The sequence below is a fragment of the Paraburkholderia sp. D15 genome, from assembly GCF_029910215.1.
In the GTDB taxonomy this organism is placed as follows: domain Bacteria; phylum Pseudomonadota; class Gammaproteobacteria; order Burkholderiales; family Burkholderiaceae; genus Paraburkholderia.
The window spans coordinates 1,892,571-1,949,730 of the sequence record NZ_CP110395.1; the positions used below are offsets into that span (position 1 = coordinate 1,892,571).

Annotated in this window: 50 protein-coding genes (2 of these 50 only partly in view); 25 read left to right on the plus strand and 25 right to left on the minus strand. The window is 65.4% G+C overall.

Translation table 11 applies throughout. The features are described 5' to 3' along the window. Together LFL96_RS08145 and LFL96_RS08150 are read left to right on the plus strand one after the other, a co-directional pair. Window positions 1–289, plus strand: the end of a protein-coding gene (locus LFL96_RS08145; RefSeq protein ID WP_280999990.1) for an ABC transporter permease. 641 nt of this gene lie to the left of the window's left edge; 289 of the gene's 930 nt are visible here — the last part of the coding sequence; its start codon lies beyond the left edge, outside the window; its stop codon occupies window positions 287–289. A 70-nt stretch (window positions 290–359) separates the two neighbouring features. Continuing rightward, the gene (locus LFL96_RS08150) at window positions 360–1,454 is read left to right on the plus strand and encodes a BMP family ABC transporter substrate-binding protein (protein ID WP_280999992.1); all 1,095 of its coding nucleotides are present in this window, start codon (window positions 360–362) and stop codon (window positions 1,452–1,454) included. 127 nt (window positions 1,455–1,581) lie between these two features. Here the strand turns inward: LFL96_RS08150 and LFL96_RS08155 are convergent, their stop codons facing one another. Then, a complete protein-coding gene (locus LFL96_RS08155) occupies window positions 1,582–1,788 on the minus strand; it encodes a dodecin (protein WP_280999994.1) in 207 nt (68 codons plus the stop codon). 215 nt (window positions 1,789–2,003) lie between these two features. On the opposite strand from LFL96_RS08155, the gene LFL96_RS08160 reads away from it, so the two are divergent. The 4 genes from LFL96_RS08160 (at window position 2,004) to LFL96_RS08175 (ending at window position 6,718) form a co-directional block, all read left to right on the plus strand. After that, a complete protein-coding gene (locus tag LFL96_RS08160; protein WP_280999996.1) occupies window positions 2,004–2,903 on the plus strand; it encodes an NAD(P)-dependent oxidoreductase in 900 nt (299 codons plus the stop codon). Window positions 2,904–2,986: 83 nt separating this feature from the next. Next, window positions 2,987–4,579 (plus strand): ABC-F family ATPase, encoded by a 1,593-nt coding sequence (locus LFL96_RS08165; protein WP_280999997.1) that lies wholly within the window; start codon window positions 2,987–2,989, stop codon window positions 4,577–4,579. 223 nt (window positions 4,580–4,802) lie between these two features. Then, a complete protein-coding gene (locus LFL96_RS08170; RefSeq protein WP_280999999.1) occupies window positions 4,803–5,993 on the plus strand; it encodes a nitronate monooxygenase family protein in 1,191 nt (396 codons plus the stop codon). A 68-nt stretch (window positions 5,994–6,061) separates the two neighbouring features. Beyond that, a complete protein-coding gene (locus tag LFL96_RS08175) occupies window positions 6,062–6,718 on the plus strand; it encodes an OmpW family outer membrane protein (RefSeq protein WP_281000001.1) in 657 nt (218 codons plus the stop codon). Window positions 6,719–6,831: 113 nt separating this feature from the next. Here the strand turns inward: LFL96_RS08175 and LFL96_RS08180 are convergent, their stop codons facing one another. From LFL96_RS08180 to LFL96_RS08190, 3 genes are all read right to left on the minus strand, one after another. Next, entirely contained in the window at window positions 6,832–7,035 is a 204-nt protein-coding gene (locus LFL96_RS08180) for a DUF1289 domain-containing protein (protein WP_281000003.1), read from the minus strand. A 166-nt stretch (window positions 7,036–7,201) separates the two neighbouring features. After that, on the minus strand, window positions 7,202–8,524 hold the full coding sequence (locus tag LFL96_RS08185) for a phospholipase A (RefSeq protein WP_281000005.1): 1,323 nt from the start codon (window positions 8,522–8,524) through the stop codon (window positions 7,202–7,204). 525 nt (window positions 8,525–9,049) lie between these two features. Continuing rightward, window positions 9,050–10,354: an Nramp family divalent metal transporter gene (locus tag LFL96_RS08190; RefSeq protein WP_281000007.1), complete on the minus strand. Its 1,305-nt coding sequence runs from the start codon at window positions 10,352–10,354 to the stop codon at window positions 9,050–9,052. Window positions 10,355–10,861: 507 nt separating this feature from the next. Between LFL96_RS08190 and LFL96_RS08195 the strand changes: the two genes are divergently transcribed. The 4 genes from LFL96_RS08195 to LFL96_RS08210 all read left to right on the plus strand — a co-directional run bounded on the left by LFL96_RS08195 (window position 10,862) and on the right by LFL96_RS08210 (window position 14,966). Beyond that, window positions 10,862–11,962, plus strand: coding sequence for a polyamine ABC transporter substrate-binding protein (locus LFL96_RS08195; RefSeq protein WP_281000009.1), 1,101 nt, complete (start codon window positions 10,862–10,864; stop codon window positions 11,960–11,962). A gap of 93 nt (window positions 11,963–12,055) precedes the next feature. Further along, window positions 12,056–13,222, plus strand: a complete 1,167-nt coding sequence (gene potA / locus LFL96_RS08200; protein ID WP_281000011.1) for a polyamine ABC transporter ATP-binding protein — start codon at window positions 12,056–12,058, stop codon at window positions 13,220–13,222. Then, window positions 13,219–14,148 (plus strand): ABC transporter permease subunit, encoded by a 930-nt coding sequence (locus tag LFL96_RS08205; RefSeq protein WP_281000013.1) that lies wholly within the window; start codon window positions 13,219–13,221, stop codon window positions 14,146–14,148. The genes potA and LFL96_RS08205 overlap by 4 nt, the downstream gene beginning before the upstream one ends. Continuing rightward, window positions 14,148–14,966 (plus strand): ABC transporter permease subunit, encoded by an 819-nt coding sequence (locus LFL96_RS08210; protein ID WP_281000015.1) that lies wholly within the window; start codon window positions 14,148–14,150, stop codon window positions 14,964–14,966. Before LFL96_RS08205 ends, LFL96_RS08210 begins: the two co-directional genes overlap by 1 nt. A 273-nt stretch (window positions 14,967–15,239) precedes the next feature. Here the strand turns inward: LFL96_RS08210 and LFL96_RS08215 are convergent, their stop codons facing one another. From LFL96_RS08215 to LFL96_RS08235, 5 genes are all read right to left on the minus strand, one after another. Continuing rightward, on the minus strand, window positions 15,240–16,184 hold the full coding sequence (locus LFL96_RS08215) for an IS110 family transposase (protein WP_280999422.1): 945 nt from the start codon (window positions 16,182–16,184) through the stop codon (window positions 15,240–15,242). A 591-nt stretch (window positions 16,185–16,775) separates the two neighbouring features. Beyond that, window positions 16,776–17,915: an IS481 family transposase gene (locus LFL96_RS08220; RefSeq protein ID WP_280996340.1), complete on the minus strand. Its 1,140-nt coding sequence runs from the start codon at window positions 17,913–17,915 to the stop codon at window positions 16,776–16,778. A gap of 187 nt (window positions 17,916–18,102) precedes the next feature. Then, window positions 18,103–19,506 (minus strand): methyl-accepting chemotaxis protein, encoded by a 1,404-nt coding sequence (locus tag LFL96_RS08225; protein ID WP_281000017.1) that lies wholly within the window; start codon window positions 19,504–19,506, stop codon window positions 18,103–18,105. A gap of 336 nt (window positions 19,507–19,842) precedes the next feature. Continuing rightward, a complete protein-coding gene (locus tag LFL96_RS08230; RefSeq protein ID WP_281000019.1) occupies window positions 19,843–20,862 on the minus strand; it encodes an alpha/beta fold hydrolase in 1,020 nt (339 codons plus the stop codon). 126 nt (window positions 20,863–20,988) lie between these two features. Beyond that, the gene (locus tag LFL96_RS08235; RefSeq protein ID WP_281000021.1) at window positions 20,989–22,479 is read right to left on the minus strand and encodes an NAD(P)/FAD-dependent oxidoreductase; all 1,491 of its coding nucleotides are present in this window, start codon (window positions 22,477–22,479) and stop codon (window positions 20,989–20,991) included. Between the two features lie 145 nt (window positions 22,480–22,624). On the opposite strand from LFL96_RS08235, the gene LFL96_RS08240 reads away from it, so the two are divergent. Next, window positions 22,625–23,353: a TetR family transcriptional regulator gene (locus tag LFL96_RS08240; RefSeq protein ID WP_281000023.1), complete on the plus strand. Its 729-nt coding sequence runs from the start codon at window positions 22,625–22,627 to the stop codon at window positions 23,351–23,353. A gap of 139 nt (window positions 23,354–23,492) precedes the next feature. Here the strand turns inward: LFL96_RS08240 and LFL96_RS08245 are convergent, their stop codons facing one another. The 3 genes from LFL96_RS08245 to LFL96_RS08255 form a co-directional block, all read right to left on the minus strand. Beyond that, a complete protein-coding gene (locus LFL96_RS08245) occupies window positions 23,493–24,698 on the minus strand; it encodes a tetratricopeptide repeat protein (RefSeq protein ID WP_281000026.1) in 1,206 nt (401 codons plus the stop codon). A gap of 123 nt (window positions 24,699–24,821) precedes the next feature. After that, window positions 24,822–25,502, minus strand: a complete 681-nt coding sequence (locus tag LFL96_RS08250; RefSeq protein ID WP_281000028.1) for a PspA/IM30 family protein — start codon at window positions 25,500–25,502, stop codon at window positions 24,822–24,824. A gap of 476 nt (window positions 25,503–25,978) precedes the next feature. Next, window positions 25,979–26,725 (minus strand): hypothetical protein, encoded by a 747-nt coding sequence (locus LFL96_RS08255; protein WP_281000030.1) that lies wholly within the window; start codon window positions 26,723–26,725, stop codon window positions 25,979–25,981. Between the two features lie 474 nt (window positions 26,726–27,199). Here LFL96_RS08255 and LFL96_RS08260 point away from each other — a divergent pair, with 474 nt between their 5' ends. Both LFL96_RS08260 and LFL96_RS08265 read left to right on the plus strand, forming a co-directional pair. Then, a complete protein-coding gene (locus LFL96_RS08260; protein WP_281000032.1) occupies window positions 27,200–29,710 on the plus strand; it encodes a penicillin-binding protein 1A in 2,511 nt (836 codons plus the stop codon). A 228-nt stretch (window positions 29,711–29,938) separates the two neighbouring features. After that, window positions 29,939–30,817, plus strand: coding sequence for a lipid A biosynthesis lauroyl acyltransferase (locus tag LFL96_RS08265; protein WP_281000034.1), 879 nt, complete (start codon window positions 29,939–29,941; stop codon window positions 30,815–30,817). A gap of 179 nt (window positions 30,818–30,996) precedes the next feature. On the opposite strand, the gene LFL96_RS08270 is transcribed toward LFL96_RS08265, so the two are convergent. The 3 genes from LFL96_RS08270 to LFL96_RS08280 are packed head-to-tail and all read right to left on the minus strand — an operon-like array spanning window position 30,997 to window position 36,856. Then, on the minus strand, window positions 30,997–32,511 hold the full coding sequence (locus LFL96_RS08270) for an efflux transporter outer membrane subunit (protein WP_281000626.1): 1,515 nt from the start codon (window positions 32,509–32,511) through the stop codon (window positions 30,997–30,999). 38 nt (window positions 32,512–32,549) lie between these two features. Next, window positions 32,550–35,678, minus strand: coding sequence for an efflux RND transporter permease subunit (locus LFL96_RS08275; protein ID WP_281000036.1), 3,129 nt, complete (start codon window positions 35,676–35,678; stop codon window positions 32,550–32,552). Further along, window positions 35,675–36,856, minus strand: coding sequence for an efflux RND transporter periplasmic adaptor subunit (locus tag LFL96_RS08280; RefSeq protein WP_281000038.1), 1,182 nt, complete (start codon window positions 36,854–36,856; stop codon window positions 35,675–35,677). Before LFL96_RS08280 ends, LFL96_RS08275 begins: the two co-directional genes overlap by 4 nt. A gap of 222 nt (window positions 36,857–37,078) precedes the next feature. On the opposite strand from LFL96_RS08280, the gene LFL96_RS08285 reads away from it, so the two are divergent. Next, window positions 37,079–37,696 (plus strand): TetR/AcrR family transcriptional regulator, encoded by a 618-nt coding sequence (locus tag LFL96_RS08285; RefSeq protein ID WP_281000040.1) that lies wholly within the window; start codon window positions 37,079–37,081, stop codon window positions 37,694–37,696. Between the two features lie 149 nt (window positions 37,697–37,845). Here the strand turns inward: LFL96_RS08285 and LFL96_RS08290 are convergent, their stop codons facing one another. After that, on the minus strand, window positions 37,846–38,058 hold the full coding sequence (locus LFL96_RS08290; RefSeq protein WP_281000041.1) for a hypothetical protein: 213 nt from the start codon (window positions 38,056–38,058) through the stop codon (window positions 37,846–37,848). A gap of 280 nt (window positions 38,059–38,338) precedes the next feature. Between LFL96_RS08290 and LFL96_RS08295 the strand changes: the two genes are divergently transcribed. After that, window positions 38,339–39,451: a LysR family transcriptional regulator gene (locus tag LFL96_RS08295; RefSeq protein WP_281000043.1), complete on the plus strand. Its 1,113-nt coding sequence runs from the start codon at window positions 38,339–38,341 to the stop codon at window positions 39,449–39,451. 122 nt (window positions 39,452–39,573) lie between these two features. Here LFL96_RS08295 and LFL96_RS08300 read toward each other — a convergent pair whose 3' ends face one another. The 7 genes from LFL96_RS08300 to LFL96_RS08330 form a co-directional block, all read right to left on the minus strand. After that, on the minus strand, window positions 39,574–39,963 hold the full coding sequence (locus tag LFL96_RS08300; protein WP_281000044.1) for a cupin domain-containing protein: 390 nt from the start codon (window positions 39,961–39,963) through the stop codon (window positions 39,574–39,576). 140 nt (window positions 39,964–40,103) lie between these two features. After that, window positions 40,104–40,946, minus strand: a complete 843-nt coding sequence (locus tag LFL96_RS08305; protein WP_281000628.1) for an AraC family transcriptional regulator — start codon at window positions 40,944–40,946, stop codon at window positions 40,104–40,106. A gap of 116 nt (window positions 40,947–41,062) precedes the next feature. After that, window positions 41,063–41,293, minus strand: a complete 231-nt coding sequence (locus tag LFL96_RS08310) for a DUF2795 domain-containing protein (protein WP_281000046.1) — start codon at window positions 41,291–41,293, stop codon at window positions 41,063–41,065. Between the two features lie 51 nt (window positions 41,294–41,344). Further along, window positions 41,345–41,599, minus strand: a complete 255-nt coding sequence (locus LFL96_RS08315; RefSeq protein WP_281000047.1) for a hypothetical protein — start codon at window positions 41,597–41,599, stop codon at window positions 41,345–41,347. 244 nt (window positions 41,600–41,843) lie between these two features. After that, window positions 41,844–43,577: a ClcB-like voltage-gated chloride channel protein gene (locus tag LFL96_RS08320; protein WP_281000048.1), complete on the minus strand. Its 1,734-nt coding sequence runs from the start codon at window positions 43,575–43,577 to the stop codon at window positions 41,844–41,846. A gap of 109 nt (window positions 43,578–43,686) precedes the next feature. Next, window positions 43,687–44,424 carry a glutathione S-transferase gene (locus LFL96_RS08325; protein ID WP_281000049.1) on the minus strand — a complete coding sequence of 246 codons (738 nt, stop codon included), beginning with the start codon at window positions 44,422–44,424 and terminating at the stop codon, window positions 43,687–43,689. A 195-nt stretch (window positions 44,425–44,619) separates the two neighbouring features. Next, window positions 44,620–45,708 (minus strand): YeiH family protein, encoded by a 1,089-nt coding sequence (locus LFL96_RS08330; protein WP_281000050.1) that lies wholly within the window; start codon window positions 45,706–45,708, stop codon window positions 44,620–44,622. A gap of 126 nt (window positions 45,709–45,834) precedes the next feature. Here LFL96_RS08330 and LFL96_RS08335 point away from each other — a divergent pair, with 126 nt between their 5' ends. The 8 genes from LFL96_RS08335 (at window position 45,835) to LFL96_RS08370 (ending at window position 54,406) form a co-directional block, all read left to right on the plus strand. Further along, window positions 45,835–46,824: a LysR family transcriptional regulator gene (locus tag LFL96_RS08335; protein WP_281000053.1), complete on the plus strand. Its 990-nt coding sequence runs from the start codon at window positions 45,835–45,837 to the stop codon at window positions 46,822–46,824. 263 nt (window positions 46,825–47,087) lie between these two features. After that, window positions 47,088–47,870, plus strand: a complete 783-nt coding sequence (locus LFL96_RS08340) for a TIM barrel protein (protein WP_281000055.1) — start codon at window positions 47,088–47,090, stop codon at window positions 47,868–47,870. A 361-nt stretch (window positions 47,871–48,231) separates the two neighbouring features. Further along, complete coding sequence (locus LFL96_RS08345; protein ID WP_281000057.1) at window positions 48,232–49,335, plus strand: sugar kinase; 1,104 nt, start codon at window positions 48,232–48,234, stop codon at window positions 49,333–49,335. A gap of 57 nt (window positions 49,336–49,392) precedes the next feature. Beyond that, a complete protein-coding gene (locus LFL96_RS08350) occupies window positions 49,393–50,685 on the plus strand; it encodes an MFS transporter (protein WP_281000059.1) in 1,293 nt (430 codons plus the stop codon). A 4-nt stretch (window positions 50,686–50,689) separates the two neighbouring features. After that, window positions 50,690–51,673, plus strand: coding sequence for a D-glycerate dehydrogenase (locus tag LFL96_RS08355; protein ID WP_281000061.1), 984 nt, complete (start codon window positions 50,690–50,692; stop codon window positions 51,671–51,673). A gap of 187 nt (window positions 51,674–51,860) precedes the next feature. Further along, window positions 51,861–52,961 (plus strand): LacI family DNA-binding transcriptional regulator, encoded by a 1,101-nt coding sequence (locus tag LFL96_RS08360; RefSeq protein WP_281000063.1) that lies wholly within the window; start codon window positions 51,861–51,863, stop codon window positions 52,959–52,961. Between the two features lie 60 nt (window positions 52,962–53,021). Then, window positions 53,022–53,906, plus strand: a complete 885-nt coding sequence (locus LFL96_RS08365; RefSeq protein ID WP_281000065.1) for a YhfC family intramembrane metalloprotease — start codon at window positions 53,022–53,024, stop codon at window positions 53,904–53,906. 134 nt (window positions 53,907–54,040) lie between these two features. Next, window positions 54,041–54,406 carry a DUF3022 domain-containing protein gene (locus tag LFL96_RS08370; protein ID WP_281000067.1) on the plus strand — a complete coding sequence of 122 codons (366 nt, stop codon included), beginning with the start codon at window positions 54,041–54,043 and terminating at the stop codon, window positions 54,404–54,406. 52 nt (window positions 54,407–54,458) lie between these two features. On the opposite strand, the gene LFL96_RS08375 is transcribed toward LFL96_RS08370, so the two are convergent. Next, window positions 54,459–54,893: a PGDYG domain-containing protein gene (locus LFL96_RS08375; protein ID WP_281000069.1), complete on the minus strand. Its 435-nt coding sequence runs from the start codon at window positions 54,891–54,893 to the stop codon at window positions 54,459–54,461. A 247-nt stretch (window positions 54,894–55,140) separates the two neighbouring features. Continuing rightward, the gene (locus LFL96_RS08380; protein ID WP_281000071.1) at window positions 55,141–55,650 is read right to left on the minus strand and encodes a Spy/CpxP family protein refolding chaperone; all 510 of its coding nucleotides are present in this window, start codon (window positions 55,648–55,650) and stop codon (window positions 55,141–55,143) included. A gap of 198 nt (window positions 55,651–55,848) precedes the next feature. Between LFL96_RS08380 and LFL96_RS08385 the strand changes: the two genes are divergently transcribed. Continuing rightward, on the plus strand, window positions 55,849–56,733 hold the full coding sequence (locus LFL96_RS08385) for a LysR family transcriptional regulator (protein WP_281000073.1): 885 nt from the start codon (window positions 55,849–55,851) through the stop codon (window positions 56,731–56,733). Window positions 56,734–56,892: 159 nt separating this feature from the next. Beyond that, window positions 56,893–57,160: the 5' portion of an Lrp/AsnC family transcriptional regulator gene (locus tag LFL96_RS08390; protein ID WP_281000075.1), read on the plus strand. The gene runs 191 nt beyond the window's last position; 268 of the gene's 459 nt are visible here — the first part of the coding sequence; it begins with the start codon at window positions 56,893–56,895; the stop codon falls past the right edge of the window.

Here is a 57,160-nt window from a genome sequence, read left to right on the forward strand (position 1 = left end):
CCTGTGGCAGGAACAGCTCACGTCGGGACGCGGCTGGATCGCGCTGGCGCTGGTGGTGTTCGCGACCTGGCGCCCGGGCCGTCTGCTGATCGGCGCGCTGCTGTTCGGCGCGGTGACCGGTTTGCAGTTCTACGCGCAGGCGATCGGCGTGCCGGTGCCGACGCAGTTTCTCGCGATGCTGCCGTACGTCGCGACCGTCGTCGTGCTGGTGCTGATCTCGCGCAATCCGAACACGATCCGGCTGAACGCGCCGGCGTCGCTGGGCAAACCGTTTTTCTCGGCAGGCTGACCGACCACCCGACCTACCGTTGAGCTTGACTACACGTTCCCATCATTCGATAAACACGACAGGAGAAACCATGAAGAGAAGAAATCTGCTGACCGCTTTCGCGTGGGGCGCGGCGTCGCTCGCACTGGCCGCGCCGCTCGCGCAAAGCGCGCAGGCGGCCGATGCGCCGGGCGTCGCGTTCGTCTACCTCGGCAATCCGGGCGATGCCGGCTGGACCTACGCGCACGACCAGGGGTCGAAGGAAGTGGAAGCGAAGTTCGGCAACAAGATCAAGATCACCCGCATCGAGAACGTGCCGGAATCGGCCGACTCCGAGCGCGTGTTCCGCGATCTGGCGAACAAGGGCAACAAGATCATCATCGGCTCGAGCTTCGGCTATCAGGATTTCGAACTGAAGGTCGCGAAAGACTTCCCGGACACCGTGTTCCTGCACGCGACCGGCTACAAGAAGGCGCCGAACTTCGGCACCTACGACGTGCGCATGTATCAGGGCGCGTATCTCGCGGGCGTCGCCGCGGGCTACGTGACGAAGACCAACACGCTCGGCTTCGTCGCGTCGGTGCCGATTCCGGAAGTGATCCGCAACATCAACGCGTACACGCTCGGCGCGCGGTCGGTGAATCCGAAGGTGCATACGAAGGTCATCTGGATCAACAGCTGGTTCGATCCGGGCAAGGAAAAGCAGGCGGCCGAAACGCTGATCGGCCAGGGCGCCGACGTGCTGCTGCAGAACACCGATTCGAGCGCGACGCTCGCGACCGCGTCGGAGAAACACGTGCACGCGTTCGGCTGGGATTCGGACATGAAGAAGTTCGGTCCTGACGCCCATCTCGGTTCGGTGGTCGCGCACTGGGGCGTGTATTACAACGCGGCGATCCAGCAGGTGCTCGACGGCAAGTGGAAGAGCGACCCGGTGTGGTGGGGCATTCCGCAGAAGGCCGTCAATCTGGAGGATCTGAACACCGGCGCGATTTCCGCCGATGCGCAGAAGCAGGTCGCGGCCAAACGCGATCAGCTCGCCGGCGGCAAGTGGGACGTGTTCACCGGGCCGATCAAGGACCAGTCGGGCACGGTGAAGGTGCCGGACGGCAAGACGCTGACCGATCCGGAACTGCAACGCCTGAACTGGTACGTGGAAGGCGTGGACGGGTCGCTGCCGAAGTAAGCGGGCGGTTCTGGCTGGGGTTGTTCGAGGAAGCTGCGTCCGGGCCGGACGCAGCTTTTTTTATGCGCGTCGATCGTGCGCCGATCGACCGTCAAGCGTACGTCGATCGTGCGTCAAACATCGTGCGTCAGTCGATCCGCAAGCCGACCTTGATCGTCACCTGCCAGTACGCGACCTTGTCGTTTTCGATCTGCCCGCGCGTTTCCGTCACTTCGAACCAGTGCAGATGGCGCAGCGTTTTCGCTGCCTTGGCGATGGCGGTGCTGATCGCATCGTCGATGGATTTTGTGGACGAGCCGGTCAGTTCGATCTGCTTGTAGACGTGTTCGGACATGGACTGCCTCCGTTTTCGTTCGGTTGGTGTTCAAAAAGTATAGGCAACGGGTTCCGCGCGGCAGGCGGCTTTTGCTGCCCGCGCCGGTCGCCGCGAACGCGCGTGCTCGCTGCGCGAACGAGTCATGCCGCACATCGCATGCCCGATATCCGTCGATGACGCGCGGCCGCTATCATGTCCGCGCAACTTAATCCGACAGCCGACGAGGTTCGAACGTGGAAATTGGTTTTTGCGGTCCCGGTCTGATGGGCGCGCCGATGATCCGGCATTTGCTGCGCGCGGGACATACCGTGCATGTATGGAATCGCACGCGGGCCAAGGCGGAAGCCTTGATCGCCGACGGCGCGAACGTGGTCGACACGCCGCGCGAGCTGGCCGCGCGCTGCGAAGCGGTACTGCTGTGCGTCGCGGACGCGGCGGCGGTGGAGGAGACGGTGTTCGGCGCGCAAGGCCTGCTGAGCGGCGCGGCAGAGGGTTCGGGCGATGCGCCGGGCCGGGTGCGCTGGATCGTCGATCACTCCAGCATTCCGCCGGCGGCCACGCGCGAGTTTGCGCGGCGGGCAGCGCGCATCGGCTGGATCGACGCGCCGGTATCGGGCGGCGTGGCGGGCGCGAGCGCCGGCACGCTGGCGATCATGGCGGGCGGCACGCCGGCCGATGTCGAAGCGCTCAGGCCGCTGCTCGACGCTTATTCGTCCCGCGTGACTCATATGGGCGATGTCGGCGCCGGGCAGACCACCAAACTCTGCAACCAGACCATCGTCACCGCGACGGTCGCGGCGATCGCCGAGGCGGTGAGCCTCGCGCAGCGCAGCGGCATCGACGCCGCCAGGCTGACCGAAGGGCTCGCGGGCGGCTGGGCCGATTCGGTGCTGCTGCAGATTTTCGTGCCGCGCATGACGCAGGGCGGTCTCGCGCCGATCGGCGCCTTGCGCACCTTTCAGAAAGATGTCGACACCGTGGCCGCCACCGCCTATGAGACCGGCACGCCGATGCCGGTGTCGTCGACGGTGCAGCAGCTGCTGCGGCTCGGCGCGGCGATGGGGCTCGCCGAGGCCGACCTGTCGGGCTTCATCGACGTGCTGCAGACGCCGCGCGGCGTCCGGAGCCAGTAGCGCGGCGCGCGTGCGGGTCGAATTCGCGATAACCTGCTAAAATATTGGGTTTTTCGCCGATATATCATTCAAAGGGACGCGCCGTGCTGTCTACCGCCAATATCACCATGCAATTCGGGCCGAAGCCCCTCTTCGAGAACATCTCGGTCAAGTTCGGGGGCGGGAACCGCTATGGCCTGATCGGCGCGAACGGGTGCGGCAAGTCCACCTTCATGAAGATTCTGGGTTCCGATCTGGAACCGAGTTCGGGCAACGTGATGCTCGAGCCGAACATCCGCCTCGGCAAGCTGCGCCAGGATCAGTTCGCGTACGAAGACGTGCGCGTGCTGGACGTCGTGATGATGGGCCACGCCGAAATGTGGGCCGCCATGACCGAGCGCGACGCGATCTACGCGAACCCCGACGCGACCGACGACGACTACATGCACGCCGCCGAACTCGAAGCCAAGTTCGCCGAGTACGACGGCTACACCGCCGAAGCGCGTGCGGGCGAATTGCTGCTCGGCATCGGCATCGCGATCGAAGACCACAACGGCCCGATGAGCAACGTGGCGCCGGGCTGGAAACTGCGCGTGCTGCTCGCGCAGGCGCTGTTCTCGAAGCCGGACGTGCTGCTGCTGGACGAACCGACCAACAACCTGGACATCAACTCGATCCGTTGGCTGGAAGACGTGCTCAACCAGTACAACTCGACGATGATCATCATCTCGCACGATCGCCACTTTCTGAACCAGGTGTGCACGCACATGGCCGACATGGACTTCGGCACGCTGAAGGTCTATCCGGGCAATTACGACGACTACATGCTGGCCAGCACGCAGGCGCGCGAGCGTCAGCAGAACGCCAACGCGAAGGCGAAGGAACGCGTCGCCGATCTGCAGGACTTCGTGCGCCGCTTCTCGGCGAACAAGTCGAAGGCGCGTCAGGCGACCAGCCGTCTGAAGATGATCGACAAGATCAAGATCGAGGAATTCAAGCCGTCGTCGCGGCAGAACCCGTTCATCCGCTTCGAGTACGAGAAGAAGCTGCACAACATCGCGGTGGTCGCGGAGAAGATTTCGAAGAAGTACGAGCGCTCGATCTTCAACGACTTCAGCATCAGCGTGCAGCCGGGCGAGCGTATCGCGATCATCGGCGAGAACGGCGCGGGCAAGACCACGCTGCTGCGCTCGCTGCTCGGCGCGCTGACGCTCGATCACGGCACGGTGAAGTGGGCGGAGAACGCGAACGTCGGCTACATGCCGCAGGATACCTACGAAGAGTTTCCGAACGACGTCACGCTGATGGACTGGATCGACGGTTATCGTCAGGAAGGCGACGACGAGCAGATGGTGCGCGGCACGCTGGGCCGTCTGCTGTTCAATGCGGACGACATCCGCAAGTCGGTCAAGGTGCTGTCGGGCGGCGAGAAGGGCCGCATGATCTGGGGCAAGCTGATGCTGGGCCGCCACAACGTGCTGCTGATGGACGAGCCGACCAACCACATGGATATGGAGTCGATCGAATCGCTGCAGATCGCGCTCGACAAGTTCGAAGGCACACTGATTTTCGTGTCGCATGACCGCGAGTTTGTCAGCGGGCTGGCGAACCGGATTATCGAAGTGAAGACGAACGGTTCGTTGAACGACTTTGGTGGGAATTATGAGGACTTCCTGACGAGTCAGGGAGTGCAGTAAGCGGGTATGCGATTTCCGCCTCGGTGAAGGCAGGCGGGATCGTTTGAATTTTGGGGCTGCTTTTTGCAGCCTCTTTTTCTCATCTCGCGAACGCCGCGTTTGACCCCCATCAAATTGCCACGGCGACCATCTAAATCACCCACGCGCCGCTTGACCTGCAACAACCCCCATCAAGCCCGGCCGCCCATGATCCCGAGTTCGACAATCCTCTCTCGAACTCGCCATGTTCACCTCACATTCCTTCCCACCGCTAGTCATCCGTGGCCGCCCGTTACTGCCGATCGTCCAGGGCGGCATGGGCGTCGGCATTTCCGCGCATCGGCTGGCCGGTAGCGTCGCGCGTGAAGGGGCGATGGGCACCATCGCGAGCACCGACTTGCGGCATCATCATCGCGACCTGCTCGAGCAGTGCGGCGAGTCACCCGGCCGGACCACCCTGGAACGCGCGAATCTCACCGCGCTGGCCCGCGAAATCCACGCCGCCAAAGCGCTCGCCGAAGGCCGCGGAATGATCGCCGTCAACGTGATGCGCGCCGTCAACGCACAGGCCGATTACGTGCGCACCGCCTGCGAAAATGGCGCGGACGCGATCGTGATGGGCGCGGGCCTGCCGCTCGATCTACCCGACATGACGCAAGGCCATGACATCGCGCTGATTCCGATTCTGTCGGACAGCCGCGGCGTCGCGTTGATCCTGAAGAAGTGGATGAAGAAGGGGCGTCTGCCCGACGCGGTGGTGATCGAACATCCCGCGCACGCGGGCGGCCATCTCGGCGTCAACGATGTCGCCGGCATGCACGACGCGCGCTTCGACTTCCGCCGCATTCTCGACGAACTCGACGCGATGTTCGCGTCGCTCGGTCTGCAACGCAAGGACGTGCCGCTGATTCTCGCGGGCGGCATCAACAGCCACGACAAGGTGCGCGAGCTGCTGCAAGCCGGCGCGAGCGGCGTGCAGCTCGGTACGCCGTTCGCCGTCACCGAGGAAGGCGACGCGCATCCGAACTTCAAGCGCGTACTCGCCGAGGCGACGCCCGACGACATCGTCGAATTCGTCAGCGTGACGGGCTTGCCCGCGCGCGCGGTGAAAACGCCATGGCTGATGCGCTATCTGCGTCACGAAAACAAGATCCGCGACAAACTCGGCGCGCTCAAGCACGCGTGCCCGACCGCGCTCGAATGCCTGAGCGCGTGCGGCTGGCGCGACGGCATCGAGAAGTTCGGCCATTTCTGCATCGACACGCGCCTTGCCGCGGCCCTGCGCGGCGATGTCGCGAACGGTCTGTTCTTCCGCGGCCGCGAGGCGTTGCCCTTCGGCACCGCGATTCGCAGCGTGCACGACCTCATCGAGCTGTTGCTGACCGGCGCGACGCGACCCGCTGTCGCAGGGCGCTGGGCGTTTTCCCTCGGTTGATGCGTATCAACGCATCGGCCAGGGAGAACTTCGACAATCCCCGCATGCAAACAACATCGGGGAAGCAGATGAAGCTCTCACTCAGAAACGGTATCCGCACCGTCGCGTTCGCGGCGGGTCTGCTCGGCGCGGGCATGATGGCGACGCAGGCGCACGCGGCCGGCGACGACGCCTTGAACGGCATCCACGCCGGCGACGTGCTGGTGCGTTTGCGCGCGATCAGCATCATGCCGAACGTGGGCACCAGCCAGACGCTGTCGACGCTCAACGTCGGCGTGAACAACGCGATCGTGCCGGAACTGGATCTGACGTACATGATCCGCGACTACCTGGGCGTCGAGTTGATTCTCGGCACGTCGCGGCATCAACTGACGTCGAGTCTCGGCAATCTCGGCGGCGTGAACGTGCTGCCGCCGACGCTGCTGCTGCAATACCACTTCAATCACGCTGGGAAAATCCGGCCGTACGTCGGCGCGGGTCTGAACTACACGCTGTTCTACAACAACGGTCTGAACGCGGGCGGTGCGCCGATTTCGGTGAGCAATCACAGTTTCGGCCCGGCCTTGCAGGCGGGCGTGGACGTGCAGGTGACGAAGTCGCTATTCGTGAACGCGGACATCAAGAAGATCTGGATGCATACCGATGCATCGCTCGGCGGCCAGTCGCTGGGACGGTTGAATATCGACCCGGTGGTAGTGGGTCTGGGCGTGGGGATGCGGTTCTGACCGTCGTGTGAATGTTGCTGGACGGGCGGGAAGGGTGGCACGAGCGCCACGGGCGGGACGTGCCCGATACGGCGTCCGGCGAATCGGGTCCGGCGCGCGAGCCGGACCGAAGCCTAGATCTTGTCGTACTTGAAACGCATCGCCGTGCCCTCTTGCTCGATGCGCACCCACACCGCGCGCTTTTCCTCGTCGCTCAGAAAGACCCAGTTCGAGACTTCGGCGGCGGTGCGGCCGCAGCCTTTGCAGACTTCGTCGAAAAGCGTGGAGCAGACGCCGATGCACGGGCTGTCGGGAAGAGCGTGGAGATTCGAAGCCATCGGAAACCTTGAGCGGAAAAGCGGAGTCCCGCTATGTTAACCGATGCGCGCCCCGTAGCTCGGCGAGGCGCGTGGACCTGGCCGGGGTCCACGTGCGTCTGGCAGCATCCGGCGGCGTTTGTGTCGCGCGCGCCGGCATCGCAACTCAACGCTCACCGCTCACCGCTCACCGCGCGATGCTGTACCCGATCCGCGCCATCCAGTGCTGCCGGTTGTTGTAGTCCAGCAGATCCTCGCCGTAGCCGTTGAAGTACCCGATCAACAGATACCCGCCCCACGCGCTGCCGAGCAGTTTGGCCAGCGGATACGTGAACTGCGTATCGACGCTGCCGTACCAGTGCTTGGTGCCCTTGCGCAGCGTCGTCGCGAGTTGCCAGCCGTCCGGGCTGCCGTATTTGACCAGCAGGTCGACATAGCCGCGGTAATCGGCGATATCCGGATTGTTGCTCGTGCCGAGGTAGTAGTAGATGCGCGGCGACACCGTCAGATGGTTGGCCGTCAGATCGCCGAACTCCCATGTCGGCCGGATGAACGGCAGGTTGATGCTGCGCGAGTCGTTGCCGGCCTTGCCGTTCGATTCGTGCGCGAAACCGGCGGCGAAACCCATCCGCGTGAACCATGAACTCCGCCAGCCGGTGTCCGGCACGTAGTAGAACAGTTGCGGCGAGTAGGTGGTGTCGCGGAACGGGCGCGAATCGGCGGAGAGGTCCCAGATCGACGTCTGCGTGTACGCGAAATACAGGTTGTCGGTGAAGGCCTTCGAGCGCAGATCGTCCGGGATTCGCAGACGGTACTTGAAGCTCAGCTGCAGCCGCGCGTTGGTGTCGCCGTTGTGCCCGGCGGCGAAGTACATCGGCTCGTAGTAGGACACGTGGGCGAGCACGCCGCGTCCGGTGGTGGAGAGCGAATCGCCGGGCGGCGACATCGCGTCGCCGTCCGGGCCGTCGACGCGCGCGGCTGTCGCCGCGGCCTGCGCGGGTGTGCTCGCGTGAGCCTCCGAGCGCTCGGCCTGGGCGATGGCGTCCTGCTGCGGGCCGCGATTGATCGCGACGAGCGCGGGCGATGCATCGAAACCGACCGGATCGATGCGCACCTCGCCGCGTGCCGTTTGCGGCCAGGGCGCGGCGAAATGCACCTTGCGGAACTGGCCGGGTCGCAGATGCAGCGTGTCGGGTACGCCCGGCTCGCGTTGCAGATCGAGCGGCTGCGGCGATTGTTCGGCCGCGCTCAGCGTCACGCGTAACGTGGGGGGCACGGTGACGGTGAGCGGGCTGGCATCGTCGGCGGAATAGAGCAGGGTGATCTGCAGCGGTTCGTTGGCCGCGGCGACGCGCGCCGGCTGCAACATCGCAACGCTCGCGCAGGCCTCGCCGCTCCAGCCGCCCAGGGCGATGAATGCGCACAGCAGGGCGGCGTGCGTGAAGCGCGCGGCACGCGCGGGAATCGAAGCGAGCGGCGGGCGCGCTGCGACTGCCTGGCGGGGCAGCAATCGGTGGATGGCGAGGTGACGCTGAGCGGGCGAAGGAGGGGGAACGAGAGAAGCGAGAGAAGCGAGAGAAGTGCGAGTAGTGCGGGAAGCAACACGGTCGAACGAAACGGGCAGGCGCATGGGCGGGTGTCCAGGTAAGGCGGCAACGTCGACGGGCGAGATAGGCACGGCGTCGGACGGACTGACGGCGAGCGCACCGGCATCGACCGCGCGGGAAAGCGCAGGAGGCCGCGAGCAATGCCGGAGGCGCGCGAAATGATGACGACGGAGACGGCACAAAAACGGCTGCCGCAACCATCCGGCAGCCGCGTCGAAACAAAAGGCACAGCAGAGGCACGACCACGACATGACCACGGCACGACGAGCGCGACCCCATCGCGATCGCTGCACGACAATCCCACGGCTCGCTGCGCGACCCAGGTCGATAAGCACGCTCGCTGGATCCGCAAGCTTGAGAATACTTACAAAATCACTGCATCGCCAGGTAGAGACGACACGCTCGATCCGGCATAGCCAGGCCTCGCCTCACCCGCCGACCGCTAACTGCCACAGCAGCGCGGCATTCAGCACGACGATGAACACGGCGGAGAACCACGCCAGTGCAAGCGGCATGCCGCGAACCCGCCAGCCGCGCATAAGCGTGGCGTCGGACGTATAGCGGATCAGCGGCACGACCGCGAGCGGCAGTTGCAGGCTCAGCACGACCTGGCTCGCCACCAGCAGCTGGTTCGAGCCGTGCGGACCGAACAGGCCGACCGCGACGAGCGCCGGTCCGATCGCCAGCGCGCGGGTCAGCAGCGCGCGTTGCCAGCGTGGCAGGCTGATCTGCAGGAAGCCTTCCATGACCGTTTGCCCCGCCAGCGTGCCGGTGACCGTCGCGCTCAATCCGCACGCGAGCAGCGCCGCCGCGAACAGGATGCCGGCCCAGTGCGTGCCGACGAGCGGCGCGATCAGGCGATGCGCATCGGCGAGATCGGTGACGTCGCGATGGCCGCTGCTGTAGAACACGGCCGCCGCGACGATCAGCAAGGCCGCGTTGATCACGAATGCGAACGCGAGCGAGCCGAAGGTATCGAGATTGACGACGCGCAGCGCGGCGCGGATCTGCGCGTCGCCGCCGTCCGGCGCGTGCTGCTTGACGAGCGCCGAGTGCAGATAGAGGTTGTGCGGCATCACCGTCGCGCCGACGATGCCCGCCGCCAGCCACACCATGCCGGCGTTGCGCAGCAATTCGACGCTCGGCGCGGTGCCGGCCAGCGCGGCATGCCAGTCGGGCCGCGCGAGCGCCACCTGGATCACGAAGCACAGCCCGACGAAGCCGATCAGCGCGGCGATCACCACTTCCAGTTTGCGGCCGCCGTTATGCTGAAGCGCGAGCAGCGCGAAGGTGCAGACCGCCGACATCAGCACGCCCACCGTCAACGACACGCCGAGCAGCAACTGCAGCGCGACCGCGCTGCCGACCACCTCGGCGACGTCGCAGGCGATGATCGCGACCTCGCTGGTCAGCCACAGCAGCAGGGTGCCGCGTGGGCTCGAGCGTTCGCGGCAGATCTGCGCGAGATCGCGCCCGGTGACCACGCCCAGGCGCGACGACAGCCATTGCATCAGCATGCCCATCAGGCTCGCCAGCAGCACGATGCCGAGCAGGCGGTAGCCGTAGCCCGCGCCGGCCCCGAGCGCGGTCGCCCAGTTGCCCGGATCGATATAACCGACGGCGATCAGCGCGCCCGCACCGACGAACGCGAACCAGCGCGCCGGACGCACGGGCCCGCCGCCGGGCAGACGCCGGCGCCGGTGCTCACGCATGGCGGAGGGATGGGTGTTCATGAATGCCCGGGTTCGAGACTGCCTGATCGTGCAAGCCACGTGCCCGCCGCGCCGGCTGCGTGGCGCGGCGGATCGTTGCGTGTCGCGCGCATCGTCATCGTACTGATCGCGCGATGGCGTCGAGAGCTATTGTGCACCGTCGTGCGCGTGACCGTTTACGCGTGCCGCGAGCTTAGCCGGGCGGCATAAAAATCGACTGCATGGTCTATAAAACCGGAATGCGGATCGGGTCGCCGCGCACCGAGGCCGCATGAGTTTGACAACCAGCTGACAGCGCGGCGCGAGTCGGCTTTTTTTCGGGTAGACACGCGCGAATAACCCGCTAAAATTGCGGCCAATTTTCCAGCGGTACGGCTTGCGCTGTACCGTTTGCGCGACAGCCCGGCATTTTTTTTGGTGCGCGCAATAATTAATGGTAGTTTTCGGGTTTTTCAGGGGAGCCGTGCGCGCGTTGCCGCGGCGTGGGTGAGGACGGCCGGCCTGAGCCGGTCAGGATCGGAGAACGGAATGAAAAGACGGGTAGTGGGGCAGGTGGCGGCGCTGGTCTTGTGCGCGACGCCGTGGTTGACGGCCGCTGCGAAAGATACGCAGCTGAACGTGTATAACTGGTCCGATTACATCGCCAAGGACACCATTCCGAACTTCACGAAGCAGACCGGCGTCCAGGTCAAATACGACAACTACGACAGCGACGACACGCTGCAAGCCAAACTGCTCACCGGCAACTCGGGTTACGACATCGTCGTGCCGACCAGCAACTATGCGGGCAAGCAGATCGCGGCCGGCATCTTCGCGCCGCTCGACAAGTCGAAGCTGCCGAACCTCAAATACCTCGACCCGTCGCTGATGGCGCTGGTGGCCGGCGCCGATCCGGGCAACAAGTACACGGTGCCTTGGGCATACGGCACGACCGGCCTCGCGTACAACGTCACCAAGGCCCAGCAGATTCTCGGCAAGAACGTGCCGCTCGATAGCTGGGACGTGCTCTTCAAGCCGGAAAACATTTCGAAGCTGAAGGCCTGCGGCGTGTCCGTGCTCGACGCGCCGGACCAGATGTTCGCCGCCGCGCTGCATTACATCGGCAAGGATCCGATGAGCACGAACCCGGCCGACTATCGCGCCGCGCTCGAGATGATGAAGAAGATCCGCCCGTACATCACGCAGTTCAATTCGTCGGGCTATATCAACGATCTGGTCGGCGGCGACGTGTGCTTCGCGTACGGCTGGTCGGGCGACGTCGTGATCGCCAAGCATCGCGCGGCCGAGGCGAAGAAGCCGTACAAGGTCGAGTACTACATTCCGAAGGGCGGCGCGCCGGTCTGGTTCGACGTGATGGCGATTCCGAAGGACGCGAAGAACAAGGAAGCCGCGCTCGAGTGGATCAACTACATCGAAACGCCGCAGGTGCATGCCGCGATCACCAACGCCGTCTACTACCCGAGCGCCAACCTCGAAGCGCGCAAGTACGTGGACAAGGACGTGGCGAACGATCCGGCCGTCTATCCGCCGCCTGAAGTCATCAAGACCCTGTTCCTGCTGAAGCCGCTGCCGCCGGAAATCCAGCGTCTGCAGACGCGGCTGTGGACCGAGTTCAAGTCCGGCCGCTGATCCGCGGCTCGCGTGAACGGTTAGCGCATCATCAAGAAGCCCTCGGCGTCCACCGGGGGCTTTGTTCGTCAAACGCCGGAGTAAAGCATTGTGATGAGTAGTGAGCAGTCGGGCGCACTGGCGGGAACCGCCGCGCCGTCTTTCAGTTCGAGCGCCGCGACGGATGCCGCCGCGGACCAGTTCGTCCAGATCGTCGATGTCGTCAAGAAGTTCGGCGAGACCGTGGCGGTCAAGGGCGTCAATCTGTCGGTGAAGAAGGGCGAGCTGTTCGCGCTGCTCGGCAGTTCCGGTTGCGGCAAGTCGACGCTGCTGCGCATGCTGGCCGGGCTGGAGAGCATCACCTCGGGCAAGATCCTGATCGACGGCGAGGACCTCGCGCAATTGCCGCCGTATCGCCGGCCGGTCAACATGATGTTCCAGTCGTACGCGCTGTTTCCGCACATGACCGTGGAGGCGAACGTCGCGTTCGGTCTGAAGCAGGAAGGCGTGCCGAAAGCCGAGCTGAAAGACCGCGTGCAGACCGCGCTCGAACTCGTGCAGATGGGCCGCTTCGCGAAGCGCAAGCCGCATCAGCTGTCGGGCGGTCAGCAACAGCGCGTGGCGCTCGCCCGTTCGCTGGTCAAGCGGCCCAAGCTGCTGCTGCTCGACGAGCCGATGTCCGCGCTCGACAAGCAGATCCGTCAGCGCACGCAGATCGAGCTGGTCAACATTCTCGACAAGGTCGGCGTGACCTGCATGATGGTCACGCACGATCAGGAAGAGGCGATGACGATGGCGAGCCGCCTCGCGGTGATGAGCGAGGGCGAGATCGTGCAGCTCGGCACGCCGCATGAAGTGTACGAATTCCCGAACAGCCGTTTTTCGGCGGAGTTCATCGGCTCGACCAATCTGTTCGACGGCAACGTGGTCGAGGACGAACCCGATCACGTGTTCATCGACACGCCGGACCTGCCGTGCCGTCTTTACGTGAGCCACGGCATTACCGGTCCGCTCGGCATGCCGGTGACGATCTCGGTGCGGCCCGAGCGCATCGCGCTGACGCGCAAGCCGCCCGAGGGCGCGTACAACTGGGGCAAGGGCGTCGTCACGAATATCGCGTACATGGGCGGCTATTCGCTCTATCACGTGAAGCTCGACGCAGGCAAAACGGTGATCGCCAACGTGACCAGTCTCGCGCTGACGGAGATCGATACGCCCACGTGGGGCGACGAAGTGTACGTGCGCTGGAGCGCATCGGCCGGTGTGGTGCTGACCTCATGAAACGCTCGCTCCATTCCCTCGCCAACTGGCCGGTGCGGCGCTTCAATCTGACGGGCCGCACCGCCGTGGTGGCCGGGCCGTTCGTCTGGCTGCTGCTGTTTTTCCTCGTGCCGTTCCTGCTGGTCGTGAAGATCAGCTTCGCGGATCTGCAGCTCGGCATTCCGCCGTACACGGAGCTGTCGACATTCGCGGACGGCGCGATACACATCACGCTCGATCTGTCGCATTACGCGTTTCTGCTGACCGACAGCCTGTATTTCGCGACCTATGTGAACTCGGTGGTGGTCGCCGCGATCTCGACGCTGTTGTGCCTGCTGATCGGGTATCCGATGGCGTATTACATCGCGCGATCGAATCCGGCGAGCCGCAATCTGTTGATGATGGCCGTGATGCTGCCGTTCTGGACGTCGTTCCTGATTCGCGTGTACGCGTGGATCGGCATTCTGAAGAACAACGGTTTGCTGAACAACTTCCTGATGTCGATCGGGCTGATTCATTCGCCGATCGAGCTGTATCACACGAACACGGCGGTTTATATCGGCATGGTGTATTCGTACCTGCCGTTTCTGGTGATGCCGCTGTACGCGCATCTGGTGAAGATGGACATGACGCTGCTGGAAGCGGCGTACGACCTCGGTGCGAAGCCGTGGAAGGCGTTCTGGCAGATCACGCTGCCGCTGTCGAAGAACGGGATCATTGCCGGCTGTCTGCTGGTGTTCATTCCGGCGGTGGGCGAGTACGTGATTCCGGAACTGCTTGGCGGCGCGAATACGTTGATGATCGGCCGCGTGATGTGGAATGAGTTCTTCGACAATGCCGACTGGCCGATGGCCTCCGCGGTGACGTGTGCGATGGTGTTGTTGCTGCTGGTGCCGATGGCGTTTTTCCAGTACGCGCAGGCGAAGGCGATGGAGGAAAGGCGCTGATGAAGCCGAACCGGATTTTGCAGTGGATTGCGTTGGGGATCGGGTTTCTGTTTCTGTATATCCCGATCGTCAGCCTGGTGGTGTATTCGTTCAACGAGTCGCAGCTCGTCACGGTGTGGACGCGGTTTTCCACGCGGTGGTATGCGGCGTTGTTGCAGGATGACGAGTTGATCGCGGCGGCGTGGTTGTCGTTGCGGGTGGCGTTGCTGACGGCGTTCGCGTCGGTGATTATCGGCACGTGGGCCGGGTTCGTGCTGGCGCGGATGGGGCGGTTTCGCGGGTTCACGCTTTACACCGGGATGATCAATGCGCCGCTGGTGATTCCCGAGGTGATTCAGGGGATCTCGTTGCTGCTGCTGTTCATCGAGATGGCGAAGTGGCTGGGATGGCCCGCGGGGCGGGGTATCTTCACCATCTGGATCGGGCATGTGATGCTGTGTATTTCTTATGTCGCGATTATTGTGCAGTCGCGGGTTAAGGAGCTGCATCCTTCTCTTGAAGAGGCTGCGCTCGATCTTGGGGCGACGCCGGTTCGGGTGTTTTTCTTCATTACGTTGCCGTTGATTTCGCAGGCGCTGGTTTCGGGGTGGTTGTTGTCGTTTACCTTGTCTATCGATGATCTTGTTTTGTCGGCGTTTTTGTCGGGGCCTGGGTCGACGACGTTGCCGCTGGTTGTTTTTTCCCGGGTCAGGTTGGGGTTGAATCCGGAGATGAATGCGTTGGCTACGTTGTTTATTGCGGTGGTTACTGTTGGGGTGGTGGTTGCGAATTATTTTATGCAGCGGGCTGAGAGGAAGAGGGCGGTGATGGCGGTTTGATGGTTTTTTTTTGTTTGTCTGGGTGATGCTTTTTTTGTGGTTTTTTTCTGGTTATTTGGCCTTTGCTTGTATTGTTAGTGGTCCATTAGTGTTGCCCCTGTGCGGGGCGGCACCTACTTCTCTTTGCCGCGGCAAAGAGAAGCAACCGTATTGGAAGTCAAGCGACGGGTATCGGGTGGGCGGCGGATCACATGTCGATCCGCCGGCGACGTACAGGCGAGCGCATGCCGCACGATCTCCGATCGCGCCTTCGGTAAGAACGCTTGAAGAAGTTCAGATGATCGACGGCCTCCAGTGCGTGTCATGCTGGACCATCGTATTGAGTGTGACGATGAGCTTGCGGATGCACGCCGTGATGGCGACCTTGAACGGCTTGCCCGCCTCGCGTAGCCGGTCATAGAAAGCGCGAATGGTCGGATTGAAGCGCAGCGCGGGCACGCAGGCCATGTAAAGAGCGCGCCGTACGACGGCTCGCCCGCCCTGAATGCGACGCCTGCCGATGTGTTTGCCGCTGTCGCTATTGAACGGAGCGACGCCGGTGAGCGCGGCGATCTCGCGGCGGTTCAGCGAACCCAGTTGCGGCATGAAGGCGATCAGCGTTGCGGCGGCGCCGGGACCGATACCGGGCACGGAGCGCAGCAGATCTTCCTTCTGACGCCACGCGGGAGACGAGCGCAGGAACGAGTCGATATCGTTGTCCGCGATCCTGATCTGCTGCTTGAGCCATTTGATGTGGTCATTCAGGCTTTCGCGGGCGGCGGCGTGGGCGCGCTCAAGACGGGCCTTCTCGGCCACGAGCATGTCCACGAGCTGGGCGCGGCGCAGCAGCAGGGCCTGCAACTGCTCGGTCTGCACATCGGTGAGCGGGCGCACCACGGGCTTGATGACCGCGGCGAAACGGGCGATGGCAAAGGCGTCGATGCGATCGGTCTTGGCCCGCATGCCGGTCGCGCGGGCGAAGTCGCGCACCTGCCGGGGATTCACGGCGACAGCGGGCAGACCCGCCTCGCAGAGGGCTCTGAGCACGGCGAGTTCGAGCTTGCCGGTGGCCTCCATCACGATCAGGGTGGGGTTCAACGCGATGAGACGTTGTACCAGTTGATCGATGGCGGTCTGCTCATTGTCGACACGAAAATGGTCGGTCGTGTCGTGAATGGCGATGTCGAGCGTTGTGCCGCTGACGTCGATGCCGATATAAACGGAAGAAACAGGATTCATCGTGGTACCCATACTTGCAGGAAAATACGAGCTCGAGGCTCCGTCAACTGTTCGGGTTATGAGGATGAAAAGGACAGTCGCTCAAGCTTCTCTGCGTGCTCGAAGCACTGAAGGCAGACGAGCTGACTGTCCCTGTGGCGACAACTGATCGGGTCGTCGTCACAGGAGGGAATATACAAGTAGGCAAGAGAAAGCCGCTCACACCGCTAACTCTTAAGCGGGTCCCCCGCGCAGTATTGTTAGTGGTGCATCTGGAATCCGTGCCCCCGCGCATTTCGCGTTCGTGGCACAGCAGTCATTCTTCGGGCGGCGCTACGCGCGCCCCCGGGTAAATCTAACGCCGCCCTCCGTTTCGGGGCGTACCGCTCCGCCGAGCGCGCAGCGCGAGACGGGATGAATGAGTCCTTTGTCACTAGCGCGGAATGCGCGAGGGCACGGATTCCAGATGGACCACTAACAATACTGTGCGAGGCGCCCGCTTATGAGCTGGCGGTGTGAGCGGCTTTCTCTTGCCTACTTCTCTTTGCCGCGGTGTTTAGACCGGAGACATAGGTAACAGATGTGCGGAGACATGGGTAACACATGATCCGCTCATTCCTGCTGGTTCAGGTTGATGGTTCCGAAGCGGTGATGCGCAAAAAACAGGTCGTAGCAGTTCTCTTCATCGACGCGCGCGCGGATGGCCACGGGCAGGTTCTGCAATGCATTTGATACCTTGAATCGCCGGTTCCTGAAGCGTAGTTCGCCGTTCCACTTCACGCACTGCACGTGATCGTTTTCGCCGTACTCGATTGGCGGCAGGATCTCCGGATAGGCGCGCGGACTCGGTCGATAACGCGTAACCGGGGTCGCCATGTCCAGCGCCTGATGTGGGCGCTGATGGTTGTAGACCGTGCGCCACTCATCGAACGCCTGCTGCGCGCTGGACAGATTCCTGAAGTGGCGTCCGGCGATCACCTCGGCCTTCAGCGTGCGGTGAAACCGCTCCTCCTTGCCGTTGGTCTGCGGATGCGCCACGCGGCTGTGTGACAGGCGCACACCCAGCCGGATGAGCCAGATGGCCAGTTCGGTCAACTGGCCCGGCTGGCTGGGGCTGCCCCACGGCGAACCGTTGTCCGCGTTGATGCGCCGCGGCAGCCCATAGCGGCGGAAGGTGCGCTGCAGATGATGCTGCACGATCCGGGTGTCGGTGCGAATGCAGGCATCGAGCGTCACGTTGTAGCGCGAATGATCGTCCAGCAGGGTCAGGGGCGAACAGTGGCGGCCGTCCTGCAGGTCGAACCAGCCCTTGAAATCCATCTGCCAGAGATCGTTGGGCTGTGCATGCTCGAAGCGCTGCCAGGCCGTGGCGGCCTCGGAGGCAGCCGGGTCGATGAGCCCGTGACGATGCAGGATGTCCGTCACGGTACTCGGGGCCGGCACGTCCCTGTGGCCCAGGTCGCACAGACGCCGGCTGATCTTGCGTCCACCCCAGGCGGGGTGTGCCCGCCGCAGTTCGACTACCTGCTGCTCGACTGACGGTGGCGTGCGCGCCGGATTCTGCAGGGGGCGGCGCGAGTGATCTGTCAGCGCGGCAACGCCGCCCTGCGCGTGGCGCTCAAGCCACTTGTAGCCGGTCTTCGGACTGATGCCAAAGCGCCGGCACAGGTCGCGACGGTTGGCGCCTTCCTGCAAGGCCAGATGGACGAATTCCAGACGCAGATTCATGGTGTCTCTCGGATTCCAGGGCATGACCGGCTCCAGGCGATTCGCTCGCCAAGAGTGTTACCCATGTCTCCGTACACCCGTTACCTATGTCTCCGGTCCATACACCGCGGCAAAGAGAAGTAGGTGCCGCCCCGCACAGGGGCAACGCAAATAGACCAATAAGAATACAAGGAAAGGCCAAAAAACAAACCGTCGCATAGACAAAAAAAACCTAAACCCGATACCCCACCCGAACCCCACCCCAATGCCTCCCGCCAACAAACACCGGCGCGGACGCATCCTTCATCAGCACAAACTCCCCACCCCCCATATCCCGACGATAAGTCTGCAACAAAAACCGCTTGATACTGGAAGCCGCGGCAATCCCCGTCCGGTCGTCGAACATCCGTCGATTCCGGCAATTCGCCATATTCCAGACCACGTCCTCGCGCTGCGGCAACGAAAACTTAAGATTGTGCGTCGGCAAATACCCGCGCAAATCGACCGCCGCACAAAACGCCACGCGAGGATCCAGCTTCAATAAAGGCTCCTGAATCGCCGGCAAAACCCGATCGGTAAACGCCGTAAACCGCGTGACAAACTGCGGCGGATTGCTGCCGTCAACCGCGACGTAGTGCTGATCGAACAGATCCTCGATCGACATCTCCCCACGCGCCACCGCCGCCTCGAACACTTTCCCCACGGCCGCCGCCGCCCGCTGCACCGCGTCGATAAACGGCGTATCCCCCGTCTCGACCCCCGTCGCGGCCGTCAACTCGATCAACGTCTCCGATACGCCCAGCAGATTGCCGAGGCGGTTGCGCGCCTGCACGAAATTCTCGCTCGAATCCTCGACGCCGCTCGCCATCTCCAGCACCTGCGCCTCAAGCCCATCGCACTGCGTTTCGATCTCGCCGGTCAACGCCGCAATCTGTCCCGCCTCGGTATTGAGTTGCGCGATCGCATCGCCCGTCGCATGCACGACGTCGCCGATCTTGCGCGTGCCCTCGCGGACCCGATGCGCCCGCGCAGTGTTCTGCGAACCTTCGCTGATCAGGTGCTCGGTCTGCTGCGTAAGTTGCGCAAGCGTCGTTTCGATCTGCCCGGTGGCCTGCGCGGTCTTCGCCGACAGGTTCTTCACCTCGGCCGCCACCACCGCGAAACTCTTGCCGGATTCGCCCGCGCGCGCCGCTTCGATCGCGGCGTTCAACGCCAGCAGATGCGTCTGGCGAGCGATCAGCGAAATCTCCTCGGAGACCCGGCTCACATGCGCCAGCGCGCTGCGCAACGCGCCGATCTGACTCTCGATCACCGTCACGCCTTCCACCAGCCCGTGAATGTCGGCCAGCGACGCCTCCAGCGTCTGCTGCGATGACTGCACCCCGGTTGCCGCTTCGGCCGATACGCTGCGCATTTCGCGCGCGGCGCTGGCAATGCGGTGATTGCCCGCCAGCGTCTGCGCGGCGGACTCCCGCAACGCGCGGCACACCTGCGCCTGGTGCTGCACGCGCGCGGCCACTTCGTCGACGTGGCCCGATACGTCGCAGATCTCGATACCCAGTTTGCCGGCCTGTGCGGCGATATCGCCGACGACACCCTGTGACCGGGCCCGTCTGCGAAAGTTGAAACGCATCATTGACGTCTCCTCGATGGCGCGTTGACCGCGCACGACTCGCGCTGTCGTCCCTTGCGGATGCAGCGCCTCTCCGATGCGTTTACGGCTGACTTTCAACCGACTTGATACGGGCAATCCCGCAGTCGTTATGATGGACGCTCATGCGCCTACTTACACTGACCCTCACTCACCCTGATTCCCCCCACGCTGCCTTGCGCCGCGCCACTTTCTCGCTCCGGTAATCATGATCGACTCCTTCGCTCGCGTTGCGGGCTGGCAGCAGCTTTATCATCTGTGGGAGCTGATCGTGATGATCTGCAAGTTTCTGTGGGGACTGCTGCGCCTGCTCGGCGGCGGTTAAACGGTGGGCGCGCGCCGGTTCGCTGCATTCACCGCGGCACCCACCGCTGCACCCATTGCGGCATTAGCCACTGGCATCCGCAGGAACGCGTCCAGATCCGCCAGCACGTGCTCCGGCGCCTCTTCCATGGGGATGTGCCCCAGCCCCGCGTACATCACCGATTGCGCGCCCGGAATCCGGCTCGCGAATTCGTTGGCATGCGCGGGCGGAATCCAGCGGTCCTTCGCGCCCCACAGCACGAGCGTGGGGACGTCGAGCGTTCTGAGCGAATCGGTGTCGACTTCCTTGAAGTCGAGCGTCGGTACCATCTTGCCGATCGCGGCGCGCGCGCCCTCGGCGTGGAAGAAATCGACATAGCGCCGCAACGTGAGCGCATCGAGCTTGCGCGGATCGCCGTACACGTTGCGCACCGCGCTCCTGATGATCGGTTCGGGCAGCCACCACGGCGAGCTCATGCGCACCAGCGCGTGATTGAACAGGTCGATGTAGATCGGCAGCTTCATCGGAAAGCCGGCCGAATCGATCAGTACCAGACGCTCGACCGCGCCGCGATGGCGCACCGCGTAGTCCCACGAAATCAGGCCGCCGAGCGAGTTGCCGATCAAGGTCGCGCGGCCGATGCCGAGCGCCTGCATGAACGTATCGATAAAGCGCCGGTAGGTGGGCAGGTTCATCGTCTCGATCTCGCCACGGCTCGAACGCAGCGGTCCGGTCACGCCGAACGGCGGCAGATCGAGACGGATCACGCGATGCGTGCGCTTGAGTTCATCGGCGACGCGATTCCACGTATGCAGCGACGCCGCGAAACCGTGGATCATCACGAGCGTGTCGCCCTGGCCTTCGTCGACGTAGTGCACGTCGGTGCCCATGATCTGCACGAAGCGCGAGCCGGTCTGCGTGTAACGCCGCCGCAGTTCGTCGCGCGACACGCTGGTGATGCCCAGGCGCGCGGCGACGGAGCGCCGCGGTAGCGACGCAGAAGCGGATGCGGGCGAGGTGGATTCGATGCTTGCCATGGTGCTTGTCTCCCTTGTAGTTCGTTGAGTTCGAACGGCGCGGAACCGCCATCAAAAGCCATCGCAATGCGCCGCAATCCATTGCAAGCCGCTGCAATCCACCACCATCCACCGCAACCTGCCGCGTCAGCGCGCGAAACGATACTCGTCCGGCCGCACGCGCCGCGTACGCTTGCGAAAACTGAACGTGAAGCCCGGCCATAGCGCCGTCACCTTGCCGCTCTTCGTCTGATACCAGCTATGGCAACCGCTGACCCAGACCGAGTGCTGCATGTTCTTCTGCAGACGCGCATTGAAATCGCGCTGCACGTCGGCGCGCAGATTCATCGTGCGGGCCCGGCGCCGGCGCAGCGTGCGCAGACAGTCGGCGATGTACTGCACCTGCGACTCGATCATGTAGATCATCGAGTTGTGACCGAGCCCGGTGTTCGGACCGACGATCATGAAGAAGTTCGGAAAGTCCGCGACGCTGACGCCGAGATACGCTTCCGGCCCGTCGCGCAGCCAGAGCGCACCGAGATCGGCGCCGTTCAGCCCGGTCACCTCGAACGGCGCGCCGACGTCGTTGACCTGAAAACCCGTGCCGCAGATGATCGCGTCCGCGCGATGCAGCGTGCCGTCCTCGGTCACGACGCCTTCCGCGACGACCTCGCGAATGCCGGTGGTGATCACGTCGACGTTCGGTTGACCGAGCGCCGGGTAGTAATCGCTCGACAGCAGCACGCGCTTGCAGCCGAACCGGTAGTTCGGCGTCAGCTTGGCGCGCAGTTCGGGGTTGGGCACGCGCCGTTCGAGATAGCTGAGGCCGAACTTCATCGGCATCTTCATCAGTTTCGGATTGACGACGAAGGCAATCGCGCGCGATTCGAGTTGCCAGTAGATCGCGCTGCGCACGAAGCGCTGCGTGAACGGCAGATGCCGGAACAGCCAATGCGCGCGCGGGCCGACCGGCTTGTCGGGCTTCGGCATGATCCACGGCGCGGTGCGCTGGAACAGATCGAGTTGCGCGACGCGCGGCTGGATGTGCGGCACGAACTGGATCGCGCTCGCACCGGTGCCGATCACCGCGACGCGTTTGCCTTCGAGCGGATAGTCATGGTCCCAGCGCGCCGAATGAAACAGCTTGCCCTCGAAGCGGTCGAGCCCGGCGATCTGCGGCATGGCCGGACGCGAGAGCGGACCGCTCGCGGCGATCACCACGTCGGCCTCGACGATTTCCCGCACGCCGTCCACGTCGATCTCGACACGCCACGTCTGGCTCGCCGCATCGAAACGCGCGGCCGCCACGCGTGCATTGCAACGTACATAGCGCGCCACGCCGTATTTGCGCGCGCAATGCTGCAGGTACGCGAGGATTTCCGCCTGGCCGCCGAATGCGCGCGACCACGCCGGATTCGGCTCGAACGAAAACGAGTACAGATGCGAGGGCACGTCGCACGCCGCGCCGGGATAGGTGTTGTCGCGCCACGTTCCGCCGATGCCGGCGGCCGCTTCATAGACGGTGAACGACGTGATGCCCATGCGCTGCAGACGGATCGCCATGCCGAGGCCGGCAAAGCCGCTGCCCACGATGACGATGCGCGGCGTGGCGGATGAAGAAGGGGAGGCGGGCGTCACGGTCATCTCCAGCGGGGAACGAAATTCGAGAGTCTACACATGTCTACTCCGATCTAACGCGCAGGGTAGACAACTGTACACTGCACGTCAAGATCGTTTAGAGTACCGCTATTAAACGCGCATGGCGCGCGGTGATTGAAGACTCATGACATCCGTCCCCGACGTGTCTGGCGCCACGGGCTCACACCCGGCTCCCACGGCACCCGACTCCGCTTTAGATCTCACTGCCGCGCAGGACCTGCCGGCCGGCAAGCGCAAGCTGATCGAAGCCGCGTTGCGGCTGACCGCGGGCGGACGCAGCTTCGCGAGTCTCGGTCTGCGCGAACTGGCGCGCGAGGCGGACCTCAACCCCAACACGTTCTACCGTCATTTCGACACGCTCGACGATCTCGCCCGCGCGGCGGTCGAATCGGTCAGCCGGCGCTTGCGGCCGATGCTGCGGCGCGAGCGCTGGCTTGCCGCGCACGACGAACCGCATAGCGTGCCGCGTCGTGCGTGCGTCGCGTTCTTCGCGTTCGCGCTCGATAACCGCGAGGCGTTTCTGAGCGCGCTGGCCGAGTATCACGGCACGTCGCCGGCCTTACGCGACGCGGTGCGCGCGAATCTGCACGAGGTGTCGGCGGAAATGGCGGACGACGTCGTGCAACTGAAGCTGATGCCGACGCTCGCGCGCGGGACCGTCGACGAAGTCTGCACGCAGATCGTGCTGCAACTGTTTCATCTGTCGGCGGAATATATCGGCGCTGACGAGGTGCGGCGCGAGGCGCTGGTCGCGTACGCGGAGCGGTTTATCGTCAGATTGTTCGCGGGGTCGATGCTGCTCGCGCAGCATGAAGCGGGTGGTGCGTCGGAGGCACTACGCGGCGTCGTGTGATTCGAAGCGACGTGATGTGACGTATCGTGTCGTGACCTGATGTGAGGAAGGCGCGGGCATAAAAAAACAGGCTCCTGTCCAAGGAGCCTGTCTGTTTTTACCGCTTGCGTGTGATTCGGAGTCTGCGCTGCATCGCGACTCAGGTATCGTCGCTCCAGCCACCGGAATCGTCGTTGCTGCCCATGTCGATGCCGCCGCCGTTGCCGTCGTTCCAGTCGTTCGAACCCTGACCGAAATCGAGGCCGCCGCCGTTATCGTTGCCGCCGCGACGGCGCGTTTCGTCGTCGACGATCACGTCGCGCTCCACCACGCGCTCACGGCCGGAGTTCAGCGCCTCGCCGAGCAGCACACCGGTCAGCAGACCGCCCATGCCGCCGCCGAAACCGCCACCGCCTTGCTGCACGATGACCTGCGGCTGCTGTTGATACGGTGCTTGCTGCGGATAGGGCGCTTGCGGCGGGTTGCCGAACCGCTCGGCTTCCTGCGCATACGGCGATTGTCCATACGGCTGCTGTGCGCCTGCGGCGGGTGCTGCGTACGGATCCGGCCGCCCATCGGCACGCGCCCGCATGCTGCCGAGCCGTTGTTCGAGTTCGTCGAGTTGATATGGCGGCACCGGATTCTTGCCGTTCGACAAGGTTTCGACGAGACCGCGCAATTGATCTTCGGTCGCCTCGACTTCCTTCTCCAGCGCCTCGTGACCCTGCACGGTGGAGAGCTTCACGTCGAGCTTCAGCGAACGCACGGTGTTGAGCATCTCGGTGGCGCGCTTCAGTTGCGCGCGGCGTTCGTCGTCGGCGCGCGTGTCGCCTTGCGAGCGCGCGCGGCGCAGCGTCCAGCGCAGCACCAGTGCGATCGCACCGATCAACACGATGATGCCGATCCACATGCCGATGCCGGGACCATGCCGTTGCGGTGCCTGCGGCACCATCGCCGATTGCTGCTGCACGGCCGGCGCGTTCTGCTGCGCGAACGGATTCGGCGCGCGGCTGGTATTCGTGCCCGCATTGCCGCCCGCGCGCTCGGCGTCCTTGCGGATGCGCGCCTCGGTCTGCGCGAAGCGGGTCGGGTCGGTGAAACGGATCTGCGGGTCGAGCGTCTTGGCCTGTTGCACCTGGGCGAGCGCGTCCGCGTAACGGCCCTCGCGATCGAGCACCTGGCTGTACAGATAGTGCGCGCGCGCGTTGTTCGGATGCGCCTGCAGCACTTCGCTCAGACCGGCATCGGCTTGCTGCCAGTTGCCTTGCGACATCGCGGATTCGATCTGCTGCACCGTGGGCACCGCGAACGCCGCGGCCGACACGAACAGCAAGGATGCGAATGCGCCTGCGAGAAATTTTTTCATGTGCGGACCGGGCGCGGGGCGCCCGTCTCCTTCAGTCATTGCCGGCGCCAGCGCACTGGTGATCCGGCGCGCCCGCGGTGGCATGCGCCACCGCGGGCCGGTACTTACGACGGGCCGATGCGCTTACTGAGCCGGCGTATTGAGCTGCTTCTTCAAGGCTTCGAGACGGTCGTCGACGGACGGGCCGCGGTTCAGGTCGGCGAGCTTGTCGTCGAGCGCCTTGCCGCTTTTCACGTCGGCGGAATTCAGGCGGGCGTCCGAACGGGCATTCGACAACGCGACCTTGTCTTCCAGCTTCTGGAAATCTTCCGACAGATTCTTGCCGCCGATACCGCCCAACGCGGTGGCCGCGACATCTTTCGCCTGCGCGATCTGCTGCTTCGCCTGCAGGATGTTCGAGCGTGCGTTCAGATCGTTGCGGCGGCTGCGCATGTCTTCGATCTGGCTCTTCAGTTGCGCGACCGACGGTTCGAGCGTGGTCAGTTCCTTCGCCAGCGCATCGCGTTCGGCTTCGGCCGTGGCCTGGGCGCCGAGCGCTTCGCGCGCGAGCGTTTCGTCGCCGGATTGCAGCGCGCGCTTCGCGCCGTCTTCATACTTCTTTGCCTTGTCCGCGGCGACGTCGCGCTTGCTCTGCTGCGTGGCCACCTGGGCCTGAATCTCGATCAACGAGTTCTCGGCCTTGGCGATGCTGTCGTCGAGTTCGCGCACGATCTGGCGCGAGTCGCGCGACGGGTCCTGCACGGAATCGGCTGCGTCGTTCAGGAGACCTTTAAGCGTGCGCGAAATGCTGTCGAAAAGCGACATGAAAACCTCCAGAGAATAGTATCGGCGCTGAGTTAATCCGGCGCGTCCCACTGCTTTTAACCGCTACTGTACGCCGCCGCGCGTGATGCTGCGCAACGTTCGGACCGGAGTTCGGGGCGCGCTCGCGAAATGCAATAGCGGCGCTGGATTTTCTTCCACCCCTTGTTTGTTCGATGCACTTGTCCGGCCATTCAATCGATAACGAACAGTCACACGCAGTCACACGCAGTCACAGCAGTTAAAAAACGCGCGGCCATGAATCAGCGGCTCGCGGATATTACACCACGGCATCGCTTAAATCCGGCTTAAAGGGAACGATGACGCAATGGCTCACATTGCCCGCGCGATATGTCGCGCATGTGTGTGCGACATAGTGCGGCCTGGTGCGACGTAGTGCGACGTAGTGCGGCGTAAGCGGATCGATGAAGCTTGCAACGCCGAAAGCTCGCGTGGCGTCGCGCGGATGCGGCGCGTCGTTACGCGAAACGGCCGCCTTCGGTGCTGGGGTCGGTGCGGGGATCGTCGTCGTCGCGCGAGGCGTCGACGCGTGGGCGCTTGAGCACGCGGCGCAATTGCGCTTCCTGCAAGGGTTCGTCGCGCCCGGCGCGGGCGGCTTCGTTCGGCTCGCCAGGCGGCGCGGTCGCGTCGTCGATGGCGGCGGCTTCGGCGGCGGTCATGCGTGCCACCGCCTGTTCCGTTGCCGCGGCATCTTCGTCCACGCCGGCGGCCAGCGCGGCGGCGATGCCGGCGGGTAGCAGCGGGGCAGGTTCTTTCCGTTGCGTCGATGTCGTGGACGATGCGGATGCGGGCTTCGACACCTTCGTCGCGCTCGAACTCGCCCCTTGCACCGTGCCCGGCGTACCCGGCCTATCGCCGCTCACGCCGCTGGCCGCATCGCCCGTTTCGCCGGGCGCGTCTTCCGCGGCCGCGCCGGATTCGCTGTCCGCGCGCGTCTGCAAGGCAGCCGGCAACGCCGCGCGCGCATGCCGCGTGCCGCGCGCGACGCGCTGCAACGCGGCGTCGAGCGCATCCGGCGCACGCGGCGCGCGCAGCCGGTCGACGATGCTCGCGGCCTTCACCTGCTCGCTGGTCGCGCCGAAGCTCAGCACCGCGCGCCGCATGAGTTCGCTGACGCTAATGCCCAGGTTCTCGGCGGTGGCGGCGATCGCGCGCTTCTGCGCGGGCGTGACGAAGACGACGATGCGTTCGCTGGGCTTGTTCATGATCGGCTCGCATACTTGTTGGCATGGGCGGGACGTTTCATCAGCGCGCGGATTCGGCCAACGCGCCGCGTCCATCATATGACGAGTTGCCTCGATGCGGAACGGGCGCGGCGTGAAAATCCCGTGACATCAACGGCTTGTAGCGATTCCGGCAAGCTTGTCCACAGGCCTTTCAACAGTTTCTGTTGATAACCCGAGCCGTGTGCGCAAGGCCTGGCGGGACTTGACCGGCGCATTGCGAACGTCGGACCCGCGAAGGGAATTCTTACAAAAAAACTAGCTTCGGCCGCGCTTGATTTCTTTAAAATGCGCTGTTACGTTGCGCCGGACACTGTCCTGGGCGCGCCGTGCGGCTGCCGGGGGCACAAAGCCGCGCGGCGGTGTGCGCCGAGGCCGCGGTGCTCGATCACGATCCATGCGTGCGCCAGGAGCGCGCGCAGAAAGGCGTTCAGTCACGCGCCCACTATTCCAGTCATGCCAATCATCAAACGACCGCATTCTTCCAATTCTCCGGCTGGCGAAGACCGGGACTCCTACCAACGCACTCCAGGACGCAATGCGGCTTCGCGCGATGCCGAACGCGATGGGCGTGGCCGTCGTTCGATCTTCGCGACCGTCGCGATCTGGTTCGCGAGCCTGCTCGGCACGCTCGCGGTGGTGGGCGCGCTGATTCTCGGCTACGCGCTGGTGGTGATGGGGCCGCAATTGCCGTCGCTCGATGCGCTGACCGACTACCGGCCCAAAGTGCCGCTGCGCGTCTATACCGCCGACCACGTGCTGATCGGCGAATTCGGCGACGAACGGCGCAGCATCGTGCGCTTCGAGGACATTCCCGACCAGATGAAGAAAGCGGTGCTCGCGATCGAGGACTACCGCTTCTACGAGCACGGCGGCGTCGACTTCGTCGGCATTCTGCGCGCGGGTTTCGCCGACCTCGCGCATGGCGGCGCCTCGCAGGGCGCGAGCACGATCACCATGCAGGTGGCGCGCAACTTCTTCCTGTCGAGCGAGAAGACCTACACGCGCAAGATCTACGAGATGCTGCTCGCGTACAAGATCGAGCGCGCGCTGACCAAGGACCAGATTCTCGAGCTGTACATGAACCAGATCTATCTGGGCGAGCGCGCGTACGGTTTCGCGAGCGCGGCGCGCGTGTACTTCGGCAAGGATCTGAAGGACATCACGCTGGCCGAGGCCGCGATGCTCGCGGGGCTGCCGAAGGCGCCGTCCGCGTATAACCCGGTGGTCAATCCGAAGCGCGCGAAGATCCGCCAGGAGTACATTCTGCGGCGCATGCTCGAACTGAAATACATCAGCCAGGATCAGTACGACCAGGCGGTGAAGGAAGAGATTCACACGCGCAATCCGGGTAACGAATACAGCGTGCACGCGGAGTACATCGCCGAAATGGTGCGGCAGATGATGTACGCGCAGTACAAGGACGAAACCTACACGCGCGGTCTGAACGTCACCACCACGATCGACTCGGCGGATCAGGACGCCGCGTACCACGCGGTGCGCAAGGGCGTGATGGACTACGAGCGGCGTCACGGCTATCGCGGCCCGGAAGGGTTCGTGCAATTGCCCGCGCCGGGCGACGACCGCGATCAGGCGATCGACGACGCGCTCACCGATCACCCGGACAACGGCGAGATCATCGCCGCGGTGGTCACCGACGCCGCGCCGAAGCTGGTGAAGGCGCAACTGGTGGACGGCACGCAGGTGGCGATCAGCGGCGACGGCCTGCGCTTCGTCGCGGGTGGCCTGAGCGCGCGCGCCACGGCCGCCACGAAGATCAAGCCCGGCTCGATCGTGCGCCTCGTCGCGGACGACAAGGGCAACTGGCAGATCACGCAATTGCCGCAGGTCGAAGGCGCGCTGGTGTCGCTCACGCCGCAGGACGGCGCGATCCGCGCGCTGGTGGGCGGCTTCGACTTCAACAAGAACAAGTTCAACCACGTGACCCAGGCGTGGCGTCAGCCGGGTTCGAGCTTCAAGCCGTTCATCTATTCGGCGGCGCTGGACAAGGGCCTCGGACCGGCCACGATCATCAACGACGCGCCGCTGTACTTCCCGTCGAGCACGCCGGGCGGCGACGCGTGGGAGCCGAAGGACGACGATCAGCCCGACGGTCCGATGCCGATGCGTCTCGCGCTGCAGAAGTCGAAGAACCTCGTGTCGATCCGCATCCTGTCGTTCATCGGCACCAAGTACGCGCAGGACTTCGTCACGCAGCGTTTCGGTTTCGATGCCGACAAGACCCCGCCGTATCTGCCGATGGCGCTCGGCGCCGGCCTCGTCACGCCGTTGCAGTCGGCGGGCGCGTACTCGGTGTTCGCGAACGGCGGCTTCCGCATCAATCCGTATCTGATCGCCGAAGTGACGGATGCGCGCGGCCAGCCGCTGTCGAAGGCGCAGCCGTTGACGGCGGGCCGCGACGCGCCGCGTACGCTGGAGCCGCGTAACGCGTTCATCATGAACAGTCTGCTGCATTCGGTCGCCACGGCCGGTACCGGCGCGGGCACCAACGTGCTGCATCGTTCGGACCTGCAGGGCAAGACGGGTACCACCAACGATGCGAAGGACGGCTGGTTCGCCGGCTATCAGCAGTCGCTGGTGGCGGTCGCGTGGATGGGTTACGACCAGCCTAAGAGTCTGGGCAGCCGCGAATTCGGTGCGCAGCTTGCATTGCCGATCTGGGTCGAGTACATGCAGCGCGCGCTGCGCGGCATTCCGCAAAGCGAGCCGGCCCAACCTGACGGCGTGACCGCGGTGGACGGCGAACTGTTCTATACCGACATGACGCCGGGCAACGGCTTCGTCGCGAGCATCGGACTGGATTCGGCGAACCCGACCGCCGGCGCGAGCGATGCGGTGGGCGGCGTCGGACCGGCGGGCATGACGCCGCCGGCGGTGCCGCCGCCGAGCGTGTCGTCGAACGAGAAGAAGCAGATCATGGATCTGTTCGAATCGAACAAGCCATGACGATGTGAAGCGTGGGCGGTCTGCCGGCAGGGGGACCGCCCACGTTGTTTTGATGGTTTATTGCCGGCACGCCAGCCGGCGCCTCTGCGTCTCGCCGCAAGCGAGGCGTTCCTCTTCACGCGAAGCGCGAGACCCGGTTTGACGCGCACGCATCACCACCTCGACCGTCGCACGCCGCAAGGGCGCAACGGTTGGCGTGTTCGTCATCCATCCACCGGGTCCCGTCTCGTGAAAAGTCGAATCATCATCTGTCTGACGACAGGTCTGCTGCGCGCGCTCGCGCTCCTGCCGTACGGCGTCGTCGCGCGGATCGGCACCGGCCTCGGCGCGTTGCTGTATCGCATACCAAGCGCGCGGCGGCGGGTCGTGCACACCAATCTGAAACTCTGTTTTCCCGATCTGAGCGACGAGGCGCGCGAACGGCTCGCGCGCGCGCATTTCTGCCACGTGATTCGCAGCTACGTCGAGCGCGGGCCGCAATGGTTCGGCAATGCGCGCGCGCTGGCGCGGCTCGTGGAAGTGGAGAGCGCGATCGACCTGTCCGACATGCAGTCGCAGCCGACGATTTTCGTCGGCTTCCATTTCGTCGGTATCGAGGCGGGCTGCATGATGTATTCGACGCGGCATCCGGTCGCGTCGCTCTACACGCCGATGTCGAACCGCGTGCTCGACGCGATGGCACGGCGTCAGCGCGGCCGCTTCGGCACGGAGATGATTCCGCGCAGCGACAGCGTGCGGCGCGCGTTGCGCGTGCTGCGCGACGGCAAGCCGGTGATGCTGGCGGCCGACATGGATTTCGGCTTGCGCGATTCGGTGTTCGTGCCGTTTTTCGGCGTGCCGGCCTGCACCTTGACCTCGGTATCGCGGATGGCGCGCGCGGGCAATGCGCGCGTGGTGCCGTTCGTGACGGAAGTGCTTCCCGACTATCGCGGCTACAAGCTGACGATCTTCGATGCGCTCAGCAATTTTCCGTCGGACGACGTCGCGGTCGACGCGCGCAGGATTACCGAATTTCTCGAGACGCAGGTGCGGCGGATTCCCGAGCAGTATTACTGGGTGCACAAGCGCTTCAAGAACCGGCCGGCGGGAGAGGCGGGGGTGTATTGATGCCGGCGGATGCTGCGCCTCGCTTATCCACGATTCGCCGCATCCTGTCGTATTCCGCACCGCCGCCGCAATCTCCTTCAAGGTCAACGAGTTAGCGGGCTTGTCAGAAAGTTGTCAACAGGCTCGTCCACACAAACTGGGGATAACTCCGCGATGTCGGTACGGAATCCCAGGTTTCCTCAGTGGGTTGCGTCGACGCCGGAGGCTGCCGACGTAGTCGATGCGGCCGATGCGGTTTGCCCAGCTTCCACCGGCGGATTCCCCATCGCCTGAAACAACGCCGCCGTATCCGTCAGCCTTGCGCTCGTATAGCGGATCTCGTCGAGCTGCGCATTGCGGAACTGCTGTTCGCTCGACCGCGTCGATGCGATCGGCAATGCGCCCAGCCGGTACCGTCCCGAGGTTTCCTCGAAAATCGCCTGCGCCGAGCGCGCGGCCGTGTTCGCCGCGTCGAGCGCCTGCGCATCGTGTTCGAGCGCCGCGAGCGAATCCGCGACGTTCTGGAACGCGGCCAGCACCGTCTGCCTGTACTGCGAGACGGTCGCGTCGTACGTATCGACCGCCGCGCGCCGCTGCGCGAACAGCGCACCGCCATGGAACAGCGGCTGCGACAGCGACGCGCCGAGACTCCAGATCGCGCCCGCCCCCGAGAGCATGGTCGGCCAGCTGAACCCGCCTTGTCCCATCGACGCGCTCAGCGACAGCGTCGGGAACATCTGCGCGGTGGCGACGCCGACGTCGGCCGCGGCGGCCTTGACCGCGGCATCGGCCGCCTGGATGTCGGGCCGCGTGCGCAGCAGTTCCGACGGCACCACCACCGGCACCTGGCCGGGCACCTGCAATTGCGCGAGCACGAGATCGTCGGGCGCCGCATCCGGCGTGCGGCCGAGCAGCACCGCCAGCGCGTGGCGCGTGGTCGCCAGCTGCTGACGCAAACCGGGCAGGCTCGCCGCCAGACTCGCCGCGCTTTGTTGCGCGCTCAACTGATCGGCGTGCGAGACCGCGCCCAGCACGTAGCGCCGTTGCGTGTCGCGCGCCTGATCGTCGGCGATCGTCACGAGGCGCTCGGTCGTGTCGATCTGCGCGCGCAACGCGGCGCTCGTCAACGCGGCCGTCACGATGTTGGCGGCCAGCGCGCGGCGCGCGGCGTCGAACTGATACGCCTGCACGTTCACGCGCGAGGCGAGCGCCGCATCGGCGAGACGCGATGCGCCGAACAGGTCGATCGTGTAATGCGCCTGCAACTGGCCGACGAACACGTCGTAGAGCGCCGTCGGCGGCCCGAAGCCGGGAATCGTCAACGCGCGGTTGCGGGTCGCCTGGCCGCCGGCGTCGATGGTCGGCAGCATCGAGCTGCCGATCTGCGCACGCAACTGTTCGCGCGCGGCGGCGAGGCTTTTGTCGGTCGCCGCGAGCGTCGGACTGTTGCGCAAGCCTTCGTCGACGAGCGCATTCAGCGCGTCCGAACGGTACAGCTTCCACCATTCGGGCACCGGCTTCGCGCCGACCACGAATTGCTGCGCGACACCTTGCGCGACGACCGTGCGCTCGGGCTGCGCGGCGGCGCCATAGTGCGCCGGCTGCGGCATCGCGGGCGGCGTGCCGCTGGGGCCGAACGAGCAGGCCGCGAGCGTGCACGCGACGCCGGCCAGCGCGACGAGGCGCGGGTAGTGTGGATAGCGCGTATGAAGCATAGAGCGTCGATCGCGCGAGTGAATGAGAGTAGCCATGCTCAATTTCCCGAATGCGCCGCGCCGGACGAGGACGGCGTGCGCGGCTCGCGTTCGTCGCCGCGCACGCGGAACGACGTGGCGTACAGCGCGGGCAGATAGAACAGCGTGAGAATGGTCGCGCTGGTGATGCCGCCCATCAGCGCGGTCGCCATCGGACCGAAGAAGTTCGAGCGCAACAGCGGAATCAGCGCGAGCACCGCGGCGGCGGCGGTCAGCGTGATCGGCCGGAAGCGCCGCACGGTCGCGCCGACGATCGCGTCGAAACGTTTGTGCCCCGACGCGATGTCCTGCTCGATCTGGTCGACCAGAATCACCGAGTTACGCATGATGATGCCGAACATCGCGATCACGCCGAGCATCGCGACGAAGCCGAACGGCTGGCCGAACAGCAGCAGCGTGGCGACCACGCCGATCAATCCGAGCGGCGCGGTCAGCACCACCATCAGCACGCGCGCGAAGCTCTGCAACTGGATCATCAGCAGGGTCAGCACGGCGACGATCATGATCGGCATCTGCGCATTGATCGACGCCTGGCCCTTGCCGCTTTCCTCGACCGAGCCGCCGATCTCGATCCGGTAGCCAACCGGCAGCGTCGCGCGGATCGGCGCGAGCGCTTTGTCCACCGAATGCGTGACGTCGATGCCTTGCGCGCCCGGCATCACGTCGGACTGCACCGTGATGGTGGGCTGGCGATCGCGTTCCCAGATCACGCCGTACTCCAGATCGTTGCGCAGATGACCGAGCGTGCCGAGCGGCACCGGACCGTTCGGCGTCGGCATCGCCAGCGTGACGAGGTGGGCGGGGTCCACGCGTTCGGCCTTCGGCGCGCGCAGATCGACGCTGATCAGCTTGTCGCGTTCGCGGTATTGCGTGACCGTGTAGCCCGACAGCGTCATCGCGAGGAAGCTGGAGATGTCGTCGGAACTCACGCCCAGCTCGCGCGCTTTCTTCTGATCGACTTCGAAGCGCACGCTGCGTTCGGCCGGTTCGTCCCAGTCGAACTGCACGTTGCTGGTGCCGCGATCGGCGCGCAGCGTCGCCGCGACGCGCTCGGCGATGCCGCGCACGGTGGCGATGTCGTCGCCGCTCACGCGGAACTGCACCGGATAGCCGACCGGCGGCCCGTTTTCCAGCCGCGACAGACGCGTGCGGATCGCCGGGAAATGATCGCGCAATTCTGGTTCAAGCCACTTTGCGAGCTTCTCGCGGTCCTTGACCGATTTCGCGGTGATCACGAACTGCGCGAAATTCGGCGTCTGCAATTGCTGGTCGAGCGGCAGATAGAAACGCGGCGCGCCGCTGCCGACGAAGTCCACCGTGTGATCGATTTCCGGCCGGCCGACCAGCGCCTGTTCGAGCCGTTTGGCCTCGCGCAGCGTCGCGTCGAACGACGCGCCTTCGGGCAGCCGCACGTCGACCAGCAACTCGGGACGATCCGAGCTCGGGAAGAACTGTTGCGGCACCAGCGTGAAGCCCGCCATGGCCAGCACGAACAGCAGCACGGTGATGATCAACACGACGAAGCGCCGCTCGATGCACCAGCCGATCCAGCCGCGCAGCCGCTTGTAGAAGCGCGTGTCGTAGATGTCGTGTTCGTGGTCGTCGGCTTCGTGCGCCTGGCGTTTGCGTTCCGGCAGCATGTGATAGCCGAGCAGCGGAATCAGCACCACCGCCGCGAGCCACGACGCGATCAGCGCGATCGCCGAGACCTCGAAGATCGAGCGCGTGTATTCGCCGGTGCTCGATTTGGCGAGCGCGATCGGCAGGAAGCCGGACACGGTGACGAGCGTGCCGGTCAGCATCGGAAACGCGGTGCTGGTGTACGCGTAGGCCGCGGCGCGGGTACGGTTCCAGCCTTGCTCCAGTTTCACCGACATCATCTCGACCGCGATGATCGCGTCGTCGACCAGCAGGCCGAGCGCGAGCACCAGCGTGCCGAGCGACACCTTGTGCAGGCCGATGTCGAACAGGTACATGCACAGCGCGGTGACGGCGAGCACGACCGGAATCGAGATCACCACCACCATGCCGGTGCGCACGCCCAGCGAGACGAGGCTCACCACCAGCACGATCGCGATCGCCTCGGCCACCGCCTCGAGGAAGTCGTCGACGGACAGCGCGACCGCGTGCGGCATGCTCGCCACTTCGGCGAGTTGCAGGCCGGCGGGCAGCGCGCGGCGCAACTGGGCCATCTGCTGGTCGAGCGCCTTGCCGAGCTGGATCACATCGCCGCCGGGCTGCATCGTCACGCCGATGCCGAGCACGGCCTTGCCGCCGGAACGCATCTGCGTGACGACGGGGTCGTCGTAGCCGCGCTTGATGGTGGCGATGTCGCCGAGCCGGAACGAGCGGTTGTTGATGCGGATCAGCGTGTCGGCGAGCGCGTTGACGTCCTTGAACTGGCCGGAGGGGCGCACGAACACACGGTCGTCGGTGGTGGTCAGCGTGCCCGCCGCCGACACGCTGTTCTGCGCGTTGATCGCCTGGCCGAGCTGCTGCGGCGAAATGCCGAGGCGCGTGAGCTGCGTGTTGGTGATCTCGACGTAGATGTGCTGGTCCGGGTCGCCGAAGTAATCGACCTTGCCGACGCCCGGCACGCGCAGCAGCACCGTGCGCAACTGGTCCGCGTAGTCGTGCAGTTGCGCGGGGGAAAAGCCGTCGCCTTCGAGCGTGTAGATGTTGGTGTAGACGTCGCCGAATTCGTCGTTGAAGAACGGGCCCTGAATGCCCGGCGGCAGCGTCGCCGCGATATCGCCGACTTTCTTGCGCACCTGGTACCAGGTTTCGGGCACGTCCTTGACCGGCGCCGAGTCCTTCATCGAGAAGAACATCAGCGATTCGCCCGGGCGCGAGTAGCTGCGCACGAAATCGATCGCGGGCGTTTCCTGCAATTTGCGGCCGATGCGGTCCGTGACCTGTTCCTGCACCTGCCGCGCGGTCGCGCCGGGCCAGAAGGTGCGGATCACCATCACGCGGAACGTGAACGGCGGATCTTCGGACTGCGCGAGTTTCGTGTACGCGAGAATGCCGAAGGCGGTGGCGAGCGCGATCAGGAAAACGACCAGCGCCTGGTGGCGCAGCGCCCATGCGGACAGGTTGAAGCGTCCCTCTTCATGCGTGGTGCTCATGAAGCGAAGTCCTCGGGATGCAGCGGCGCGACCGGGTGGACTTTCTCGCCGGCGCTGACGGTATGCACGCCTTGCAGCACGACGCGTTCGCCGTCCTTGAGCCCCTGGCCGATCACGATGGTGCGTTCGTTGTAGCGCGTGACGGTGACGCGGCGCAGTTCCAGCGCGTTGTCCGTGGCGCGCACGACCCATACGGCCGGTTGCGTGCCGTCGTGGAACAGCGCGGTGGCGGGGATCGTGAACGGGCCGCCTTGATTCGCGGCGTTGCCGGCCGGGGAAGACGCGGAAGCGGCGGCCGATGCCGGCGCAGGCGCGGCGAGCGCGATGTCCGCGGTCATGCCGAGGCGCACGTCCGGTCCGGGTTCGACGAGCGTCAGCCGGGCGCGATAGGTACGGCTTTGCGGATCGGCGGCGGGCGAGAGTTCGCGCACGCGCGCGCTGAACGTGCGGCCCGGCAGCGCGGCCAGCGTGACCTTCGCGGTTTGTCCGACCGACAGCGCGGCCAGCGCGCTTTCCGGCACGTCGACCACCACGTCGACATCGCCGCTCCACGCGAGGTTGTACACGGCCTGGCCGGCGGACACGTTCTGACCGGTATCGGCCTGCTCGGCGGTGATCACGCCCGCGTGATCGGCAACGAGCGTGGTGTACTGCAACTGATCTTTCGACAACGCGGCCTGCTGCGCGGCCTGATCGCGCTGCGCGGCCGCCGATGCGTACGCATTCGTGGTCTGTTCGAGCTGCGCGGGCGCAATCAGGTTTTCCTTCGCCTGCGCCTGGTCGCGGTCGAGCTGTTGTTTGGCGTAGACGAGCGCGTGTTCGGCGGCGGCCAGTTGCGCCTGTGCGCTGGCGGCATTCTTCCGCTGATCCGCCGGATCGAGACGGGCGACGATCTCGCCGTTCTTCACGGTGTCGCCGAGGCGCACGCGCCGCTCGACGATCTTGCCGGCGACGCGGAACGACAGTGGCGTCGAATAGCGCGCCTGCACTTCGCCGGGCAGCGACGCGGCCTGTTGCGCGACACCGTCCGCATGCACGGCGGCGACGACCACGGGACGCGGCGTGGGCGCCGCGGCTTCCTTCTTCGAGCAGGCGGCCAGCGCGACGGCGCCGGCCAGCGTGAATGCCAGCGCCGCACGACGTGCGCGCGGACCATGCCGATGGAACTGCGGGCGCATCGCTGACGATGCGGGAGGACCGGGACGCTTCACAATTACTCCACCAGGAGACGGCAAAAACGGACACGGCAAGCCGCAGCGGCCCGCCAGCGAAAGACGCGCGACCCGGATCGGGCATCGGGTATACGCGTCTGACTTCGAATGACGAGTTGCATTCTAATACACACCTGTATCTGAATGTGAGAGTGAATCGGAATTCTTTTCAGTGCTAGACTTGCGCCCATGAAAAGGCAACGACTGACACGCGAGCAGAGCAAGGACCAGACGCGCCAGCGTCTGCTCGATGCTGCGCAAGCGATTTTTATGAAGAAGGGCTATGTCGCGGCGAGTGTCGAGGACATCGCCGGCGCGGCAGGTTATACGCGCGGTGCGTTCTATTCGAACTTCCGCGGCAAGAGCGAGATGTTTCTCGAACTACTGCGCCGCGATCATGAGGTGATGCAGGCGGGCCTGCACGCGATCTTCGAGAGCGCGGCCTCGCGGGAGGAAATGGAAGCACGCGTGCTGCATTACTACAGCACACTGCATCGCGAGAACAAATGTTTTCTGCTGTGGGTCGAGGCGAAGCTGCTCGCGGTGCGCGACGGTCGCTTCCGGGTGCGCTTCAATGCGTTCATCAACGAGAAGCTGGAGCAGATGGAGGCGTATATCCGCGAGTTTTCGGCGCGGGTCGGCACGCCGCTGTTGATGCCGCCGGAAACGCTGGCGCTCGGTTTGATAGGTTTGTGCGACGGCTTGCAGTTCTTCTACGCGATGGATCCGCAGAACGTGCCGTCGGAACGTGTCGAGAAAGTGCTGGGATCGTTCTTCGCGCGCGCGGTGTTCGGCCGCGACGCTTGAGGAAGCGGGCGGCAGCGCGCGTGGACGACATGAATCGCGCGGCTGGCTTCAGCGAGCCCCGCGCGGTTTAAAGACCGGTTTTACGCGATGTGAGACGTGTGAGGCGCGCGATCCGCGCAAACGCGCGGACACGTGGGCGCACGAACCGCTCAGTTGGTCGGCAGTTGCGCGCAGGCGTCGGCGGCCGGCGACGAGCAGGCGAACGAGTACTGCCCGCTGTAACGCAGGGCTTCCTCGCCGACGTGCAATACGACCTTGATGTCCGGGCAGCGCTCGTAAGCGATGAAGGCCGAAGCGGCGGCCGCGGACCAGCAGACCAACGAAAACGCGATTTTTTCCAGCAGCTGAAAACGATGTGGCATAGCGATTGATTTCCTTTCGGGCGCTATGTTACCAGCATCTAAGGGTTTATACCTAGCCAAAATCCACGCCGGGCCTCGGAAAGCAGCCAAAAAACTGCCCGGAGCGTGACGGGAACGCCTCGGCAACCTGACCGGATTGTCATCTTCGAGTCAGGGTTGGGACATGATCGGATCGATACAATCGGAACGTTGGGCAAATCCGCGCGCGCCTTGCCGCGCGGGTCGACACAGGCGGCCAGCGATGGCGCCGGCCCGGCTTTACCGAGGCAGGAGTCGTCCCATGAATCAATTGCAATCGATGCGCGTGTTCGTCAAGGTCGCCGATCTCGGCAGTTTCGTCGGCGCGGCCGGCGCACTGGACCTGTCCACCGCGGTCGTCACCCGGCATGTCGCCGATCTCGAAGCGCGCCTCGGCACGCGCCTGCTCAACCGCACCACGCGCCGCCTGTCGTTGACCGAGTCCGGCGCGACCTACCTCGAACGCGTGCGGCACATTCTCGACGACCTCGAAGGCGTCGAGCAGATGGTGGTGGCGCGCAATCACGAACCGGTCGGCACCTTGCGGATCGTCGCGCCGGTGGTGTTCGGGCTGCATAGCCTCGCGCCGGTCGTGCAGTCGTACGCGGCGCGCTATCCGGACGTGATGCCCGACGTCACGCTCGCGGACCGGCAGGTCGATCTGGTGGAAGAAGGCTACGACGTCGGCATCATGGTCGCGCGGCACATGCGCAGCGCGAGCATCGTCACGCGCCGGTTGACCACCGGCTACATGACGGTGTGCGCGACGCCCGCCTATCTGGCGCAGCACGGCACGCCGACGCGGCCCGAGCATCTGCTCGATCATCCGTGTCTGAGCCGGCCGCCGGAACAGGGCGGCGACGAGCGCGTGTTCACCGGTCCGGACGGCGGCGAAATCCGCGTGCGGCCGAACAACGCGATCGCGGCGAACAACACCGAAATGCTCCGGCAATTCGCGCTGCTCGGCATGGGCGTGGCGATCCTGCCGAGCTATCTGATCGGCCGCGATCTGGCGGCGGGGCGCCTCGTGCCGTTGCTCGGCGACTTCCATCTGCCGCAGATCGAAATCACGATCGCCTATCCGAGCCGGCTGCATCTGCCCGCGAAGGTGCGGACGTTCATCGATCATCTGGTCGAACATTTCCAGCGGGATGAGGCGTCGCGTGCGCCGGCGCGCGGCGCATCGGCCGGACGGCGCGCGATCGCGCCGGCACCGACGCCCGCGCAGGTTGCCATGCAGGCCGCGGATGAACAGGCGAATCATCTGATGGGCGAAGCGCCGTTGCCTGGCGAAACGGCCGTGCATCGGCCGCTGCGGGGCGGCGGGGCGTTGCGTGCGCGGATCGCGGCGGCGTCTTCGTCTTCGCCGCTTTGAGCCGGGCGTGGCGCCGTCGAAGACCGCCGGCGGCCATCGCGTGATGTCGAAAAATGAAGAGCCGGTGCGTCCATGCACCGGCTCTTTTCATTGGCGCGCCGATATTTTCCGGCGAGCGCCGTCTAGATCCACATGTCGTTGACCGACGTGCGTTCGTTGGTTTCACCACCGGTATTGATGACGCCGCGCGGCTCGATCAGCATCATCTTGACCTCGCGCTCGGCGTACGGCTTGTGTTCGACGCCCTTGGGCACCACGAACATCTCACCCGCCGACACGAGCACGAAACCGTCGCGCATGTCGATGCGCAACTCGCCTTCCAGCACGATGAACGTCTCGTCGGTATCGGCGTGTTCGTGCCACAGAAAATCGCCCTCGATGCGCACCACCTTGAACTGGTAGTCGTTCATTTCGGCGATCACGCGCGGTTGCCAATGATCGGTAAAACGCGCGAGCTTGTCGGCGAAGTTGATGGACTGGTAGGACTGTCGGGTCGTCGTGGCGTCGGACATGAAAGGCACCTCCTGAGTGCGATGGTTCAGGCGGTAGGGTAGAACGTGGCCGGGGCGCCGGTCTTGCACGTTTGTGCGCGCGGCCGGTGGACGGCCGGCTGCGATGGGCTTCGTCTCTTACTTCGTGCCCGGCACGGTGCTCAGTGCTCGCGCGGCACCACCTTACCCAGCATCTTCAACCACTGCGCCGGCGGCACGCCCCAGGCCTGCCTGAAATGCCGCGTCATATGACTCTGATCCGCGAAACCGCTGGCCGCCGATGCATCGGCGAGCGACATGCCGCGCACCGTCAGTTGCCTGACCCGATCGAGACGCCGCATGGTCAGGTAGCGATGCGGGCTGGTGCCGAACAGCGCGCGAAAATCGCGTGACAGACTCCAGCGGTCGCGACCGGCCGCGGCAGCCAGTTCGTCGAGCGTGACGGCGCGATCGAGCGAGGCCAGCAGATAATCCCGCGCCCGCGCGGCCGCGTGAAAATCCACCGGACGCCGCGTGCTCGCGGCGCCCGCCACGGCATCGAGCGCGATCGCGAGATCGTAGAGCGCGTCGTCCTGTTCGAGCGGATCGAGGGGGGCGAGCGCGTCACCGGTGGCGCGCAGCAGCCTCACGGTGGCCTCGAACAAACGGGGATCGTTCGACAGTCCGCCCTTGACGAAGGGCAGCGGTTTGCCGCCGAGCGCGCGCTGGAACAGCGCCGGGTCGACGTAGATCATCCGGTAGCGGAAGCCGTCATGCGTGCCGGCCTGGCCATCGTGCGGCTCGTCGGGATGCAGCACCATCGTGCCGCCGGGCAGGCTGTTGGCGGTGCCGCCGCGATAGCGGAAGCTCTGCACGCCGGCGAGCGTGTGGCCGATCGCATACGTATCGTGCCGATGCATCGCGTACGCGGCATCATGAAAAAACGCTTCGATCCGTTCGATGCCATCGGCCGCGTTCGACTGCGGCGAGCGGTAAATCCAGTCGGCGCCGCCGAGGCGCTGCAACGGCTCGTTCGAGGAGGCCGAGGCGGTGGGGCGCGCGGCGAGGCTGCGCGCCGGGCCGTGCACCTCTTCGCGCACTTTCTCGCCCGCGCTCTCCCGCTTCTCCTTCCCGGCCTCGCTCACGCGGCCGAACCAGGACCGAAGTTGCCGCCGATCAACCGCGTCACGCTGTTCACATCGGCGTAATCCTGCTCCGGCAGGCCGTCGAGCATCGACAGCACGTCGTTGCTCGCGCCGGCTTCGCGCGCGGCGTCGACGAGGGCGTCCTTGTTGGCGGGAAAGCGGACTTCGCCGAGCACGTCGGCGATCTGCAGATCAATCGATTCGCCGGGAATGGCCGAGGCGGTCATGCACACGCTCCTGCTGGTTCGTGAAAACCGGTTCGTGAAAATCGCAATCCGTCATGTCTGAAGATGCTCGTTCTGACCGGTGAAACTGCGATCGAGATGCCGCGATTTCGGCAGCGCGATGTGTTCCCATTGCTGCGGGCGATTCCCGTCCGGCACCGCGACATCCGGCGCCGCGGGGGCCACCGGCGCGGCGTTCGCGCGTTCGGCAAGCGTGCCGGCGTTGGTACCGTCGCGCGCGGTATGCACCGGCGCGGCGAAACACGAGGCTGACAGCGTCACCATGGTCAACAGTGTCGAGGTTTTCATCGCCCGACCTCCTAAGCTCATGCGGCGCTGTCAGTTGAGCAAGCGCTGTGCCGTCCCCGCGTCGAAAGGAAGGCGCAAGCTACGCGCGATGTCGTTTATGCGTTTTCGCGTGCATCTTCCATCTTAGATGGCAAATTCCGCGCCGCGCAGACATTTGCGACAAAACGGTATTGTAGATTTTCTATGATGACATGCCGCGCTTCGTCCCGAAGCGCACCGAGCCGGCCGCAGCCCGGCGCATGCGTCAGCGCGTCGGATTCATCCGGAAATAGGCATCCAGCAACGAGGTTTTGTACACCACGCCCGCGAGCGTCGGATGCGCGGCGCTTTCCACCACCGGCAGCCGTTCGCCCTGAAACGCCATGAAGTGCTGCAGCGCGACGCCGAGCGGCATGTCGGGCGTGAGCACGTCGAAATGCGGCTGCAGATAATCGGCGGCGGTCTTGGCGGCGGTGTCGCGCTTCTCCAGCAGATCGGACGTGATGTCCTTCAGCGCCACCACGCCCAGAAACGCACCCGCTTCGTTCGCGACGTACAGATACTTCACCGGATATTCGAGGAACACGCGCGTCATGTCCTGCACGGTCGCGTTCGGCGGCACGACGGTTTCGGCCGGGCGGATCAGCTCGCGCATCTGCGTGGCGCGCAAACGCGAACGCGCCTGCTCCTCCTGATGACGATGCAGCGTGATCTCGTACATCGACGTCTTGCCGATCGCGCGCGACACGAAGTACGCGACCACGCACGACAGCATCAGCGGCAGCACGACCTGATAGCTCAGCGTCATTTCGAAGATCATCAGGATCGCCATCAGCGGCGCCTGGGTCGCGCCGGCCAGGAACGCGCCCATGCCGACCATCGCGTACGCGAACGGCGCGGACGTGCTGTGCGGCCACAGCGCATGCATGCCGAGGCCGAACAGCGAGCCGACCACCGCGCCGACGAACAGCGTCGGCGTGAAGACCCCGCCGACCGCGCCGGAGCCCGCGGTGGCCGCGGTCGCGACCAGCTTGAACACCAGCACCATCACGAGCGCGGTCCAGGTCCACGGCGAATGCAGGATCGAGTTGACCACGCTGTAGCCGTTGCCCCAGACCTCGGGCGACCACACCGACAGAATCCCGACCACCAGTCCGCCGAGCGCGAGCCGCACGGGCAGCGGCAGGGGCAGCTTGCGAAAGCTCGCCTTCGATACGTCCAGCAGCCGCAGGAACTGCGGCGCGGCCGCGCCGCACAGCGCGCCGAGCGCGACGAACAGCAGCACTTCGAGCCCGGCGACCGGCGGGAACACCGGCATCTCGTACGGCGGCCGGTAGCCGGCGAATTCGCGCATCGTGATGTTGGCGACCACCGCCGCGACCACCACCGGCCCGAAGCTTTCCATCGCGATCGAGCCGAGCACGATCTCGGTGACGAAAAACGCGCCGGCGATCGGCGCGCTATACGCGGACGTGATCCCCGCCGCCGCGCCGCACGCGACCAGCAGCCGCAGCCGCGACGGATCGAAATGCACCCAGCGGCCGATCAGCGACGCCGCGAGCGCCGCCAGTTGCACCATCGGCCCCTCGCGGCCGATCGAGCCGCCGCTCGAAATCGTGAACAGCGACGACACGCTGCGCCAGAAACTCAGCTTGACCGGCACCACGCCGTCGCCGATCGCCACGGCTTCCATGTAGTCGACGTGCGTGTTCTTGTCCGCGTGACGCCGCGCGATCAGCAGGAAAAAGCCTGCGATCAGGCCGCCGGCGGCGGGCAGCCAGATCCGCACGGTCCACGGCAGCGCGCGCGCCATTTCGACGAAGCTGCCGGACTTGCCGACCGCCGCCAGTTGCAGCAGCGCGATGGCCTCGCGGAAGGCGATCGTCGCGAAGGCGCCGGCCACCCCGACCACCACCGACCAGACCAGCATCGTATGGGCTTCGGACAGACGGAACAGATGTTGCGCGCGGGTGCGCAGCTTCAGCAGGAATGAAAGCACGTCGGTGTGGCAGGGCGTGAGAGGTGAACCAGCGGGACCGGCAGCGCGAACGCGCCCGCCATGCAGGGCGGGCGCGCGGACGCTGGACGATGAAATTCGGCGACGACGCTCAAGCCGCCGCCTTGTCGAGTTCGGGGTAGTGCCGGAAGATGCACGCCTCGTTGTGTTCGATGCGTCGCTCCGATTGCAGATACGCGGCGATGTTCGGCCGTTCGATCACCGCGTCGTGCAACGCGGCGAGACGCGGGTAGTGCTCGCCGAAACGCCGCAGCGCGCGCGGAAATGCGTACAGCAGACCGTCGATCAACTGGAACATCGACAGGTCGACGTAGCTGAGCGCGTCGCCGACCATGAAGCTGTCGCCGGCCGGGTTCTGCTTCAGCACGCGCTCGAAGTACTTCATGAACTTCGGAATGCGGTTGTCGATGAAGTCGTGCGCGCGGGCTTTCGCGGCGTCCTTCTGGTCTTCGTAGTAGAGCGCGCTGGCGAGCGGATGATGCGTGTCGTGCGCTTCGGTGACCACGTCGGCGATCGTCAGTTGCAGACCGTTGGCGACGTAGCGCAGGCTGTCCACCGGCGGCACGAGATTCAGGCGCGGCCCGAGATAGAACAGGATGTTGGCCGTCTGCGCGATCACCAGATCGCCGTCCTTCAGGAACGGCGGCGCGAACGGCGGATAGGGTTCGTCGCGGCTTTTCAGCACGGCCATCATCGCGTCGGTGCCGAGACCGTCGGCGGGCTCGCCGCGCGCGACTTCCACGTAGTCGGCGCCGGCTTCCTCCAGCGCCAGGCGGACGAATTCGCCGCGGCCCTGCAGGCCGTCCCAATAGTAAAGTTCCAGGCTCATCGATCGATCCTCATTCCGGTTGTCCACCCGCTGCGGAGTGGGCAGGTTGCACGAACGGATTGCGTGAACTGACGGCTTCAGCAACCAGTATGCCGTGCGAGCGGAGACGATGGGGCGCCTGAATGCGCAAAACCCCGCACGCGGCGGGGTGGGCGAGGGCGCGAACGGGGCGGGCGGCCCGAAGGCTCCGGCCGTTCAGCCGAGCAGGCGCTGCACGAGCCATGTGATGCCGAGGCCGCCGCCGATCAGCCAGACGTACAGGATGAAACCGGTGGTCAGCGCGCGGGGACCGGCCTGGCGAATCTGCGCGATGCGCGTTTCGATGCCCAGCGCGGTCATCGCCATGGTCAACGCGAAGGTGTCGAGCATGTTCAGCGTGCTGGTCGCCGATTCCGGCAGCACGTGCAGCGAGTTGATCACCACGAAGCCGAGGAAGCCGAGTGCGAACCAGGGAATCGCCAGCTTGCGCGGGGCGTGCGCCGCGCCTTCGTGCGCGGTGGCCGAATGCGCCGAACGAGCCGAGCGGTTCACCCAGACGCCGACCACCAGCAGCACCGGCACCAGCAGCATCACGCGGGTCATCTTCACGATGGTGGCGATGTGCGTGGCTTCCGGGCTGACATTGCTGGCCGCGCCGACCACCTGCGCCACTTCGTGGATCGTGCCGCCGAAGAACAGCCCCGCGCCGACGGTGTCCAGATGCAGCCAGCCGGCCTTGAACAGGACCGGGTAGAGGAACATGGAGAGCGTGCCGAACAGCACCACGCTGCCGACCGCCATCGCGCTCTTGTGCGGCTTCGATTGCAGCGTGGATTCGAAGGCGAGCACGGCGGCCGCGCCGCAGATCGCGCTGCCGGCTGCCGTCAGCAGCGCGGTGTCGCGGTCGAGCTTCATGATCTTCATGCCGGCCCACGTGCCGATCACGAGCGTGCTGACCACGATCAGCACCGATTCCGCGAGACCGGGCAAGCCGACCTGGGCGATTTCCTGAAGACTGACGCGCAGCCCGAAGAACGCGACCGCGATGCGCAGCAGCTTGCGCGCCGAAAAGTTGACGCCGGCCGCCCAGCTGGCCGGCATGCCGTCGCGAAGCGCGTTGCCGTACAGCGCGCCGGCCACGATGCCGACGATCAGCGGGCTCAGGCCGAGACCGGCAATCGCCGGCACGGCCGCGATACGCGTGACGGCGGCGGCGAAGAGCGCAACGAACAGGATGCCGTTGAGCTGGCCGCGAGTCGACGACTCGGCGGCGGGAGAAGTAGCAGTGAGATGTGCGGTGGACATGATGCAGCCCTTTTGTGTGCCAGTCCTGGACTGGGATTCGATGGGCTTATCCTAAATTAGATATAACGATATGAAAAATCATGATTTAGAATGTAAAGTATAGGTTCTGCCGATATTTGATTGCCCATGACCCCCGATCAACTTATAACGTTCGCCGCTGTCGCCGAGCATCGCAACATCAGCCGGGCGGCAGTCGCGCTGCATCTGTCGCAGCCTGCCGTGTCCGGGCAACTGCGGCAGTTGCAGGACGAATTCGGCGAGCCGCTGTACCAGCGCGACGGCCGCGGCGTGCGGCTGACGCCCGCGGGCGAGCAACTGGCGAGCTACGCGACGCGGCTGCGCGACACGTGGCGCCAGGCGCATGCGTATCGCGACGCGTTGCGCGGCATGGAGCAGGGCACGTTGCGGATCGGCGCGAGCACCACGCCGGCGAGCTATCTGCTGCCGTATCTGATCGCCGAGTTTCACCGGCGCTTCCCGGAGGTGACCTTGCATGCCGCCGACGGCAACACGGCGGAAATCGTCGGCATGCTGGGCTCGGTGGATGTCGCGATGATCGAAGGCCCGGTCGGGGCGGATCTGCCGCCGGATACCGCCGTGCATGCGTGGCGCGAAGACGAGATCGTCGCGATCATGCCGCGCTCGCATCCGTTGGCGGAGCGGGGCGCGGCGCGGCGCGCCGAGGGGCACGCTAAACGACAGGCCAAGGGCGCACGCGCGGGTGACGGTGCGAGCGACAAGAATGAGAAGGGGGAGTTCGACCCGCCCGAGCGCGTCGAGCTGGCCGCTTTCGGCGCCTATCCGCTGGTGCTGCGCGAGGCGGGATCGGGCGTGCGGCAGATCGTCGAGCGGGCGTTCGCGCGCGCGGGCGTGCCGATGCGCGTGGCGCTGGAGATTGCCGGTGTCGAGGGCGTGAAGGAGGCGGTGCGGGCCGGCATGGGGATCGGTTTCGTGTCGGCCATGTCGATGCGGCATGAAAACGGCGCGCTGCGCCTGTTTTCGCTGAGTCCCGAGCCGCTGACGCGGCGGCTGTCGATCCTCGTCCCGCATGCGAGCGCGCCGTCGCGGGTGGTGGAGCAGTTTCTCGCGCTGTGTCTGTCGGATGAGAAGGGGTGAGCGCAGCGGCGGCGAAGCGCTCGCTCCGCCCTCGCGAGGCCGTGCACAGGTGCTCACACTGTGCTCAGTGCACAGCGAATGCGCAGCCGGCCCTGCCTGCCGTGTTCGCTTCGCCCACGCTTGCCTGGGGATTTCCACTATGGTGCATGGCGCCGACCTCGGCGCACTATTCGGCCATCGCAAGCGCCTCGGCGCTTTTTTTCGACATGCATTTGGAACCGGTTCCAAATGCCGGCGAAGCAGCAGAATCAGGCAATTTCGACATGACTGACGTAATTGAAGCAAAAGGCATAGTGATCGTGGCGAGCGCGTTCGGCATGGACGCGGTGCGCGCCGACGGCCATCTGAAGTGGGCACAGGCGAGCCGTCGCGCTGGTGCGGCGGGTTTCGAAGTGCGCCGCGAACTGTTCGCCGATGAAGCCGACGCCACGCCGATGCGTCTGCGTGAACTCGGCGCGCGGATTGCGGAGCTGGGACTGTGGTCCGTGTACTCGACGCCCGCGTCGCTGTACGCGCCCGACGGCACGCTCGACGCCGACGCGTTGCGCGCATCGATCGAGGAAGCGCTGGCGCTCGGCGCGCGCTTCGTGAAGCTGCAGCTCGGCGGCTTCGCGCGCGAAGCGAACGCGGCCGTGATCGCCGATCTGCTGCGCTGCGCGGCGGTGCGCCTCGTGGTCGAAAACGGTCAACTGGAGCAGGGCGGCTCGCTCGACCAGTTCGTCCGGCTGTTCGACGCGCTGGCACGCGAGGGTCACGCGGACGTGCTCGGCATGACCTTCGACATCGGCAACTGGGCATGGCGCGAGGTCGCGCCGCTCGCTGCCGCCGGGGCGCTCGCGGCGCACGTCGAGTACATCCATTGCAAGACGACGACGGGCGAGGGCGCGCGACGCTTTGCGGTCGCGCCGGCTGCCGGCGACGCGCAGTTCGCCGCGGTGCTGAACGCCTTGCCGCGCGATGTGCCGCGCGGCATCGAATTTCCGTTCGACGCGCGCCGCCTCGACGCCGACGCGGCGCATTACGTCGCGTGGCTGGCCGCCGCGTAAATGCAGGTGAGCGCCGCGTGAATGGAACGTGAGTGGCACGTGAATGGCACCGCGCACGAGCGGCGCACGAGCGGCACACGAGCGGCACACGAGCGGCACACGAGCGGCACACGAGCGGCACACGAGCGGCACATGAACGGCACATGAACGGCACATGAACGGCACATGAACGGCACATGAACGGCACATGAACGGCACATGAGCAACGCCCAGAACCTGAGAGAGCAGCAGAAAACACAGGCAGCGCAGCGCAGACCCGGCAGCGCCAACCCCAACCCAGGCCGGAGCGCGCGCATCACTCACTAAACCGCGCGCCGCCCCACCACCCCCAGCGCCCCCGAGCGAACCGCAGGAGCACAGCATGAGCAGCACCGTCCACCCCGCACTCGACGTCGTCACCTATGGCGAGGCCATGGCCATGTTCGTGGCCGCCGAAACCGGTCCGCTCGCGGAAGTCGGACAGTTCACGAAGCGCGTCGCCGGCGCCGATCTGAACGTGGCGATCGGCCTGTCGCGGCTCGGCTTCAAGGTGGGCTGGATGAGCCGCGTCGGCGCCGATTCGTTCGGCCAGTACGTGCGCGACACGTTGACGAAGGAAGGCATCGACCAGCGCCGCGTGAGCACCGACGAACGCTATCCGACCGGCTTTCAGCTGAAGTCGAAAAACGACGACGGCAGCGATCCGGCGATCGAGTATTTCCGCAGGGGATCGGCGGCGAGCCATCTGTCGCTGGCGGACTACGCGGCCGACTATGTGTTGAGCGCGCGCCATCTGCACCTGACCGGCGTCGCGCCCGCGATCTCCGCGAGTTCGCGCGAACTCGCGTTCCATCTTGCCCGCGAGATGCGCGCGGCCGGCAAGACGATCTCGTTCGATCCGAACCTGCGCCCGACGCTGTGGCCGTCGCGCGCCGCGATGGTCGAGGGGCTGAACGCGCTCGCCGCGCTGGCCGACTGGGTGCTGCCCGGCATCGGCGAAGGCGAGATCCTGACCGGCTACACGCAACCGGACGACATCGCGAAGTTCTATCTCGACCAGGGCGCGCGCGGTGTGATCATCAAGCTCGGCGCGCAGGGCGCGTACTTCCGTACCGCCGAAGATGCCGCCGTGATCCCCGGCGAACCAGTCGCCAAGGTGGTCGACACGGTCGGCGCGGGCGACGGTTTCGCGGTCGGCGTGGTCAGCGCGCTGCTCGAAGGCCGTGCGTTGCCGCAGGCGGTCGCGCGCGGCAACCGGATCGGCGCGCTGGCGATCCAGGTGATCGGCGATTCGGAAGGCCTGCCGACCCGCGCCGAGCTGGACACGCTGGAACGCGCCGGCGAGCCGACGCAAACAGATAAAAACCCGCGCAAAGACACGCACGCCGACACGCACGACGACACGCACGCCGACACGCACGCCGACACGCACGCCGACACGCACGACGCGGCCGGCCACAACACCTCGGCCGCTAGCACAGCGTAAGCAGCCCGCGATCCATCCCAACCGAATTGATCCGCCAAGCCGTTCAAGGAGACACCCATGACCACCTCATCGCTCGCGATTCGCCGTTGGTGGACGATCATGCCGATCGTGTTCATCACGTACAGCCTCGCCTATCTGGACCGCGCGAACTTCGGTTTCGCGTCGGCGGCGGGCATCAACCAGGATCTCGGCATCAGCAAGGGGCTGTCGTCGCTGATCGGCGCGCTGTTCTTCCTCGGCTATTTCTTCTTCCAGATTCCCGGCGCGATCTACGCGGAACGCCGCAGCGTGAAGAAGCTCGTGTTCTGGAGCCTCGTGCTGTGGGGCGGCTGCGCGGCGCTGACCGGCATGGTCAGCAACATTGCGTCGCTGATGGTGATCCGCTTCGTGCTCGGCGTGGTCGAAGCCGCGGTGATGCCGGCCATGCTGATCTTCATCAGCAACTGGTTCACCAGGAGCGAGCGCTCGCGCGCCAACACCTTCCTGATTCTCGGCAACCCGGTGACGGTGCTGTGGATGTCGGTGGTGTCCGGCTATCTGGTGCATTCGTTCGGCTGGCGTCACATGTTCATCGCCGAGGGCGCGCCCGCGATCATCTGGGCGGTGTGCTGGTGGTTCATCGTGCAGGACAAGCCGCAGCAGGTGTCGTGGCTCACCCAGCAGGAAAAGGACGAACTCGCGCAGACGCTGCGCGCCGAGCAGGCCGCGATCAAACCGGTGCGCAATTACGGCGAGGCGTTCCGCACGCCCGCGGTGATCAAGCTGTGCGCGCAATATTTCTGCTGGAGCATCGGCGTGTACGGTTTCGTGCTGTGGCTGCCGTCGATCCTGAAGAACGGTTCGTCGCTCGGCATGGTCGAGACCGGCTGGCTGTCGGCGCTGCCGTATCTGGCCGCGACCATCGCGATGCTTGCAGCTTCGTGGGCATCGGATAAACTCAACCGCCGCAAAGCGTTCGTCTGGCCGTTTCTGCTGGTCGGCGCGGTCGCGTTCGCGGCGTCTTACGCGCTCGGCTCCACGCATTTCTGGCTCTCGTACGCGTTGCTGGTGATCGCCGGCGGCGCGATGTACGCGCCCTACGGGCCGTTCTTCGCGATCGTGCCGGAACTGCTGCCGAAGAACGTCGCCGGCGGCGCGATGGCGCTGATCAACAGCATGGGCGCGCTCGGTTCGTTCGTCGGCTCGTACGTGGTCGGCTATCTGAACGGCGCGACCGGTTCGCCCGCGGCGTCGTATGCATTCATGAGCGTGGCGCTGGTCGCCGCCGTAATCCTCACGCTGATCGTCAAGCCGCAGACGCCGGCGTCGAACAACGCGGCTTCGCTCGCCACACCGTTGCAAGGAAAATAAGCTGATGAAGAAGATCGTCGCCTGGAAAACGCTGCCCGAGGATGTGCTCGCGTATCTGCAACAGCATGCGCAGGTCGTGCAGGTCGACCCCGCAGGGCACGCAGGGCACGAGGCGTTCGTCGCCGCGTTGCAGGACGCGGACGGCGGCATCGGTTCGAGCGTGAAGATCACCCCGTCGATGCTCGAAGGCGCGACGCGGCTCAAGGCGCTGTCCACCATTTCGGTGGGCTTCGATCAGTTCGACGTCGACGATCTCACGCGCCGCGGCATCGTGCTCGCGCATACGCCGGACGTGCTGACCGAATCCACCGCCGACACGGTGTTCTCGCTGATCCTCGCGTCGGCGCGGCGGGTGGTGGAACTCGCGGACTGGGTGAAGGCGGGCGAGTGGCGGCACAGCATCGGGCCGGCGCAGTTCGGCGTCGACGTGCAGGGCAAGACGCTCGGCATCGTCGGGCTGGGACGCATCGGCGGCGCGGTCGCGCGGCGCGCGGCGCTCGGCTTCAACATGAAGGTGCTGTACACGAACCGCAGCGCCAATCCGCACGCCGAACAGGCCTATGGCGCGCGGCGTGTCGAGCTGGCCGAACTGCTGGCGAGCGCGGATTTCGTATGCCTGCAAGTGCCGCTCACGCCCGAGACGAAGCATCTGATCGGCGCGGCCGAACTCAAGGCGATGAAGCCCGGCGCGATCCTGATCAACGCATCGCGCGGCGCGACCGTCGACGAAGCCGCGCTGATCGACGCGCTGCGCAACGGCACGATTCGCGGCGCCGGACTCGACGTGTTCGAGACCGAACCGCTGCCGGCCGATTCGCCGCTGCTGACGCTGTCGAACGTGGTGGCACTGCCGCATATCGGCTCGGCCACGCACGAGACCCGTCACGCGATGGCGCGCAACGCGGCGGAAAATCTGGTCGCCGCGCTGGATGGCACGCTCGCGGTGAACATCGTCAATCGCGACGTGTTGGGCGGGCGGGGGCAGTGAGACGAGTTATGCGACACGCTATCCATTGCGGCGCGAAGTTGAGCGCGGAGTTGGGCGCGATGTTGGCCCCGGAGTTGCCGCCGATGTTGACCGCGAGGTTGGCCATGAAGTTGGCCATGAAGTCGGCCATGAAGTTGGCCGTGAAATCGGGCACGGCATCGGTCGCGGCATTGGCCGCGAGGCACCCATGAGCACGCCGCCAATCACCACCCCGCGCCGTGCCACGATCACCGACGTCGCGCGCGAAGCCGGCACCGGCAAGACCAGCATCTCACGCTATCTGAACGGCGAGACGAGCGTGCTGTCGCCCGAGCTGCGCGCGCGCATCGAGGCCGCGATCGCGCGGCTCGACTATCAGCCGAACCAGATGGCGCGTGGGCTCAAGCGCGGCCGTAACCGCCTGATCGGCATGCTGGTCGCGGACCTGACCAATCCGTACACGGTCGAGGTGCTGCAAGGCGTGGAAGCCGCCTGTCACGCGCTCGGCCTGATGCCGCTGATCTGTCATGCGGCCAACGAAGTCGAGATGGAGCGGCGCTACCTGCAACTGCTGACCACGTATCGCGTGGAAGGCGTGATCGTGAACGCGCTCGGCGTGCGTGAGGAAACCTTGCGGCCGGTCGGCGGCGGCGGCATTCCCGCCGTGCTGGTCGACCGTTCGGTGCAGGGACTCGCCGCCGATATCGTCGGGCTGGACAATCATGGCGCCGCCGAACTTGCCACGCGGCATCTGCTGGACAGCGGTTTCGACGACATCTGGTTCGTCGTGCAGCCGTTCGAGGCGGTCAGTTCGCGGCAGCAGCGCGAGACGGCGTTTCGCGAGGCCATGCGCGTGCATGGCGGGCAGGCGGGTGAAGATAAGGCTAAGGACGCGGCGCGGGGTCACACGCTGGTGCTCGATCTCGCGGACGACGTCGAGGTCGAGCGCGCGCTCGCCGAACTGGACCGCGTGATCGACGCGAATCATGCGGACGCCACGACCGCCACGACCGCACCCGCGGCCCGCCGCGTCGCGCTCTTCGCCGCCAACGCGCCCGTCGCGCTGCGTCTCGCGCTGCACTTCAAGGCCCGCCACGGCGCCGGCTGGCAAAGCCGCGTCGCGCTACTTTCCATCGACGACCCCGACTGGGCCGAACTCACCGGCATCACGACGATCCGCCAGCCGACCTACGAGATCGGCTATCGCGCGGTCGAGTTCCTGCACGAACGCATCGAAGGCACGCAGACGGCGGTGCGCGACTGTCTGCTGCCGGGCGAATTGATCGTTCGCGCGTCAACTTCGCGCTGATCTGCGATCATTCGGGCTGCGGCGCGCAGCGGGTGCGCGCCGGTCATTGCAAGGACACTCATGGTTGTAGCACCGCTTACCCTCTCCAGCCTCGCGCTCGCGACGCTGCTGGTCGCCGCCTTACCTTTCCTGATCTATCGCCGTCTGCGCCGGCCGCTCGCGCTCAATCCGCGCGACGCGATTACCGGCATCGCCATCTTCGCGCTGTTCGCGATGGTGATCGAACGCGCGTTGAACGACTATGTGCTGCACCGGAACGCGGCGACCGCGGCCTTTCTGTCGAATCCGCTCGCCTTCGTCGTGTATGGCGCGCTGGCCGCGGGCATCTGCGAGGAAGTGGGGCGGTTCATCGGCATGCGCCTGCTGCTCAAGCGGCAGTTGGCGAGGGCGGCGTCAGGGGTGGCGGGTGCGTCAGGTGCGGGTAGGCGCGCAGGCGCCGCGCCGGCGGGCTCGACGGCATCGCCAGCCTCGTCCGCACGTAGCGGCGACGGCACGGCGCTGACCTACGGCCTCGGTCATGGCGGCGCGGAAACGTGGCTGGTCGGCGTGCTGGTGCAGATTCAGTGGATCGCCTTCGCGGTGTTCGAAAACCGCGGCGAGCTGGATGGCTACCTGAGCAATCTGCCGACCGATGCGGTGATGCGCATCCACCTTATTCTCGCCAGCCTGACGCCGCAGACGGCCGGCATTTTCGCGCTGGAACGGATCGCCGCGCTGGTGTTCCAGATCGGTCTGTCGGTGCTGATGTGGCGCGGCGTGCGCGCGGGCTGGCGCGGCATCCTGCCGCTCGCGATCCTGCTGCACGCGCTGGTGGACGTGCCGGCCGCGCTGTTTCAGGCGGAACTGGTGCCGCTCGCGGCGGTGGACGGCGTCTATGCGCTGGGCGCGTTGATCGTCGCCGGGTTGCTGGTGCGGACTTTCCGGCGTCAGACCGCGGCGGCCTGAAGCCGGAGGCGGCGTTGCCGGCGTGCGGGATTGCCGGTGATGCGACGCTTCGATCGCTCAATCCAGTCGCCGGCTCGTTTCGTTTAAACCCGCGAGCCGGCTCATCAGAAACGAACCCTGTCCGGACCCTTCCCATGGAAGCTTACCAATACGACTGCGCGAGTCCCGAGTTCGAGGAACTGGCGCGCGTCATCAGCGATCTGTTTCCCGAGCAGACGCAGTTCATCCAGCGCGCGGCCGAAGACGGCACGCCGACGCTGGCGATTCACTGGGTGGCGATGCGTTTCGGTTCGACCGCGAGGCGCATCGTGATGACCGTGGCGATCGCCCCGGCGGCGCTGGCGCGTTATCTTGCGTTGCCCGCGCGTTTGCGCGGCCGCAGCTTCGCGATTTTGCGCGCGTATGTCGAGGCGAGCATCGGCTCGCTCGAAGAGCAGTATGCGAATGGCGAAGCGGTGCCGCGCGAGGTGACGGTCGATCTGGGCGACGAGTTCGCCTGAGGCCGAACCCTGGGCCCTGGCTCGTGGAGCTTGGACCCTCGACCGCTGCGAGTCAGTCGGCGAGGCGATAAACCTTGGCGAAGCGCGCGGCCTGCACCACACCGTAATCGCCGGGCGCGTACTGCATGATCCAGTCGCCGGCGCTGCCGCGCAGCACGTCGCCGTCGGCGGAACGCGCGAGCGAGAAGGCTTCGTTCATCTGCTTCGCCAGCACGACCGCCGGACGATTGCGATAGGCGCCCGCCACGCCGTGGACGAGCGCGGCATCGGCGGGCAGGTATTTGGCGTCGAAGCGTTCACGGGACACGACCCAACGGTCGCCGGTCGAGCCGGTGATCAGCGCGTCGCCGGGCAGATAGCGGTTCGGGCCTTCGAGGCTCATCAGTTCGCCTTCGACGGCGGCGAATTCGACGTGCACGGTTTCGTCCTTGACGACGCGTCGCGCGTGCGGATCTTGACTCAGATCGAGATTGTTCAGTTCGGTCATGAAGCGGGCAGGGAAGAAGGAATCGAGGAATCGACGACGGCATTCGACCTGGACATCGGGCGATGCGGTCCGGATCGTGGATCGCGGGTCGCGGATCGTAGGTCGTGCCGCCGAATGCCCGCATCATGCCAGATGCATCCAGCGCATGGTTTCTTTTGCGTCGGGCCGGCGAATCGGGCGCAAAAAAAACCGCGCGGCACACGCTCGAAGCGTGCACCGCGCGGCGGTGTCCTACCGGCGAACCCGCTTACTGCGCGGCGGCGTCGCTGGCCGGCGCGGCCTTGCCGCCCTTGCCCTTGCCGTGGTGACGCGGACCGCCGTTCGGGCCGCCCGGCTGATGGAAGGTCACATCGGCCAGTTTCTTCTGCTCCGGCGAGAAGCTGCTATACAGCGGATCGAACGCATCGACCAGCTTCTTCATGCCGTCCGCATGCGCTTGCGCGATCGCGGCGTATTGCTTCATGTCGTCGATCGCGGACAGGTTGCCTGCGGCCTTGCGTTGCTGGAACAGTTGGCCCATGGTTTCGCCGTTGCCGCGCATCACGTCGGCGAACGCGTTCCACTGCGATTCCTGCGCCGAGGTGATCTTCAGCTGCGAGTGCAGGTAAGCGATCCGGTCTTCGACATTGCGCTCGTGGCCGGCCTTGGCGGCGGGTGCTGCCATGGCGCCCGCCGGGGCCGATGCCGGCGCCGGGGTTTGTGCGAATGCGCCGCTCATGGCGACGGCGGTGGCCAGCAATACCAGTGCTTTTTTCATCGATACTCCTGATGTCTGTTCGAATTGGGACAAGGCGCGTGTGACGAGCGGCTCACTGCGTGTCGATACGATGACACGCGGCGGCCGGTTGCCCATCATGCCGTCGGCGCTATTAGTAACACGATATGCCGGCCTTGCGCTGCTAATGCGACAAACGCTTACAACCGAAACCAACAGGAAATAGCGAGGACAGAGCGGGTGGATAAATTCGTCAGCATGGAAATCTTCGTCGCGGTGGTCGAAGCCGGCAGCCTGACGGCGGCGGCCGAGCGCTTCGACATCTCGTCGGCGATGGTGGGCAAACACATCCGTTCGCTCGAAACGCGGCTCGCGACCCGGCTCCTGACGCGCACCACCCGGCGGCAAAGTCTGACCGAAATCGGCCGCCAGTACTACGAGCAATGCCGGCGCATTCTCGCCGACGTGAAGGACGCCGAGTCGCTGGCCGAGGCGATGGCTGCCGCGCCGCGCGGCGTGCTCAGGGTGACGGCGCCGCTCACTTATGGCGTCGAGGTGTTCTCGCCCGCCATGACCGACTATCTGACCGCGTGGCCCGACGTCGTGCTCGAACTCGATCTGTCGAATCGTCTGGTCGATCTGGTCGAGGAGGGCTTCGACGCGGCGGTGCGGATCGGTCATCTGGCCGACTCGAGTTTCGTCGCGCGGCCGTTGAAGCCCTACCGGATGCGCGCATGCGCATCGCCCGCGTATCTGGCGCGGGCCGGCACGCCGCGCACGCCCGCCGATCTCGCCGAGCACGAATGTCTCGGGTTTCTGCACTGGGGCCGCGAAGGTCTATGGCGGATGGATGGCGAAAGCGCCGCCGAGAACCCGTCGCGCGCGGGACGTTTTCGCGCGAATAACGGTCAGGCGCTCAAGGTCGCCGCGTTGCGCGGCTTCGGTCTGGTGTTGCAGCCGGAGGCCTTGCTCGCGCGCGAAATTGCCAGCGGCGAGCTGGTGTCGGTGCTGGAGGACTATCTGTCCGGCGGCGCGCCCGTGCACCTGGTCTATCCGCGCGACCGGCGCGCCACGCCGAAGCTGACCACCTTCATCGACTTCGTGATCGATCGCTTCGGCGCGTGAGGGGCGTGAGGGGTGTAAGGGGCGTGACGGGCTTGAGGTGAATGAGGTGAGCGAGGTGGGTGAGGTGAGTGAGGTGGATGAGATACGCACCGGGCCTGTCGGCGCGGCGCGGGACGCGCGATAATCCGCTGCACCTTAGCTCTCCTTCTCCCGCCCCCGATGAGACCTCCGCGCCTCGACCAACTCGACGACCTCGACCGCAACCTCGTGGCCTTGCTGCAGGCCAACGCGCGCGAGAGCGTCGCCAATCTCGCGCGTCAGCTGGACGTGGCGCGCACCACGGTGATCGCGCGCATCGCGCGGCTCGAACGCAGCAACGTGATCGCCGGCTATAGCGTGCGGCTTGGGCAGGACGTGCTCGACTCGAGCATCGTCGCGTATGTCGGCATCATCATTGCGCCGAAGCATGGACCGTCCGTGCAGAAGC

What these genes read in the sequence shown, in the direction of transcription:
- LFL96_RS08150 (WP_280999992.1), top strand. Translation starts at nt 360, where the DNA reads ATGAAGAGAAGAAATCTGCTGACCGCTTTCGCGTGGGGCGCGGCGTCG.
- LFL96_RS08155 (WP_280999994.1), bottom strand. Translation starts at nt 1,788, where the DNA reads ATGTCCGAACACGTCTACAAGCAGATCGAACTGACCGGCTCGTCCACA.
- LFL96_RS08170 (WP_280999999.1), top strand. Translation starts at nt 4,803, where the DNA reads ATGTTCACCTCACATTCCTTCCCACCGCTAGTCATCCGTGGCCGCCCG.
- LFL96_RS08175 (WP_281000001.1), top strand. Translation starts at nt 6,062, where the DNA reads ATGAAGCTCTCACTCAGAAACGGTATCCGCACCGTCGCGTTCGCGGCG.
- LFL96_RS08180 (WP_281000003.1), bottom strand. Translation starts at nt 7,035, where the DNA reads ATGGCTTCGAATCTCCACGCTCTTCCCGACAGCCCGTGCATCGGCGTC.
- LFL96_RS08190 (WP_281000007.1), bottom strand. Translation starts at nt 10,354, where the DNA reads ATGAACACCCATCCCTCCGCCATGCGTGAGCACCGGCGCCGGCGTCTG.
- LFL96_RS08195 (WP_281000009.1), top strand. Translation starts at nt 10,862, where the DNA reads ATGAAAAGACGGGTAGTGGGGCAGGTGGCGGCGCTGGTCTTGTGCGCG.
- potA (WP_281000011.1), top strand. Translation starts at nt 12,056, where the DNA reads ATGAGTAGTGAGCAGTCGGGCGCACTGGCGGGAACCGCCGCGCCGTCT.
- LFL96_RS08205 (WP_281000013.1), top strand. Translation starts at nt 13,219, where the DNA reads ATGAAACGCTCGCTCCATTCCCTCGCCAACTGGCCGGTGCGGCGCTTC.
- LFL96_RS08210 (WP_281000015.1), top strand. Translation starts at nt 14,148, where the DNA reads ATGAAGCCGAACCGGATTTTGCAGTGGATTGCGTTGGGGATCGGGTTT.
- LFL96_RS08215 (WP_280999422.1), bottom strand. Translation starts at nt 16,184, where the DNA reads ATGAATCCTGTTTCTTCCGTTTATATCGGCATCGACGTCAGCGGCACA.
- LFL96_RS08220 (WP_280996340.1), bottom strand. Translation starts at nt 17,915, where the DNA reads ATGCCCTGGAATCCGAGAGACACCATGAATCTGCGTCTGGAATTCGTC.
- LFL96_RS08225 (WP_281000017.1), bottom strand. Translation starts at nt 19,506, where the DNA reads ATGATGCGTTTCAACTTTCGCAGACGGGCCCGGTCACAGGGTGTCGTC.
- LFL96_RS08230 (WP_281000019.1), bottom strand. Translation starts at nt 20,862, where the DNA reads ATGGCAAGCATCGAATCCACCTCGCCCGCATCCGCTTCTGCGTCGCTA.
- LFL96_RS08240 (WP_281000023.1), top strand. Translation starts at nt 22,625, where the DNA reads ATGACATCCGTCCCCGACGTGTCTGGCGCCACGGGCTCACACCCGGCT.
- LFL96_RS08245 (WP_281000026.1), bottom strand. Translation starts at nt 24,698, where the DNA reads ATGAAAAAATTTCTCGCAGGCGCATTCGCATCCTTGCTGTTCGTGTCG.
- LFL96_RS08250 (WP_281000028.1), bottom strand. Translation starts at nt 25,502, where the DNA reads ATGTCGCTTTTCGACAGCATTTCGCGCACGCTTAAAGGTCTCCTGAAC.
- LFL96_RS08255 (WP_281000030.1), bottom strand. Translation starts at nt 26,725, where the DNA reads ATGAACAAGCCCAGCGAACGCATCGTCGTCTTCGTCACGCCCGCGCAG.
- LFL96_RS08260 (WP_281000032.1), top strand. Translation starts at nt 27,200, where the DNA reads ATGCCAATCATCAAACGACCGCATTCTTCCAATTCTCCGGCTGGCGAA.
- LFL96_RS08270 (WP_281000626.1), bottom strand. Translation starts at nt 32,511, where the DNA reads ATGCTTCATACGCGCTATCCACACTACCCGCGCCTCGTCGCGCTGGCC.
- LFL96_RS08275 (WP_281000036.1), bottom strand. Translation starts at nt 35,678, where the DNA reads ATGAGCACCACGCATGAAGAGGGACGCTTCAACCTGTCCGCATGGGCG.
- LFL96_RS08280 (WP_281000038.1), bottom strand. Translation starts at nt 36,856, where the DNA reads ATGCGCCCGCAGTTCCATCGGCATGGTCCGCGCGCACGTCGTGCGGCG.
- LFL96_RS08285 (WP_281000040.1), top strand. Translation starts at nt 37,079, where the DNA reads ATGAAAAGGCAACGACTGACACGCGAGCAGAGCAAGGACCAGACGCGC.
- LFL96_RS08290 (WP_281000041.1), bottom strand. Translation starts at nt 38,058, where the DNA reads ATGCCACATCGTTTTCAGCTGCTGGAAAAAATCGCGTTTTCGTTGGTC.
- LFL96_RS08295 (WP_281000043.1), top strand. Translation starts at nt 38,339, where the DNA reads ATGAATCAATTGCAATCGATGCGCGTGTTCGTCAAGGTCGCCGATCTC.
- LFL96_RS08300 (WP_281000044.1), bottom strand. Translation starts at nt 39,963, where the DNA reads ATGTCCGACGCCACGACGACCCGACAGTCCTACCAGTCCATCAACTTC.
- LFL96_RS08310 (WP_281000046.1), bottom strand. Translation starts at nt 41,293, where the DNA reads ATGACCGCCTCGGCCATTCCCGGCGAATCGATTGATCTGCAGATCGCC.
- LFL96_RS08315 (WP_281000047.1), bottom strand. Translation starts at nt 41,599, where the DNA reads ATGAAAACCTCGACACTGTTGACCATGGTGACGCTGTCAGCCTCGTGT.
- LFL96_RS08325 (WP_281000049.1), bottom strand. Translation starts at nt 44,424, where the DNA reads ATGAGCCTGGAACTTTACTATTGGGACGGCCTGCAGGGCCGCGGCGAA.
- LFL96_RS08330 (WP_281000050.1), bottom strand. Translation starts at nt 45,708, where the DNA reads ATGTCCACCGCACATCTCACTGCTACTTCTCCCGCCGCCGAGTCGTCG.
- LFL96_RS08335 (WP_281000053.1), top strand. Translation starts at nt 45,835, where the DNA reads ATGACCCCCGATCAACTTATAACGTTCGCCGCTGTCGCCGAGCATCGC.
- LFL96_RS08340 (WP_281000055.1), top strand. Translation starts at nt 47,088, where the DNA reads ATGACTGACGTAATTGAAGCAAAAGGCATAGTGATCGTGGCGAGCGCG.
- LFL96_RS08345 (WP_281000057.1), top strand. Translation starts at nt 48,232, where the DNA reads ATGAGCAGCACCGTCCACCCCGCACTCGACGTCGTCACCTATGGCGAG.
- LFL96_RS08350 (WP_281000059.1), top strand. Translation starts at nt 49,393, where the DNA reads ATGACCACCTCATCGCTCGCGATTCGCCGTTGGTGGACGATCATGCCG.
- LFL96_RS08355 (WP_281000061.1), top strand. Translation starts at nt 50,690, where the DNA reads ATGAAGAAGATCGTCGCCTGGAAAACGCTGCCCGAGGATGTGCTCGCG.
- LFL96_RS08360 (WP_281000063.1), top strand. Translation starts at nt 51,861, where the DNA reads ATGAGCACGCCGCCAATCACCACCCCGCGCCGTGCCACGATCACCGAC.
- LFL96_RS08365 (WP_281000065.1), top strand. Translation starts at nt 53,022, where the DNA reads ATGGTTGTAGCACCGCTTACCCTCTCCAGCCTCGCGCTCGCGACGCTG.
- LFL96_RS08370 (WP_281000067.1), top strand. Translation starts at nt 54,041, where the DNA reads ATGGAAGCTTACCAATACGACTGCGCGAGTCCCGAGTTCGAGGAACTG.
- LFL96_RS08375 (WP_281000069.1), bottom strand. Translation starts at nt 54,893, where the DNA reads ATGACCGAACTGAACAATCTCGATCTGAGTCAAGATCCGCACGCGCGA.
- LFL96_RS08380 (WP_281000071.1), bottom strand. Translation starts at nt 55,650, where the DNA reads ATGAAAAAAGCACTGGTATTGCTGGCCACCGCCGTCGCCATGAGCGGC.